The 57,671-nt window shown below is 47.6% G+C and carries 48 protein-coding genes; 24 read left to right on the top strand and 24 right to left on the bottom strand.

Annotated features, from left to right (window positions below):
* Positions 1 to 121: 121 nt before the first annotated feature.
* Both GXP69_RS07640 and GXP69_RS07635 read left to right on the top strand, forming a co-directional pair.
* Positions 122 to 718 carry a 2'-5' RNA ligase family protein gene (locus tag GXP69_RS07640; protein ID WP_235925618.1) on the top strand — a complete coding sequence of 199 codons (597 nt, stop codon included), beginning with the start codon at positions 122 to 124 and terminating at the stop codon, positions 716 to 718.
* Between the two features lie 455 nt (positions 719 to 1,173).
* Positions 1,174 to 3,378, top strand: coding sequence for a catalase (locus GXP69_RS07635; RefSeq protein ID WP_163914071.1), 2,205 nt, complete (start codon positions 1,174 to 1,176; stop codon positions 3,376 to 3,378).
* Positions 3,379 to 3,439: 61 nt separating this feature from the next.
* On the opposite strand, the gene GXP69_RS07630 is transcribed toward GXP69_RS07635, so the two are convergent.
* From GXP69_RS07630 to GXP69_RS07600, 7 genes are all read right to left on the bottom strand, one after another.
* Positions 3,440 to 4,714, bottom strand: a complete 1,275-nt coding sequence (locus GXP69_RS07630; protein WP_163914069.1) for a PorT family protein — start codon at positions 4,712 to 4,714, stop codon at positions 3,440 to 3,442.
* A 122-nt stretch (positions 4,715 to 4,836) separates the two neighbouring features.
* The gene (locus GXP69_RS07625) at positions 4,837 to 6,099 is read right to left on the bottom strand and encodes an outer membrane beta-barrel protein (RefSeq protein WP_163914067.1); all 1,263 of its coding nucleotides are present in this window, start codon (positions 6,097 to 6,099) and stop codon (positions 4,837 to 4,839) included.
* Positions 6,100 to 6,212: 113 nt separating this feature from the next.
* Positions 6,213 to 7,184, bottom strand: a complete 972-nt coding sequence (locus GXP69_RS07620; protein WP_163914065.1) for a deoxyhypusine synthase family protein — start codon at positions 7,182 to 7,184, stop codon at positions 6,213 to 6,215.
* Positions 7,185 to 7,336: 152 nt separating this feature from the next.
* Entirely contained in the window at positions 7,337 to 7,654 is a 318-nt protein-coding gene (locus tag GXP69_RS07615; RefSeq protein WP_163914063.1) for a DMT family transporter, read from the bottom strand.
* A gap of 67 nt (positions 7,655 to 7,721) precedes the next feature.
* Positions 7,722 to 8,288, bottom strand: coding sequence for a Crp/Fnr family transcriptional regulator (locus tag GXP69_RS07610; protein WP_163914062.1), 567 nt, complete (start codon positions 8,286 to 8,288; stop codon positions 7,722 to 7,724).
* An 11-nt stretch (positions 8,289 to 8,299) separates the two neighbouring features.
* On the bottom strand, positions 8,300 to 8,842 hold the full coding sequence (gene hslV / locus GXP69_RS07605; protein ID WP_163914060.1) for an ATP-dependent protease subunit HslV: 543 nt from the start codon (positions 8,840 to 8,842) through the stop codon (positions 8,300 to 8,302).
* A 172-nt stretch (positions 8,843 to 9,014) separates the two neighbouring features.
* Positions 9,015 to 10,832, bottom strand: coding sequence for a glycoside hydrolase family 15 protein (locus GXP69_RS07600; protein ID WP_163914058.1), 1,818 nt, complete (start codon positions 10,830 to 10,832; stop codon positions 9,015 to 9,017).
* A 227-nt stretch (positions 10,833 to 11,059) separates the two neighbouring features.
* Between GXP69_RS07600 and GXP69_RS07595 the strand changes: the two genes are divergently transcribed.
* Positions 11,060 to 11,608 carry a DUF922 domain-containing protein gene (locus tag GXP69_RS07595; RefSeq protein ID WP_163914056.1) on the top strand — a complete coding sequence of 183 codons (549 nt, stop codon included), beginning with the start codon at positions 11,060 to 11,062 and terminating at the stop codon, positions 11,606 to 11,608.
* A 76-nt stretch (positions 11,609 to 11,684) separates the two neighbouring features.
* On the opposite strand, the gene GXP69_RS07590 is transcribed toward GXP69_RS07595, so the two are convergent.
* From GXP69_RS07590 to GXP69_RS07580, 3 genes are all read right to left on the bottom strand, one after another.
* The gene (locus GXP69_RS07590; RefSeq protein WP_163914054.1) at positions 11,685 to 11,852 is read right to left on the bottom strand and encodes a hypothetical protein; all 168 of its coding nucleotides are present in this window, start codon (positions 11,850 to 11,852) and stop codon (positions 11,685 to 11,687) included.
* Between the two features lie 269 nt (positions 11,853 to 12,121).
* The gene (locus tag GXP69_RS07585; protein ID WP_163914052.1) at positions 12,122 to 13,843 is read right to left on the bottom strand and encodes a pyruvate dehydrogenase complex dihydrolipoamide acetyltransferase; all 1,722 of its coding nucleotides are present in this window, start codon (positions 13,841 to 13,843) and stop codon (positions 12,122 to 12,124) included.
* Positions 13,844 to 13,928: 85 nt separating this feature from the next.
* Positions 13,929 to 14,594 carry a histidine phosphatase family protein gene (locus GXP69_RS07580; protein ID WP_163914050.1) on the bottom strand — a complete coding sequence of 222 codons (666 nt, stop codon included), beginning with the start codon at positions 14,592 to 14,594 and terminating at the stop codon, positions 13,929 to 13,931.
* A gap of 224 nt (positions 14,595 to 14,818) precedes the next feature.
* Here GXP69_RS07580 and GXP69_RS07575 point away from each other — a divergent pair, with 224 nt between their 5' ends.
* From GXP69_RS07575 to menD, 3 genes are all read left to right on the top strand, one after another.
* Entirely contained in the window at positions 14,819 to 15,238 is a 420-nt protein-coding gene (locus tag GXP69_RS07575) for a PaaI family thioesterase (protein WP_163914048.1), read from the top strand.
* A gap of 4 nt (positions 15,239 to 15,242) precedes the next feature.
* Positions 15,243 to 16,451, top strand: coding sequence for a chorismate-binding protein (locus tag GXP69_RS07570; protein ID WP_163914046.1), 1,209 nt, complete (start codon positions 15,243 to 15,245; stop codon positions 16,449 to 16,451).
* A 176-nt stretch (positions 16,452 to 16,627) separates the two neighbouring features.
* Complete coding sequence (menD, locus tag GXP69_RS07565) at positions 16,628 to 18,319, top strand: 2-succinyl-5-enolpyruvyl-6-hydroxy-3-cyclohexene-1-carboxylic-acid synthase (RefSeq protein ID WP_163914044.1); 1,692 nt, start codon at positions 16,628 to 16,630, stop codon at positions 18,317 to 18,319.
* Positions 18,320 to 18,465: 146 nt separating this feature from the next.
* Here menD and GXP69_RS07560 read toward each other — a convergent pair whose 3' ends face one another.
* Positions 18,466 to 18,615, bottom strand: a complete 150-nt coding sequence (locus tag GXP69_RS07560) for a hypothetical protein (RefSeq protein WP_163914042.1) — start codon at positions 18,613 to 18,615, stop codon at positions 18,466 to 18,468.
* A gap of 393 nt (positions 18,616 to 19,008) precedes the next feature.
* On the opposite strand from GXP69_RS07560, the gene GXP69_RS07555 reads away from it, so the two are divergent.
* The 4 genes from GXP69_RS07555 (at position 19,009) to GXP69_RS07540 (ending at position 22,329) form a co-directional block, all read left to right on the top strand.
* Positions 19,009 to 19,464 (top strand): DoxX family protein, encoded by a 456-nt coding sequence (locus GXP69_RS07555; RefSeq protein WP_163914040.1) that lies wholly within the window; start codon positions 19,009 to 19,011, stop codon positions 19,462 to 19,464.
* A 253-nt stretch (positions 19,465 to 19,717) separates the two neighbouring features.
* Entirely contained in the window at positions 19,718 to 20,845 is a 1,128-nt protein-coding gene (locus GXP69_RS07550; RefSeq protein ID WP_235925616.1) for an AMP-binding protein, read from the top strand.
* An 8-nt stretch (positions 20,846 to 20,853) separates the two neighbouring features.
* The gene (locus GXP69_RS07545) at positions 20,854 to 21,768 is read left to right on the top strand and encodes an SMP-30/gluconolactonase/LRE family protein (protein WP_235925613.1); all 915 of its coding nucleotides are present in this window, start codon (positions 20,854 to 20,856) and stop codon (positions 21,766 to 21,768) included.
* Between the two features lie 171 nt (positions 21,769 to 21,939).
* Entirely contained in the window at positions 21,940 to 22,329 is a 390-nt protein-coding gene (locus tag GXP69_RS07540) for a T9SS type A sorting domain-containing protein (protein ID WP_163914038.1), read from the top strand.
* Between the two features lie 60 nt (positions 22,330 to 22,389).
* Here the strand turns inward: GXP69_RS07540 and hutG are convergent, their stop codons facing one another.
* From hutG to hutU, 4 genes are all read right to left on the bottom strand, one after another.
* Positions 22,390 to 23,364, bottom strand: coding sequence for a formimidoylglutamase (hutG, locus tag GXP69_RS07535; protein ID WP_163914036.1), 975 nt, complete (start codon positions 23,362 to 23,364; stop codon positions 22,390 to 22,392).
* Between the two features lie 211 nt (positions 23,365 to 23,575).
* Positions 23,576 to 24,820 carry an imidazolonepropionase gene (hutI, locus tag GXP69_RS07530; RefSeq protein WP_163914034.1) on the bottom strand — a complete coding sequence of 415 codons (1,245 nt, stop codon included), beginning with the start codon at positions 24,818 to 24,820 and terminating at the stop codon, positions 23,576 to 23,578.
* Between the two features lie 16 nt (positions 24,821 to 24,836).
* Positions 24,837 to 25,370 (bottom strand): hypothetical protein, encoded by a 534-nt coding sequence (locus tag GXP69_RS07525; RefSeq protein WP_163914032.1) that lies wholly within the window; start codon positions 25,368 to 25,370, stop codon positions 24,837 to 24,839.
* A gap of 91 nt (positions 25,371 to 25,461) precedes the next feature.
* Positions 25,462 to 27,174 (bottom strand): urocanate hydratase, encoded by a 1,713-nt coding sequence (gene hutU / locus GXP69_RS07520; RefSeq protein ID WP_163914030.1) that lies wholly within the window; start codon positions 27,172 to 27,174, stop codon positions 25,462 to 25,464.
* 120 nt (positions 27,175 to 27,294) lie between these two features.
* On the opposite strand from hutU, the gene GXP69_RS07515 reads away from it, so the two are divergent.
* Complete coding sequence (locus GXP69_RS07515) at positions 27,295 to 27,918, top strand: class I SAM-dependent methyltransferase (RefSeq protein ID WP_163914029.1); 624 nt, start codon at positions 27,295 to 27,297, stop codon at positions 27,916 to 27,918.
* A 92-nt stretch (positions 27,919 to 28,010) separates the two neighbouring features.
* On the opposite strand, the gene GXP69_RS07510 is transcribed toward GXP69_RS07515, so the two are convergent.
* The 5 genes from GXP69_RS07510 to GXP69_RS07490 all read right to left on the bottom strand — a co-directional run bounded on the left by GXP69_RS07510 (position 28,011) and on the right by GXP69_RS07490 (position 31,570).
* On the bottom strand, positions 28,011 to 28,514 hold the full coding sequence (locus GXP69_RS07510; protein ID WP_235925611.1) for an acyl-CoA thioesterase: 504 nt from the start codon (positions 28,512 to 28,514) through the stop codon (positions 28,011 to 28,013).
* A gap of 15 nt (positions 28,515 to 28,529) precedes the next feature.
* Complete coding sequence (locus GXP69_RS07505; protein WP_163914027.1) at positions 28,530 to 29,573, bottom strand: NAD(P)-dependent alcohol dehydrogenase; 1,044 nt, start codon at positions 29,571 to 29,573, stop codon at positions 28,530 to 28,532.
* Positions 29,574 to 29,639: 66 nt separating this feature from the next.
* On the bottom strand, positions 29,640 to 30,542 hold the full coding sequence (locus GXP69_RS07500; protein WP_163914025.1) for an SMP-30/gluconolactonase/LRE family protein: 903 nt from the start codon (positions 30,540 to 30,542) through the stop codon (positions 29,640 to 29,642).
* Between the two features lie 88 nt (positions 30,543 to 30,630).
* On the bottom strand, positions 30,631 to 31,107 hold the full coding sequence (locus tag GXP69_RS07495) for a c-type cytochrome (protein ID WP_163914023.1): 477 nt from the start codon (positions 31,105 to 31,107) through the stop codon (positions 30,631 to 30,633).
* 184 nt (positions 31,108 to 31,291) lie between these two features.
* Entirely contained in the window at positions 31,292 to 31,570 is a 279-nt protein-coding gene (locus tag GXP69_RS07490) for a hypothetical protein (RefSeq protein WP_235925609.1), read from the bottom strand.
* A 244-nt stretch (positions 31,571 to 31,814) separates the two neighbouring features.
* Between GXP69_RS07490 and GXP69_RS07485 the strand changes: the two genes are divergently transcribed.
* The 6 genes from GXP69_RS07485 (at position 31,815) to GXP69_RS07465 (ending at position 38,922) form a co-directional block, all read left to right on the top strand.
* Entirely contained in the window at positions 31,815 to 33,371 is a 1,557-nt protein-coding gene (locus tag GXP69_RS07485; RefSeq protein WP_163914021.1) for a M20/M25/M40 family metallo-hydrolase, read from the top strand.
* Between the two features lie 182 nt (positions 33,372 to 33,553).
* Positions 33,554 to 34,465 (top strand): universal stress protein, encoded by a 912-nt coding sequence (locus GXP69_RS07480; protein WP_163914019.1) that lies wholly within the window; start codon positions 33,554 to 33,556, stop codon positions 34,463 to 34,465.
* 196 nt (positions 34,466 to 34,661) lie between these two features.
* Positions 34,662 to 36,002: a branched-chain amino acid transport system II carrier protein gene (brnQ, locus tag GXP69_RS07475; protein WP_163914017.1), complete on the top strand. Its 1,341-nt coding sequence runs from the start codon at positions 34,662 to 34,664 to the stop codon at positions 36,000 to 36,002.
* Positions 36,003 to 36,179: 177 nt separating this feature from the next.
* Positions 36,180 to 37,160 carry a 23S rRNA pseudouridine(2604) synthase RluF gene (gene rluF, locus GXP69_RS07470; RefSeq protein ID WP_163914015.1) on the top strand — a complete coding sequence of 327 codons (981 nt, stop codon included), beginning with the start codon at positions 36,180 to 36,182 and terminating at the stop codon, positions 37,158 to 37,160.
* Positions 37,161 to 37,493: 333 nt separating this feature from the next.
* A complete protein-coding gene (locus tag GXP69_RS19170) occupies positions 37,494 to 37,622 on the top strand; it encodes a hypothetical protein (protein ID WP_262887418.1) in 129 nt (42 codons plus the stop codon).
* Between the two features lie 313 nt (positions 37,623 to 37,935).
* The gene (locus GXP69_RS07465; protein WP_163914013.1) at positions 37,936 to 38,922 is read left to right on the top strand and encodes a pseudouridine synthase; all 987 of its coding nucleotides are present in this window, start codon (positions 37,936 to 37,938) and stop codon (positions 38,920 to 38,922) included.
* A 148-nt stretch (positions 38,923 to 39,070) separates the two neighbouring features.
* Here GXP69_RS07465 and GXP69_RS07460 read toward each other — a convergent pair whose 3' ends face one another.
* The 4 genes from GXP69_RS07460 to GXP69_RS07445 all read right to left on the bottom strand — a co-directional run bounded on the left by GXP69_RS07460 (position 39,071) and on the right by GXP69_RS07445 (position 45,507).
* Positions 39,071 to 39,925 carry a pirin family protein gene (locus GXP69_RS07460; protein ID WP_235925606.1) on the bottom strand — a complete coding sequence of 285 codons (855 nt, stop codon included), beginning with the start codon at positions 39,923 to 39,925 and terminating at the stop codon, positions 39,071 to 39,073.
* 136 nt (positions 39,926 to 40,061) lie between these two features.
* The gene (locus GXP69_RS07455; protein WP_163914011.1) at positions 40,062 to 40,757 is read right to left on the bottom strand and encodes a type 1 glutamine amidotransferase domain-containing protein; all 696 of its coding nucleotides are present in this window, start codon (positions 40,755 to 40,757) and stop codon (positions 40,062 to 40,064) included.
* An 11-nt stretch (positions 40,758 to 40,768) separates the two neighbouring features.
* The gene (locus tag GXP69_RS07450) at positions 40,769 to 41,113 is read right to left on the bottom strand and encodes an SDR family NAD(P)-dependent oxidoreductase (protein ID WP_163914009.1); all 345 of its coding nucleotides are present in this window, start codon (positions 41,111 to 41,113) and stop codon (positions 40,769 to 40,771) included.
* A 71-nt stretch (positions 41,114 to 41,184) separates the two neighbouring features.
* Positions 41,185 to 45,507 (bottom strand): Ig-like domain-containing protein, encoded by a 4,323-nt coding sequence (locus GXP69_RS07445; protein ID WP_163914007.1) that lies wholly within the window; start codon positions 45,505 to 45,507, stop codon positions 41,185 to 41,187.
* A 303-nt stretch (positions 45,508 to 45,810) separates the two neighbouring features.
* On the opposite strand from GXP69_RS07445, the gene dinB reads away from it, so the two are divergent.
* From dinB to GXP69_RS07410, 7 genes are all read left to right on the top strand, one after another.
* A complete protein-coding gene (gene dinB, locus GXP69_RS07440) occupies positions 45,811 to 46,857 on the top strand; it encodes a DNA polymerase IV (protein WP_204281971.1) in 1,047 nt (348 codons plus the stop codon).
* 977 nt (positions 46,858 to 47,834) lie between these two features.
* The gene (locus GXP69_RS07435; RefSeq protein ID WP_163914005.1) at positions 47,835 to 50,333 is read left to right on the top strand and encodes a zinc-dependent metalloprotease; all 2,499 of its coding nucleotides are present in this window, start codon (positions 47,835 to 47,837) and stop codon (positions 50,331 to 50,333) included.
* A 171-nt stretch (positions 50,334 to 50,504) separates the two neighbouring features.
* A complete protein-coding gene (locus GXP69_RS07430) occupies positions 50,505 to 51,566 on the top strand; it encodes a PA0069 family radical SAM protein (protein ID WP_163914003.1) in 1,062 nt (353 codons plus the stop codon).
* Between the two features lie 1,077 nt (positions 51,567 to 52,643).
* Positions 52,644 to 54,257, top strand: a complete 1,614-nt coding sequence (locus GXP69_RS07425) for a CTP synthase (RefSeq protein WP_163914000.1) — start codon at positions 52,644 to 52,646, stop codon at positions 54,255 to 54,257.
* Between the two features lie 27 nt (positions 54,258 to 54,284).
* Entirely contained in the window at positions 54,285 to 56,123 is a 1,839-nt protein-coding gene (gene yidC / locus GXP69_RS07420; RefSeq protein ID WP_163913998.1) for a membrane protein insertase YidC, read from the top strand.
* A gap of 112 nt (positions 56,124 to 56,235) precedes the next feature.
* Entirely contained in the window at positions 56,236 to 56,823 is a 588-nt protein-coding gene (locus GXP69_RS07415; protein WP_163913996.1) for a hypothetical protein, read from the top strand.
* 103 nt (positions 56,824 to 56,926) lie between these two features.
* Positions 56,927 to 57,427 (top strand): DUF6438 domain-containing protein, encoded by a 501-nt coding sequence (locus tag GXP69_RS07410; RefSeq protein WP_163913994.1) that lies wholly within the window; start codon positions 56,927 to 56,929, stop codon positions 57,425 to 57,427.
* Positions 57,428 to 57,671: the final 244 nt, after the last annotated feature.

Raw genomic sequence — 57,671 nt, 5'->3', positions numbered from 1 at the left:
ATTTAACCTAAATGATGCAGCAGTAATCGCTTCTCTGCCCCTTTGTCATTCACCAGTTTTTCGGTTTTTATGCTAAACAAATACTAATCCCAGCCGTTTCATATTCGAAAGCTGTGCATAAATGCATACATTTGCTTTGTGGCAATACGTTATTAAGCAGGCAATTATGATCGCGATCACTTCGCTGTTAGACAAAACCCATTCCGACAAGGTAACCGAACTTACTGAGAACTTGGAAGAAAAATTTGGGCTAACTGCTGTAAAAGCAACACCTTATCCGCACCTTACGCTCCTGACAGCCGAGGTGCCGGACATGGAAGAGTTGAAGCAATACCTGGAACTTACCTGCTTCGAGGCACCGGACTTTACCATCCGTACCACAGGTCTGGGCATTTTCCCGGGGCCACAACCCGTAGTGTATATACCCGTACTGCGCACACCGCCACTAAACCAACTGCACGCCAAACTCCACGCCGACATCTCTGAAATGAGCAGCGAAATGGGCCTGTACTATAACCCGAATATGTGGCTGCCGCATATTACCCTGGCCCTTGGCGACACCACTCCCGAAATGCTGGGTCCGCTGTTGTCATATCTCTGTAACTATAACTTTAACTGGGAAATTACCCTGGATAACATTACCATTCTACAGAAGAGCGGTGATTATTTTCTGAAAGAAGAAGAATTCAGATTTGGCCGGCGCGAGCTCATCAGCTAAACTATAGGTTCGCTTTTTCCTGCGCTTAACTATCTATGGTTGCTATCTATAGTTGCCCGAAGCACTTATATTTTTATTTTTCAGAACAGCTGTAGAACAGTGCAATTTTTACTGCAGAAATCAAGTCCGGACTATACTAACTATAGCTGCTTTTTTCTCACGCCCTATCAGTCTAAAAAACTGGCCAGTCGCTCATAACAGCGCATTTCAGACCAGTTCTCTCCTATAGCACTACAAACTATAGTTATTACTACAGATCAAGTACTTCCAAATCCATTTCTGCCCGATTTTGATCTAATCAGCAGGCATTAAAACGGCATCATCCCGAACTATGCTTTTCAGGCTACCGTACCTAATCGGAGCGCTTAAGCCTATCGGTTTTGCATCTTCCCCGGGCAACTTATCAAATTTCGATCCCTGATAAACCGGCTTGTATCTGAAAGCTACATAGAACTATGAACAACGAAAACAAACCAAACAAACCCACTGGCAGCAGCTCAGTGAACGAAAACAGTAAAAACGAGCAACTCGAGCAGTTCCGTAACGACAACACGGATCAGTACATGACCACCGACCAGGGCGTTCGGATAAATCATACCGACGACTCCCTGAAATCCGGCTCACGAGGGCCAACCCTGATCGAAGACTTCCACTTCCGGGAGAAAATGACGCACCTCGACCACGAGTCGATCCCGGAACGCGTGGTACATGCCCGCGGCTCTGCGGCACACGGTTATTTCCAGCCCTACAACGATTCGCTGAAGCAATATACCAAAGCCAGATTCCTGACAGACCCGGAAGAACGTACCCCGGTATTTGTTCGTTTCTCTACAGTGGTAGGTTCAAGAGGCTCTGCCGATACGGTGCGCGACGTTCGTGGTTTTGCCACAAAATTTTATACCTCGGAAGGAAACTACGACCTGGTAGGCAACAACATTCCGGTCTTCTTTATCCAGGATGCCATCAAATTTCCGGATCTGGTACACGCCATTAAACCCCATCCTGACAGTGAAATGCCACAGGCAACCGCCGCCCACGATAACTTCTGGGATTTTGCCTCCCTGATGCCGGAGACCACACATATGCTGCTCTGGGTCTTATCAGACAGGGCCATACCACGCAGTTTCAGGATGATGGATGGCTTTGGCGTGCATACGTTCCGGTTCGTAAATGAGGCAGGCCAGGGCACTTTTGTAAAACTACACTGGCGCCCTTTGTTAGGGGCACACTCGCTTGTTTGGGACGAAGCACAAAAACTGGGCGGCAAAGACACCGACTGGCTGCGCAGGGACCTTTGGGAAGCTATCGAGAAGGGCGATTACCCTGAATTTGAACTGAGTGTGCAGCTGGTACCAGAAGAAGATGAATTCAAATATGATTTCGACCTGCTGGATGCTACCAAATTAATACCTGAAGAAATTGTGCCGCGCGTTCCGGTTGGTAAAATGGTACTGAACCGCAACCCAGATAACTTCTTTGCTGAAACAGAGCAAGTGGCGTTTCACCCGGGTAACCTGGTGCCGGGCATTGATGTAACCAACGATCCGCTGTTGCAGGGGCGCCTGTTCTCTTACTTAGATACACAGCTAAATCGTTTTAACAGCTCCAACTTTACAGAGGTGCCGATTAACCGCCCGGTTGCACCGGTTCATAACCACCATGGAGCCGGCTTTATGAAGATGACCATTGGCAAAGGCAAAGCCAACTACTGGCCAAACTCAACCGGCGATGGCAATCCTAAAATGGCACCTGAAGATGAGGGCGGCTATGTACATTACACCGAGAAGGTGGAAGGCCATAAAATACGCGCCCGCAGCGCCAGTTTCCGGGATCACTATAGCCAGGCGACCTTGTTCTGGAACTCGATGACTGAAGTGGAGAAAAAGCATATTGTGGAAGCCGCACATTTTGAACTGGGTAAAGTGGAGCGCGAGGATATCCGCAGACGCATGGTTGGCAACTTCGCCAAGGTATCAAAAGAATTAGCAGAGCGCGTAGCAGCCGGAATTGGTGTAGACGTGCCTACAGACTCGGATATTGAATCGACAGGGAATTTTGAAGATAATGCTGCCTCAGAAAAAATGCGTAAAGGCAATTCGGTGAAAGAATCACCAGCCTTGAGTATGGAGCGCAACAAGGTAGAGACCTTAGCATCAAGAAGAGTTGCGGTGTTGATTGAAGATGGATTTGACTGCAACGAACTGGCCCAACTGAAACAGGCCCTGACAGAGGCCGGAGCGCATGTAACTATCGTTTCGAAACTACTGGGCATGCGCACTGCCAGCAATGGTGAGCAGGTAAAAGTTGATAAAAGCCATATCACGACCGGCTCTATCTTGTTTGATGCCATCTACATACCTGACGGCGAGAAAAGCATAAGAACCCAGATGAATGAAGGGAAAGCGCTGCATTTTGTAAGCGAGGCCTTTAAGCATTGCAAGGCTATAGCCACTTCCGGCCACGGCATAGAGTTGCTCCGGAAGGCTGGAATAACCGGTGTATCTTACGCTGAACCTGCATCAGATAAAATAACAGATAGCAAAGGCGTCATAACAGCTGGCTCGGAGGCAGAAGCTGCCAGTTTTGCCGAAATGTTTATGGCTGCCATTAAGAAACATCGCCACTGGAACCGCGAAGAAAAAGACAGTATTCCGGCTTAATAACTATAGTTTATAAACAAAATGGCTGCAGTATATAACTGCAGCCGTTTTGCACATCTGCCTACTTATGAGCCTGGTTAAAGCTATAGCCTAACAGCAGGTTTATAGTTTTGCGGGATGTGCCTGTTGTCTTATATGGGCTCATACCTGTTCCATTCTCATAACGCACCTCTCCTACAAAGCCTTTCACATTTACGCCAACGCCCACCAGGAAAGCCTGCTCATATTTCCGTACAGATTCCAGCATTGGCACTGTGGTATGCTCCTCTATGGAGAATCTCCGGGTATGTAGTTTCACTTCATTGGAGCTACCAAGCATGTAGTTGTTGGCAATTCCTACATTCACAAATGGTAGTATCGTTTTAAAAGGAAAGTTGTAACGTATCATCGTGTTCAGCCCGATGTAGCGCATCTCAAATTTAATTTCCTCGTGGCGGTATTCGTTTGGCTGGTTGATAACCTCATAGGCACCCTCCACCTGATAGGTTTTAAAGGCAGCTTCGTTGTAAATTTCCCACCGGCCTTTTGCCCTTGGTAGCACGATGCCAAAACCAATTCCAGCGGTATAGTTTGAAGCCAGGCTCCCTGGTTTCAGGTTATAGTTGAAATCGGACTTTGTAATGTTAAGGGTAGTTGGCATCAGGCCTGCTCCAACGCTTAGCTTCAGTTTTACTTTATCAGTTTTGGCCACATACTGCATAGGGCCTTCTTCTGGGAAACAGGCATTGTACTTTGTGATCAGTTTTGTAAGATTTGTTGCTTTCAGTTCCGCAGTATAGGCCCCTTCCGCAACATCCGGGCAATCGTGCAGGTGCCGGGCAAGTGTTTCTTTGTACTCCTCAATGTTTGAAACGTATTGCGTCGCATTGGCATTTATCAGCTTTTTAATTAACCGCAATTCTTCCGGAGCGGTGTTTTGTTGCTGAATGTAAAAGTGTTGTTTGGCGCTTTCGTCTTCCATGTACAGCAGGTTCAGCTTTCCATTTACCAGCACGCGTAAAAAAACAGTATCGGTAACTATAATGGGTGCTGCTCCTACAATCATCTGGTTCACATCTACCGGCGATTTATCAATCTGCACAATTTCACTGACAAACCTATCTCCGTTTGCCAGGCCAAATCCCTTGATATCAGCAGCAGAAAATGTAGTGACTGTATTACTTTCGGGTGAGGATGCTACCCTTATGCGGTCTGGTGCTTTTACCCAGTTCTTATCATCAATGTAACTTTGAACCGTATCGCCGGCCGTGGTAATGTAATAGCCTTTTACAAAATTTTTCTGGGCATAAGAGGAAACTGCCAACAGGCAGAAAAGTGTGGTAAAGATTGTTTTCATATTAGTAATTGAGGGTAAATATATTTCACAAAGATAATATAGAAATAAATTATTATTGTGATAAAGGAAAGGGGCTGCTGGTTTATAACCAGCAGCCCCTTTATAGAAATCTAGTCCTGGATCTAATTGAAACTATAGCCCAGCAAAATATTAAACGTGCTACGTATTGTCCTTACAGTTGAAAAAGACGACATACCGTTTCCATACTCCAGTCTTAAACCGGCGTTAAACTTACCAGTTTCTACACCAGCACCAATTAAAAGTGCCTGTTCATATTTTCGGGTTGGTGTCATAAATGGTCCGTTCGTGGTCTTTTCGATCGTGAAACTGCGGCTAAAAGTCTCGACAGTGCTTTCGTCAATTAAATTGAAATTATTAGCGATTCCCACAGTTACATACGGACGTATTGTAGCTAAAGGTAACTGATAGCGCAGCATGGTATTCAGCCCGATGTAGCCCATTTTAACATCAAATGTTTCGTGCTTGTATTGTCCTATGCCACTTCTGCTCTCATGCTCTCCTGTCATCTGGAAATATTTCCAGGCAACTTCGTTATAAACAGACCATCTTCTGCTGGCACGTGGCAGCACTGCATTCAAGGACAAACCAATGGTATAGCTATTAGCTAGCCCGTTGTTATTTAAGCTATACTTCTCTTCGAGTTCTTGTACAATTAGGCTGCTAGGGGATAAACCCGCCACTGCCCCTAACTTATAAATTATCTTCTCAGATTTGGCTACATATTGTTTTTCATCAGCACTTGCGAAGCATGCGTTATAGTTTGTAAACAGCTTGGTTAACATACCGGTTTGCAACTGCGTGGTGCTGATACGTCTTGCTGCTTCGGGGCAATCCTGAAGATGACGGTTAAGCAGATCTTTATATGCTGGTGTACTCGAGATCACCTTTTTGCCATTCACCATCATTACCTTTTTGTGGATGACAAGCTCTTCGGGCTGGGCGTTCTCCTTTTGCAGGTAAAAATGTTTTTTTGAGTTCTCATCTTCCACAAACAACAGGTTGAGTTTGCCTTTTACCAGTACGCGCAGAAAAACTGTGTCTGTAACAACTATAGGAGCGTCCCCAATGTTCATCTGGTTCAGGTTTTCTTTGGATTTGTCGATCTGTACAACTTCGCTGACGAAAACATCGCCTGTGCTAAGGCCAAATCCCTTAATGTCTGATGCGGATAAAGTAGTAAAAGTACTACTTCCGGGAGAGTCTGCGATCCGGATCTGGTCTGGGTTCTTTATCCAGTTCCGGTCATCAATGTAACTTTGTACTGTATCGCCGGTGGCTGTAATGTAATACCCCCGGACAAAGTTTTTCTGGGCTGCGGCTGCAAAAGTGAGCAGGCAGCAAATTGCGGTAAAAAATACTTTCATTAAAATTGGTTGGAAATAAAACCCAAAGATACACTGAAGTATCTGAAAATAAAGGGGCTGCAGGTAATTAAACCTGCAGCCCCTTTATTTATAGTTCAACCTTACAGGCTGTGTTACATATCCAGTACAATGGCAAAAATAAGTGGCGCAACTATAGTTGCATCCGACTCAATCACGAACTTAGGAGTTTCTTTGCCCAGTTTACCCCAGGTAATTTTCTCATTCGGCACAGCACCGGAGTAAGAACCGTAGCTGGTAGTAGAATCGGAGATTTGTGCAAAATAGCCCCAAAGCGGAACGCCTGTGCGCTGCAGATCCTGGTGTAGCATTGGCACCACACAAATAGGGAAGTCACCGGCAATACCTCCACCAATCTGGAAGAAACCTATAGTTGAATCATCCTTTGCATTTTCAGTATACCAGTCGGCCAGGTACATCATGTACTGGATACCAGTTTTTACAGTGTGCACGTTTTTAATATCGCCGTTAATTACGTGGCTGGAGAAGATGTTCCCCAGTGTTGAATCTTCCCAACCCGGGCAAATGATTGGCAGGTTTTTCTTGGCAGCTTCCAGCATCCAGCTGTTTTTTGGGTCGATCTGGTAATACTGCTCCAGTTCACCTGATAACAGAATCTGGTAGAAGAACTCATGCGGGAAGTAAGATTTGCCTTCCTGGTCTGCTTTCTCCCAGAACTTCAGAACTGTATGCTCAATGCGGCGCATCGCTTCTTCTTCCGGAATACAAGTGTCGGTTACGCGGTTCATGTGGCGTTCCAACAAAGCCTCTTCGTCAGCTGCAGAGAGCTCGCGGTAGTGTGGCACGCGCTCATAAAAATCATGAGCCACCAGGTTAAAGATATCTTCTTCCAGGTTAGCACCCGTACATGAAATAGCCTGTACCTTGTCCTGACGGATCATCTCGGCCAGGATAATACCCAGCTCAGCAGTTGACATGGCACCCGCCAGTGTGATCATCATTTTACCACCGTTGTTCAGGTGTGTTTTGTATCCTTCGGCAGCGTCTATCACAGAGGCCGCATTAAAATGCTTGTAATGCTTCTTTAAAAAGTTGGTTACGTTCATCTTTCTGTTATTCAGTTCTTTATTTTGCTATTCGTGTTTATACTCTAATTGATCCCGGGGAGTTCAGTTAGTTGTATTGCAGGTAAAGATAAGTCTTATAAATGTAATTTGCCCATTCCGGAGCTACCATAAGCTCCTACCTGACTTTTTCCTTATTTCGACACCAGTTTAAGTCCGATAATGGAACCGATAAGCAGGAATATGAAGAAAAGTCTCCAGAAATCGGCTGGCTCTTTGTACAGGATCATGCCAACTATAACCGTACCTACTGCCCCTATTCCGGTCCAGACGGCATAAGCAGTACCCATCGGGATAGTGGCGATCGCCTTATTAAGCAGGAAAAAGCTGGCAGTGATGCACACAAAGAATCCCACTGACCATTTCAGCTGTGTAAAGTTATCAGACAGTTTCAGACAGGTTGTAAACCCGATCTCGAACAATCCGGCTACGATAAGGTATATCCAGGCCATTGCTTTAATTTTGTTTATGCAAAGGTCCGGACTATAGGGCAAAAGAAATTTAACAAATGTTAAAAAGTTACCTTACTTCGGCCCGGATGCGGCTCAGGGTAACCTGCGTTACGCCAAGGTAAGAGGCTATTTTGCTGAGCTGCACGCGCTGTACCAGTTGCGGATTGTGCTCCAGCAGGCTTTTATAACGCTCGGTTGCCGACTGAAACTGAAAAGCCATAAACCGCTCTTCCGTTTTGATCAGCTCGTACTCTGCCAGCTTACGCCCCCAGTTTGCCAATTCTATGTTGGTCAGGTAGAGTTCCTGCAGCCGGCTCAGGTCCATTACGTATACTTCTGACTTTTCCAGCAGCTCTATCGTTTCGTAACCGGGTTTGTTGGACACGTAACTATAGTACGAAAAGATAAGATCGCCTTCGGCACCAAACCAGAAAGTAACTTCCTGGTCGTTGCGGTAACAGAAAGCCCGTGCAATGCCCTGCTCAATAAAGAACACTTTTCTGCTTATCTCTCCTTCCCTGAACAGGATATGCCCTTTGGGTAGCTCCAGCCTTTCCATTAAAGCTGCGAGCTGCCCAAAAGTATTGTCAGAGATCGGGTACAGCTGCCTGATGGCCCGGGCGATGGTTTGCACGCGTTTATAGTTTACTTGGCCGGTTTCTCGATGATCAGGTTGTGGTTGGTATAGATGCAGATATCGGCGGCAATGTTCAGAGCTTCGCGCACCATTTCTTCTGCTGATAAATGCGGGGCATGCTTTTTAAGCGCCAGCGCAGCTGAATGGGCAAACATACTTCCCGAACCAATAGCCGCAATCTGATGATCCGGCTCCAGCACGTCGCCGGTACCCGAAATAATTAGCAGCTCGTCTTTGTTGGCCACTACCATCATGGCTTCGAGTTTGCGCAGGTACTGGTCTTTTCGCCAGTCTTTGGCCAGCTCAATGGCAGCGCGTTTCATGTTGTGCTGGTAGGCGTTCAGCTTTTCTTCAAAGCGCTCCAGCAAGGTAAATGCATCGGCAGTAGAGCCTGCAAATCCGGTCACTACTTTGCCATCCAGCAGTTTGCGGATCTTTTTCACGTTGCTTTTGGCAATATGCTTGTCCATGGTTGCCTGTCCGTCGGCGCCCAAGGCTACTTCGCCGTTATGGTAAATGCCTAAGACGGTAGTTGATCTTATCTTGGTCATGTGTTGCTAGTTTAATTTATGTGCCGCAACTATAGTTTATAGTTGGCTGCGGTTATCTGTAAAACTACGGCATCTTCAAACAAAAAGCCAAATCTATAGTTTGCGCCAAATTGTCGGTAAAGCCTATAGTTAGTTTGCGAGGTAAACGATTGAGAAGCATAAACTATAGTTGCTATAGTTTCTTTTTGTTCTCGTGGCCTTCCAGAATGTCATTTATGGTCAGGGCGGCGCTTATCAGGCCCAGGTGCGTAAAGGCCTGCGGAAAATTACCGAGGTGGTTGCCTTTCAGGCCCAGCATTTCGGCGTACAGGCCCAGGTGGTTGGCGTAGCCCAGCATTTTATCGAAATAAAGCCGCGCCTTGTCTATCTGCCCTGCTTTGGCCAGGCACTCCACATACCAGAATGTGCACATCGAGAAAGTACCTTCATTTCCTTTCAGGCCATCAAACCCTTCGCTGTTGCGGTAACGGAAAACCAGCGCATCCGAAACCAGCCTGTCTTCAATAAGCTTCAGTGTAGATAGCCAGCGCGGGTCTTTGGGGCTGATGAAGCGAATGAGTGGCATCAGCAGTGTGGCTGCATCCACGGTATCGGCACCCTTATATTGCACAAAGCTTTGCAGCTCCTCGCTCCAGAACTCGTGGTGTATCGAAAAAAATATCTTATCGCGCTCCACGCGCCAGCGGGCCGGGAGCGGATACGAATGGTTTTCGGCAATTTTCATAGCCCGGTCTATGGCAACCCAGCACATCATACGCGAGTACAGAAACTGCCTTTTGCCGCCGCGCACTTCCCAGATGCCTTCATCCTCGCGGTGCCAGTTGTCGCAAACCCACTCCACCTGTTGCCGCAGGTCGTTCCAGAACTCAAACGCAATGGGTGCGCCATACTTATCATAGAGGTAAACCGCATCCAGCAGTTCGCCATAAATATCCAGCTGCACCTGGTCGTAAGCCGCATTGCCGATGCGTACCGGCCTCGATCCTTTGTAGCCTTCCAGGTGGTTCAGTTCGATCTCGTCCAGTTCCAGTTCACCGCTCAGGGTATACATCAGCCTGAGCCTGCCTGCACTGTGCAAGGCATCGCACTGGCGGTCTACCCAATCCACAAAGTTTTTGGCTTCCTGCTTGTAGCCCAGCCGCAGCAAGGTGTACACGGTAAACGAGGCGTCCCGAATCCAGGTGTAGCGATAGTCCCAGTTGCGCTCGCCGCCTAATTCTTCAGGCAAACCAAAAGTGGGTGCTGCCACCAGCGAGCCATATTTGTTCGACACCATCAGTTTAAGCACCAGCGCCGAGCGGTTCACCATTTCCATCCAGCGGCCTTTATAATGGCACCGAGCAACCCAGTTCTTCCAGTAAGCTATAGTTTCGTACAGACTTTTGGTCACAAAGTTTTCCAGCACTTTGGCAGGTGGTTGCTCGTCTGAGGCACGTTCCAAGAGCAGATCCACTTTCTCGCCGGTCTTCAGGGTAAAGGTGGCCGTGGCATCCGTGTTGGTAATCTGCAGTGGTGTTGTGCTTTTTAACCTGACAGCCAAACCATTGGTATCTGTACAGGTAAATACGATTTCGTACTCGTTTACCTGGGTGACAGTGTGAGGCGAGCGGGCATAGTTAAAGCGCGGGCTGCACTGCATCCGGAATGTCATGTCGCCATGCACGCACGCGACCCGCCTAATGAGCCGGCTGCCCTTGGTCTGCTCTTCTACCGGCATAAAATCAGTCACTTCGCCTATACCTTCATCCGACAGGTATCGGGTAAGCAGCACATTGGTATCCGGGAGATACATTTGCCGGTGCTTCATGTCGTTGTGCGTAGGCTCAATTATAAAGCTTCCCCCTTTCTCATCATCCAGCAGCGACGCAAAAATGGAGGGAGAATCGAAATCAGGAAAGCACATAAAATCGATGGAGCCGTTGAGCCCAACTAAGGCCACTGTGTTCAGGTCGCCGATAACGCCATGATCTTCGATGGGTAGGTATGCCATAGTGCTGTGTAGCAGGTTATTAAAACTGGTACGGCTGCTATAGTTGCGGGTTTGTATTGTTTTGCAGGTGCAGAGCGGCGACAGATGTTGCTTTGGCGGAGACTAACAGTCTGGCTGAGCATAAACTATAAATCAACAGGTCAAATTAAATCTGATCCACCCAAACACCAACTTCACAGTTGGCCCGTTTTATGCTTTATGGAGGATGTACAACGATAAAACTATAGATGAAAAGAGCATTTCTGATTCTGTTTGCCGTGCTGTTAAGCCTGAGCGGTTTTGCCCAGGACTATAATACACTTGCTTACGAACCAGGCAAAAAATTAACGTGGAAGGACTTTCAGGGGAAGCCCAAGCATTCCGATGCGCACAAAGGCGCTGAGATTACAGTTAGTATTTTTCTGAAGATAAAGGACACCAGTTTCTGGTCGGGCAGAATTACTTACGATGCGTATGCCGTGGCTTTTAAAGACGAATCGTGGGTAAGGCCAGCTTATAAGGAAGCCTATACACTGGGCCATGAGCAGCTGCACTTTGATATTGCGCACCTGTATGCCGAGATGCTGGAGGTAAAACTCAACAGTCTGGATGCAAAAACCACCAAAGACAAAGCCGAAGTAGAACGTATCCTGAAAGAGCACCTTGCTGATATGCAGAAGTTTCAGGACAAATACGACCGAGAAACCAATGGTGGCAACAACTATAAACAGCAGAAGCGCTGGGAAAATAAGATCGCCAGAGCCCTCGGCATTATCAGCACACCGGTAGAAGTGTAACTATAGTTAAGCAAGCGATAAGTCTGAACCGGGATTAGTAATGATTTAAATGATTTGTGGTACACATGCCGCAAGTTTAGCGGTAGCGCAACTTGTGGCTGGTATGGCAGCCAGTTTGTAACTGGCTTTGCGTTGTAAAAGCAACAATGGCGATGACTGCAACTACTGATCTATAGTTTGGTGCTGAGTTATAGTTCCTGCAAACTATAGTTCTAATCTGGCGCGGATCTGCGATCCGTGACATAATTATAAAGTTGGATTTGCAATCCAACTGGGCCGGAGGCCCAACTATAGCCGACACGAGCGAGGACGCTCGCGCCATAATAATCATCACAATTAGTAATTATCTCAACTATAGGCTTCAATAAATCTATCGTTTTCTGCTCCGGCAGAAAGCCAGTTACAAACTGGCACCATCATTAACCACAAGTTACGTCTCCGCTAAACTTGCGCTATGTCAACAAAAAAGCCTTTCCGTTTCCGGAAAGGCTATCTCTATAGTTAAGCTTATCGTTACACCAGTATTCTTACCGGGTTCTCCAGCAGGTTCTTGAATGTCTGCAGGAACGCTGAGCCCACAGCACCATCCACTACGCGGTGGTCGCAGCTAAGCGTTACCTTCATCACGTTACCGATCTGGATGTTACCATTTTTCACGACCGGCGTTTGCTTGATAGCGCCAACGGCCATGATGCACGCATCTGGTGGGTTGATGATAGCGGTAAACTCTTCGATACCGAACATACCCAGGTTAGAGATGGTAAACGTGTTACCTTCCCAATCAGACGGCTGCAGTTTCTTGGATTTTGCTTTGCCACCAAGGTCTTTCACTTCAGCAGCTATAGTTGATAATGACTTGTAGTCAGCGTTGCGCACAACCGGAACCAGCAGGCCTTCTTCTACCGCTACAGCTACACCAATGTTGATTTGCTTGTTGTAACGGATCTTATCGCCTAACCACGACGAGTTAACCGCAGGGTGCTGACGCAATGCCGCAGCAGCCGCTTTGATCACTAAGTCGTTGAACGATACCTTAACCGGAGACACTTCGTTAATGCTTGTACGGGCTTCCATTGCCTTGTCCATGTCAATTTCCATGGTCAGGTAGAAGTGTGGTGCAGAGAACTTGCTTTCTGCCAGACGACGTGCAATTACCTTGCGCATCTGTGATACAGCCACTTCTTCGTATTCCTCGCCCGTAGCACCTGGTATAGTGACCGGCGCAGCGGCAGGCTTGGCAGCCGGAGCAGCAGCCTGTGGTGCAGGGGCAGCACCTGGTTTATAGTTCTCGATGTCGCGCAATACAATGCGGCCACCTTCGCCGGAACCTTTAACCTGTGTTAAGTTAATCCCTTTCTCTTTAGCCAGTTTCTTAGCCAGCGGAGATGCTTTAATTCTACCACCTTCGGCAGTTGCGCCTTCCGTTTCAGAGCCTTGGGCTGGCACAGCAGTAGCTTCTACCTTATCAGAAGTAACGGCATCTACACCAGCTTCAATAGCTTCGTCGGTTTGTGCGTTTTCCTGGCGTTCCTGCTTGTCTGCAGTGCCTTTGTTATCCGAAGCTCCACCTTCCAGCAGGGCCTTATAGTCTGCGCCATCTTCGCCAATAATGGCAATTATCGCATCAATAGCAACAGCATCGCCGGCATTTACGCCAGTGTACAGCAACGTGCCATCTTCGTAAGACTCCAGCTCCATAGTTGCCTTGTCGGTCTCTACTTCGGCCAGCACATCACCGGATTTTACTTTATCGCCTACTTTTTTCAGCCAGCTTACCAGCACGCCTTCTGTCATGGTATCGCTCATTTTCGGCATTCTGATAACAGATGCTTTAATGTTGCTCGTATCTACAGACGTTTTAGCGGCAGGGGCTTCCTGTTTGGCTGCAGCAGGTTTTGCTTCTTCTTTCTTCTCTTCTTTCGGAGCTTCGGTTTTGGCAGGAGCAGCGGGCTGAGCGCTTCCGCCTGCTTCGTTCAGCAAACCAGATATGTCTTCGCCTTCTTTACCGATAATCGCTATAACAGCATCAATCGGAACAGCTTCACCTTTTTTAGGACCAATGTAAAGCAGCGTACCGTCGTTGTACGATTCCAGCTCCATGGTCGCCTTATCGGTTTCCACTTCGGCCAGCACATCGCCGGAACTTACTTTATCACCAACCTTTACAAGCCAAGATGCGATTACCCCTTCGGTCATCGTGTCACTCATCTTTGGCATTCTTATCACTTCAGCCATAATTGTCGTATCGTTTAATCGCCCTGTCCCGGGCATCTCATAATCCGCCCAAAATTAGATTTAAAAATATTTTATTCAAACTATACTACCTAAATTGTTCGTGAGCACCCTGCGCGGCTATGTCGGGCAATTTGGTAACGTGCAGATGCTCTGTGTCGCAGTAACGTTTTACGGTGAACATACTGCCCGTGTAGTCAAGCTGGTACAGGCACAGGTTCCGGTGCTCGAACTGGTCCATGCAGCGGAGCGGGTACTTCAGCAGCTGGCAAAGTAAAATGCGCATAGCGCGGCCGTGCATGCAGATCAGGATCGTTTCTTCTTCGGGGCGGCTAAGTATCGTTTCAATTACCGATACCTGTCGGGCCGCTACCAGGTCGGGGCTTTCGCCACCTTCAATGCAAACCCCGGTTTCGCCATCGCACCAGGTCTGCAGCAGGCTATGGTAGTAGGCATCTTCTTCGGGCGTAATGCGTGTGCCTTCGCGGGTTCCCCAGTTTATCTCGTTCAGGCCGGCGTGTGTTTCGTGTGGAATGCCCAGTTCCAGAAACCCCTGCACCGACTGAATGCTGCGCTGCAACGTGGAGGTGTAAACTTTATTAAACGGAACATGTTTGTAATGTTGGAAAAACAGGTTTGCCTGCCTGCGGCCTTCCTCGTTCAGATGCGCATCTACACCGCTGCCCTGCACAATGCCTTGCACGTTGTAATCGGTTTGCCCGTGGCGGATCAGGTATACTTTCTTAATACTCAAAATTCTTCTACTTTTGCTTTTTAGGACCTTAGAGGCTATTTTGATTTTATTGTTGGAAGCGAAAAGAGTAAGTTTCGGGTTCTGGCAAGGCTCCTTGTGAGTGGCATAGCAGCGCTATGGCACGAGAAAGAGCCGAAGCCAGATTCTGATAATTTCTCTTTGCAGCCCAATGATATAAAATCAAAATGGCCTCTTATTAACCGCGAAAATAGCCATCGCAGCCCATGGATAAAAATATAAGTACGTTAGAGCGCGTAAAGGAGTGGAGTAAAAATACCTTGGTTGAGCACCTTGGTATCGAAATCACAGAAGTTGGTGAAGGATATCTGGTAGGTAAGATGCCCGTTGATTTCCGTACGCACCAGCCAATGGGCCTGCTGCACGGGGGCGCATCCGTGGTATTATCCGAAACGCTGGCAAGTATTGGCGCTGCCCTGCAGGTGGATTTAACAAAAAAAGCCTGCGTTGGTTTAGAGATTAACGCAAACCATATACGTGGAGTGAAAGAAGGCTGGGTTTACGGCAAAGCAACTGTTTTGCACAACGGCCGCAGCACGCAGGTATGGGAAACTAAAATTACAAACGAAGCTGGCGACCTGGTATGCATTAGCCGCATGACAGTTGCCGTTATCGATAAAAAATAACATCATGGCAGATCTTGCCTCAGACCACACAACTACGGGTGCTGATACTAGAGTTTATAGTTTAAAACAAGTTGTAAATGCTGCTCTGGCATCAGGACTGCCTGTCGCTGTCTGGCGCTTACCCTTAGGTGCCGCCACACATGCCTGTATTTCTTTTGACAAGGCTTTTCAGGTGGAGCATCCTGAACTTGAGAACAGCCCTTTTGGGTTTCTTTTCAGCCCGTTTGTTGTAGGTGAGCAGCCTTCCGTTTTCATAAAAGCCGACATAACCTATAGTTCCGGAACAGGTCTACTGCAGTTTTCAGACGCCGTAACGCAGACTCAGAAACAGGAATTTATAGTTGCTTTGGAGAGTGCCGAAACTACAAACTATAGCTGGCACCTAAACAGCTCCGAAGCCATACATCAGCAGACTGAGGCTGGTTTTAAAAATGCCGTAACAGAAGCTGTTAAAACCATAGAAGGTGGCCAAATGGAGAAAGTTGTGCTTTCGCGCACAGCTGCAAAACCGTTGCCGGCTGATTTTAACCTGGTGGATGCCTATAGTTTGATGCTGGAGGCTTACCCGCGCGCTTTTGCTACGCTGGTTTCAGTTCCCGGTACCGGAACGTGGATGGGCGCATCGCCGGAGATACTGGTAACGATAGATCCGGAGAAGATTTTCAGGACAGTAGCGCTGGCTGGCACGCAACCAGCCATAAACGGCGAACCGGTAGGCAACGCGATCTGGCGACAGAAAGAGATTGAAGAACAGGGCATGGTAGAGCGCTACGTGCTGAGCTGCTTTAAAAAGCTTCGCCTGCGCGAATACACCGAAGTAGGGCCAAGAACTATAGTTGCCGGCAACCTGATGCACCTGCGCACCGATTTCAGCGTGGACCTGAAAGAAGTGGATTTCCCGACGCTGGGAACCGATATGCTGCACCTGCTCCACCCTACTTCTGCTGTTTGCGGCCTGCCAAAAGAGCCTGCCCTAAACTTTATACTTGCCCACGAAGGCTACGGCCGAAGCTACTACAGCGGCTACTTAGGCCCGGTAAACTCCCCTGATGGAACGCATTTATACGTAAACCTGCGCTGCATGCAGTTGCAAAAGGACCAAGCCATTCTATACGCCGGTGCCGGCATCACAGCCGAATCTAACGCCGCCAAAGAATGGCAGGAAACCCAGCACAAAATGCAAACCATGCTTAAAATTCTTACTAAATTTTAAGCAAATTTGAAGATGTAAAAATTGTTAAATTGTTGGATGGCTTAATTGCTAAACATTTGTCATTACGAGCAAGAGCGAGAAATTTAGTTAGAATCTTTGATAGATTTCTCCTATCGTCGAGATGACAACCGAAACCAATCAACAATTTAGCAATCAACAATTTAACAATTAAACCTGTGATCCTTCAGCCAGTTGTTAATATAGCCGAAATCTGTGCCCGCAAGGGAGTGGAAAATGTGGTGTTATCGCCGGGCTCTCGCTGCGCGCCACTAACTATAGCTTTTGCCCGCCACCCGAAACTGAAAGTGCGAACTATAAGCGATGAGCGTGCCGCTGCTTTCATTGCACTGGGCATGGCACTTACAACCGGCAAACCAACCGTACTGGTCTGCACATCGGGCACAGCTGCTTTAAACTATGCGCCTGCCGTAGCCGAAGCATTTTTTCAGCAGGTTCCGCTATTAATTCTTACTGCCGATCGTCCGCCCGAGTGGATTGACCAGCTGGATGGGCAAACTATAAGGCAACAAAATGTATATGGCCAGCACATTAAGCAGAGCTATAGTTTCCCGGTAGATTTCTCGCATCAGGATAGTGTGTGGCACAGCGAACGCATAGTGTCTGAAGCGCTGAATGAAACGATGAGCTACCCTGCCGGTCCGGTGCACATCAACATTCCGTTGCGCGAACCCTTCTACCCTGCTCCCGGCGAAGAACTGGTGTTTAATGCGGCTATAAAGATCATTGAAGAAGAACACCCAAACTATAGTTTGAGCGCAGCACAGGCACAGCAACTGCAGCAGGAGATCCGCAATTATAAACGCGTGCTGGTTGTAGCCGGTCAGCAGAATCACACAGCAGAATTACAGCCTCTTTTACAACAATTTGCATTGCAAACGGGCTCCGTAATAGTTGGTGATCTGATCTCTAATATACACCAGTTACCGGAGATCATCCGCCATCAGGATGCCATGCTTGCATGCCCTGATCCGAAAAAATTAGCCGTTTTACAACCTGATCTGTTAATCACGTTCGGAAAATCAATTATCTCCAAAGCTCTGAAACTATATCTGCGTAAATACAAACCCAAAGCCCACTGGCATATCCAGCCAGCTGGCCAGGTAGCAGATACGTATCAGTCACTGACTAAAATTGTGCGCTGCACGCCGGAGGCTTTTTTCTCGACTATAAACGCTGATTCCGATCAAAACTATAGTTCCGCCTGGTCTGCCTTAGAAACAAAAGCTGCTGGTTTTCTGAAGAGTCATACTTCTGAAGCCACATTTAGTGAACTGACCGCTGTAGCACGTATTTTTGAAAACTTACCTGCTCAAAGCAACCTGCATTTAGCCAATAGCATGGCCGTTCGCTACGCCAATATTGTAGGTCTGGGTGCCGGAAAAAACATAGAAGTGTACGCCAACCGTGGCACCAGCGGCATAGATGGCAGCAACAGCACCACTGTCGGCTGCGCCCTTGCAAGTGATAAGATTACCACGCTACTCACCGGAGATATGGCCTTTTTCTACGACCGCAACGGACTATGGCATAATTACCTGCCCCAGAATCTGCGCATCGTCATTCTGAACAATCATGCCGGCGGTATTTTCAGGTTGATAGATGGCCCGAAACAACAACCAGAACTGGAAGAGTACTTCGAAACCCGACAGAACCTGGATGCTGCCAACACTGCCCGGGATTTTGGAATGAACTATAGTTCGTGTAGTTCTTTGGAAGAATTGGATACCATACTTCCCTCCTTTTTCGCCGCCGATGCCGGAGCTGGTATTCTGGAGATCTTCACAAATAGTAAAACCAATGCCATCGCCTTTGCAAACTATAAGCAGGAACTGCTGAAGGCGCTATAGTTTTTCTAAATCAGGATTAAGGGGGATTTTTAGGATTTAGGATTTTGGCTATAGTTGTATAGTTGGCAATTAACCCACCCCTACCCCTCCCGAGAGGGGAATTTCTGCTGTTGCTATAGTTGCAGCTCGCATTCTATAGTTACACATCACGAGCAGGCTGGCGCAGCCTGCCCTAAGGAACTACTCCCACGGAAAGGCGATGGAACTATAGCCAATTGAAAAACTATAGTTGCAGCTATCGAAATGATTTCAGTCTTTGGGTTGAGCGCCTTGTAGATTTCTGGTGGCGTAGCCATTGCGAGGCACGAGCAAAAGAAATGTACACCGCGCGATGCCCAAAGACAGGGCCTCGCGGCCGTGAGCGCACCAAAGTCAACTATAATACAATAGGTTAATTGAGCTCCCAGGATATGTGGTAACTATAGAATAAACTGCTTGTGTCAATTCAGTAATTATAGTTAGCTATAGAACGATGACCTCAACTATAATCTGAGATAGATTTCTCGCTTAGGCTCGAAATGACAAAGTAAAACTATAGGACAAGTAAGAAGCCTCGGCTAATGCTCGACATGACATTTGTAGTAACTATAAAACTATAGCTAAACTATAACCCTCCCCTAACCCATCCAAAATCTTGCAATAAACGTTTAAATAATTGTATATCAATTGTTTCATTAAACACTTTAGCCATGAACTTAACACACGACATGCATCGCGTTGAGCATTGGGCAGATACACACCATCCGACCTGGCTTGATTTCCTAAGAATCGGGCTGGGCATTTTCCTGATGGTGAAAGGGTTTATGTTTGTGCAAAATACCGACGCTTTATTCAGTATCATGCATAAAAGCCAGTTCCCGTGGGTGTCTATTGGGTTGGCGCATTATGTAGCTTTTGCGCATTTAGTGGGCGGCTTCCTGATCGCCATCGGGCTAATCACCAGAATTGCAATTCTCTTTCAGATTCCGATTCTGCTGGGAGCTGTTTTCTTTATAAATCCGAACCATGGATTTTACTCTGAAAATACGGAACTGTGGTCTTCAATTATTGTGCTGCTGCTCCTGATTGCTTTCCTGGTTTTTGGCTCGGGCCGGTTATCCGTAGACCGCCTGATACGCAAACCAAAACGCGATTGGCTGTACTAAGTTAGAGAGTTTAGGAGTTGAAAAGACGCATAGATTGCATCTTATAAGTTAGTCTAAACACCAATAATAGCAGCACTTTGGCTGAATGAGTAATGACCAATCTGGAAGAAAATAATTATTCATTCCTCATTATTAATTAGTCATTATAACCCGCTTTTTTCCCATTTTTGCAGATGCGCGTACCGTAGTAAGTAGTGGCCTGGTAAGGTGCTGTAACAGAAATTAAAATTTCCTGTTTACTACTTACTGTTAAATGATAACTGTAAAGATGGCTGAGAAATACCTGCTGCTGAACGGCAAAAAATTTTATTACGACGAAATTGCGGAATATTCCTTCCGGAACAGCATTCCGCTGGATGGCTACGAATCGAAGACACTGGAGTTTTGCCGCAGTTGGCTGACCGGTGTGCAGGAATTCCCGATTCAAACATCAGGCTCTACAGGTACGCCCAAAACTATAAACCTTACCCGGCAGCAGCTCGAAGCCAGCGCCCGCAAAACTATAAAAATACTAAACCTGCAGCCCGGCGACACAGCCCTGGTTTGCCTGAACACCGAATATATTGCCGGTATGATGATGCTGGCACGTGGTTTTATGGCTGAAATGCAGCTGATTGTGGTTGATCCGATCTCGAACCCGATGAAGCTGGTTCCGGAAAATACGCTTCTCGATTTTGCTTCTTTTGTGCCAATGCAGCTTCACAAAATTCTGCAGGATGCACCGGAATTTATACCTCAGCTCAACCACATGAAAGGCATTTTACTGGGCGGCGCTCCGGTTAACTTTACCCTGCAGCGCGAACTGCAACAGCTTAAAGTGCCGGTTTACCATACCTATGGCATGACCGAAACAGCATCTCATGTGGCCTTGCGCCTGCTTAATGGTGCCAACGCAGCCGAGTATTATGATGCCTTGGATAACATTTCGCTGGGTTTTGATACACGGGGTTGCCTGACCATACAAGGCGACGTGACCAATAACGAGCTTATAGTTACCAACGACCTGGTAGAGCTGCTCACGCCTTCCCGTTTCCGCTGGATTGGCCGCGTAGACAATACAATCAACTCCGGCGGTGTAAAAGTGCAGAGCGAGATGGTGGAAGTTGCCGTTGCCGAAGCTCTGTCGGACCTGGACCCGATGCCGCGCTTCTTTGTAACATCGCAACCCGATGAGGTGCTGGGAGAGCGGGTAGTGCTGATTCTGGAAACAGAACAGCTTCCTGAAGATCAGGAAAAAGAACTGAAAGCAAGGTTAAAACAGCTGCTTAAGAAGTTTGAGCGCCCAAAAAAATATTACTACTGCCCGGCCTTCTCCGAAACGCCTACCGGAAAAGTTTCGAAGCAGCGCACCATGCGTAAACTGGGCCTGGAAGTAACATAACCCAACAGTTGCCCCGCCAAAGCGTAGGTAAGAAGTATAAACCAACAGATAAGATCATGCGGCTTATACTTCGCTATACTTTTGTGGGGCTTTTACTTGCTACGCTGCATAGTTGCAGCTCCATTTTCATGTCCAAAGGCCCCGTAGAGCTCAAACAGGTCTGGGCCTCCGACAACACACTCCGCACACCGGAATCAGTGGTTTACGATCCGGACCGAGATGTGCTGTATGTCTCCAACATCAACCAGAGCAACGACCGCAGAGATGGCGACGGATTTATTTCGAAGCTGAAACCAGACGGCGAAATAGAAGAACTACACTGGGTTACCGGCCTCAACAACCCGAAAGGCATGGCACTGCACAACAACGTGCTGTATGTAGCCGATGTGGAAGAAGTGGTAGCTATCTCTGTACAAACCGGTGCCATATTAGGCAAATACGAAGCCCCGAAAGCACGCGAACTGAACGACGTAACCGTTGATGATGCCGGCACAGTTTACATCTCTGATATGGAGAGAAGAGCTATTTACCAGATGCGCAACGGGCGTATTACAGAGTGGTTCGATAAAACCAAGCGTCAACGCCCAAATGGCCTATTAGCAGATGATAACCAACTGGTTGTGGCTTTTATGAGCAGCGGCGAAGTGCGTTTACTTAACTCCGAAACCAAAGAATTTACAGACCTTACAGATAAGATCAAAAATGCTGATGGCATTACCAAAGCCGGCACAGACGGCTATTTTGTTTCGAACTGGGAAGGCGAAGTATATTATGTGAATTTGGAAGGCAAAAAGTGGAAAGTGCTCGACACCAAAGGTAAAAACATGAATGCTGCCGACATTTATTACTCCGGTAAAACACAGCTGCTTTATATTCCGACTTTTAAAGACAATAGAATCGTAGCTTATTCCGTTACTTTCTAGAGAGTCTATTTTCATGATGAAGGGCAGTTGACGTATGGCGGCTGCCCTTTATTTTTACCCGTCTTCCAACCTGCCTCAAAAAAAATTTATCTCAGACAGAACTCAAAGCAGATTCTGGCCTTAAAAATGCAGTAGCCCTTGCTGAACGGTACTTTTAACTGCGAGAAGTTTATGAAGACAAAACAAACCTATGCCTGGCTGATAGCTGCAACAGTGCTGATTGTAATGCAGGCAGCCCCTGCAAAAGCCCAGAATCATGAGAACGAAGAGCACGAACTACATACCGCCTGCACCAATTATTCCGAAACTTTATCCGGCATCTACCTGAATCCAGACAAAAAAGGCACTTTTAAGCTTGATTTTGAGCAGGCGCTGAAAGAAGATGCGGTACTGGAGATAACCAATACCGCCGGACAGAAAGTGTTTCAGAAACCTGTTAACAATACCAAAACCCAGCATGCCTGGAGCTATAACGTAGGCAAACTGAAGCCAGATACCTACCTGGTAGAGGTAAAAACATCAGATACCACTTACTGGACCAGATTCAAGGTTGGGAAGTAAAATAAAAAGAGCTGTGCAATTGTCCTGCGCAGCTCTTTTTTTACATTTATAGCAGGTAAACTACACCTGGCTCCATTGCTGCACTACGTGGTATAGTAAGGATGCTCCCAGTTTTGCAGTGCGGTTATCAATGTCGAGTTGCGGGTTGAGTTCAACTACATCAAGTGAAAGTAATTTGCCGCTTGCGATGATTTCCTGCAACAGAATGAGCACAATTTCAGGGTGGATGCCTAATGCTGCCGGGGCGCTTACACCGGGTGCATAAGCGGCTGCAAATACGTCCATGTCTATACTTACATACAACACATCTACCAATTCTGTAAACTGCTGTAGTTTTTCACGCAGCTGCTCATAGTTATACACCTGCATGGCGGGGGCAAATACATAGTTTGCGCCGTAGCTTTCGGCCGTATTAAACAGTTTCTGCGTATTTCCGGATTGCTGAATGCCCAAGCACAGGTAGTTAAAATCTTTTCCATCAGCTATCAACTCATCGGCAATCTGCAGGAAAGGCGTGCCCGAACTGGATTGCTTCTCATAACTACGTAAGTCGAAATGCGCATCGAAATTGATGATGCCCAGTTGCTGCCCTTCCGGTAAGGCCTGTTTTATACCTAAGAAATGCCCGTAAGCTGTTTCGTGCCCGCCGCCAAGAACTATAGTTTTGTAGGTGTTTGAAAGCAGGGTATTTACTTTTTTGCCGAGCTGCTTTTGGGCTTCTTCCAGGTTCTGGTTGGTGCAGTACACATCGCCGGCATCAAATAAGTCTACAGCATCTTCCAGGTGCCAGGCAAACGAGCCCATTGCCTGTCGTAGCGCAGCGGGACCTTCCACTGCTCCTTCCCTTCCCTGGTTACGGCGCACACCTTCGTCACAACAGAAGCCCAGCAAAGCGATTGACTGGCTTGTAATTGCCGGTTCGGTTTCTTCGGTCAGGTTCAGCAGTTTTATGCCCTGGTGCCAGCGTTTGCCTTCTTCGCCGTCGTGAGCGTCTACTCTGCCTCTCCAGGTGCCGGTTGCTGTGGGTTTATACATGGTTAAATTGTTGAATGGCTGAATTATTAAACTGTTGTTTATAGAATAACGTCACAAAACCTTTACTGCCGCGGATCTGAAATCCATAGTTTACTTATAACGTTGGATTTGTAATCTAGCTGGGCCAGAGGCCCAACTATAGTTTGACACGAGCGTGGACGCTCGCGCCATGATTACATATTTCACAAGTATAGCAAAGGTTTTCCTTCACCTACACTCTTCTCCCCTGCTTCCAGACTATAGTTGGCTTCAGCTTACCCTGGAAGTATAGTATCTCTTTATAGTTTGATGATTCAAAAGCGATCATGTCGGCCTGGGTACCTTTCGTCAGACAACCGCGGTCGGTCAGGTTAAGAGCTTTGGCGGCGCGGGTGGTTATAGCAGCAAGTGTCTCGGCTATAGTTAATTTCTCCGCCGCTCCTATTAACGCTGCCTGCATAATCAGGTCGCCCATGGGTGCCGAGCCAGGGTTCCAATCAGTAGCTATAGCCACACACAAGCCGCCATCCAGCATTTTACGGGCCGGCGCATAATGCATGCCCAAACCCAACGATGCACCAGGCAAAACGGTAGCAACCACACCAGCCTCTTTCAGTAAAACAATTTCTTCGTCGCCGCTGGCTTCCAGGTGGTCAGCACTCACGGCTCCTACTTCGGCCGCTACTCTGCTTCCATCGGTACTAAACTGATCGGCGTGGACGGTAATATCAAACCCTAATTCCTTTGCAGCTGTCAGGTATTCCAATGATTCCAGCTCGGTAAAGGCTGTGTCTTCAATAAAAATATCAACACGGTCAGCCAGTCCCTGTTCTTTTACCTGGGGCAACAGTTCATCCAAGATGTGCTGTAAGTAAACTTTGGAATCTGTGTGCTCCGGCGGGCGCATGTGGGCAGCCAGGCAAGTCGGAACCAGGTCCAGTTCGTGATGCTTATTTACCAACTTAATTGCTTCCAGCATCTTCAACTCTTCTTCTACCGTCAGACCATAGCCGCTTTTAACTTCACAGGTAGTTACGCCTTCATTCAGGTGTCTGTCGCAGCGTTTTTTCAGCAGGTCCACCAGTTCCACAACGGTTGCTTCGCGGGTTTTGCGTACGCTGTCCAGTATGCCGCCACCGCTGCGGGCAATCTCCAGGTAAGATTTTCCAGCTACACGCATGGCGTAATCGTTGGCGCGTGAGCCGGCAAAGCATATATGCGTATGCGAATCGATCAGGCCGGGTATCAGCACCATCGGCTCGCTTATTTTCTCGAGTCTGTAATGTTCTTCCTGCGCTACTTTCAGCAGCACATTATACTTCCCGATCAGTTTTATCTTTCCATCACTAACCACAACCCCGCCATCTTCCAGTACTTCCAGTTCATCATCGGTAATCGGCCCGGCTTCCGGCAAGTTCGCCATGGTCAGGATCTGGGTAAAGGGTCCGATTAAGGTGTAATTTTCGTGTTGGTTCATAGTTAATCGTTGTGATTTATCTGCTTTTCTTGCTTTCAATAAATTTAAATAACTGCTTAAAATTCTTTTTAGTGTTCGCGTCTAAACTTACAAAATTGTAGAACTGAATTTCCTTTGATATTGGATCCTTGTACATTTTAACGGAAACCATACCATAATCTGTAGTGAAAGGCTTTATAACATTACCATTTACTGCGGTATCTAGATTTACTAAGCGGTGTTCGTTTAGCAACTTACTTGAGTAGATAAATAATGAATCAAGCTCAGCAGAATCCAGTTGCACCGCAACACTGTCTTTCATTCCCTTTATTTCATTTGTTTTTACATAGATGAGTTTACCTATAATGGAATCTGGCACAATTCTTTTAGGCTCTAAATAGCCTTTTATGTTATAGAGTTTAATTGTTTCTCTATTACCCGACATTGGGACAATGTTAAGTATCTCTAAATTGTATTCTAGGTCTTTGATTAACTTATACTTTCGCTCCTCAGGCTTGTCACATGAATGTAATAGGAATACTGAGAGAAGAGGAAGCAGCAGTTTCTTCATTACTAAAAAGGGTATTACAGATCAGAATGATGCTTGGTAACTTTGCGTAAAAAAAGCCCTCTCCTGTTGTCAGAAGAGGGCTGGGGTGAGGTTAAATCTTCAACCCAAACTTTTCTGCGTTAGCCTGGGCAGTTTCATATCCTGCGTCGGCGTGGCGGAAAATGCCCATGGCCGGGTCGTTGTGCAATACGCGGCTCAGGCAGCGGTCGGCACGCTCGGTACCGTCTGCCAGAATTACCATACCGGCATGTTGTGAGTAACCAATACCAACACCACCGCCGTGGTGGAACGATACCCAGGTAGCGCCACCCGCAGTGTTCGACATCAGGTTCAACAATGGCCAGTCTGATACTGCATCAGAGCCATCCAGCATACCTTCCGTTTCGCGGTACGGCGATGCCACAGAACCGCAGTCCAGGTGGTCGCGGCCAATTACGATCGGCGCTTTTACTTTGCCGTCACGCACCAGTTGGTTGAACATCAGACCAGCTTTCTCACGCTCGCCCATACCCAGCCAGCAAATACGGCACGGCAGTCCCTGGAACGCTACTTTTTCTTCCGCCTCATCCAGCCAGTTGATCATGTGGGTATTTTCCGGGAACAACTCTTTCAGAGCAGCATCTGTTACTTTTATGTCTTCGGGATCGCCGGATAGGGCAGCCCAACGGAATGGTCCTTTGCCTTCGCAGAACAGCGGACGCATGTATTCCGGTACAAAGCCCGGTATGTTAAAGGCATTTTTCTCCCCTCCCTGCTGCGCAAACTCGCGCAGGTTATTCCCATAATCAAAGGTGCGGCTACCGCGCTTCTGCAACTCCAGCATAAAGCCAACGTGGCGGGCCATGCTCTTCAGGGAGCGTGCTTTGTATTCCTGCGGATCGCTTTCGCGTAGTGCTTTGGCTTCTTCCAGTGTCAGGCCGTTTGGCACATAGCCGTTTATCGGGTCGTGCGCCGAGGTCTGGTCGGTTAATATTTCAGGGGTAATGTTATCCTGAATCAGTTTTTCCAGCACATCGCCAATATCACCAACCAGACCAATTGAGATCGCCTCACCTTTTTCTTTGGCCTCCAGTGCCCAGCGTTTGGCTTCCTCGTAGTCGTATGTCATCTTGTCGATGTAGCGGGTCTCCAGGCGCTTTTTGATACGCTCCGGATCAATGTCGACGCCCAGGAAAGTAGCGCCGGCTATAGTTGCCGCCAGTGGCTGCGCGCCGCCCATTCCGCCTAAACCACCCGTTACCAGCAGTTTATTGCGCAGATCACCGTTAAAATGGATTCTTCCGCAGGCAGCAAAAGTTTCGTAAGTGCCCTGCAGAATTCCTTGTGTACCAATGTAAATCCAGCTACCGGCCGTCATCTGCCCATACATCATCAGGCCACGCTCACGCAGTTCGTTAAAGTGCTCCCAGGTAGCCCAATGCGGCACCAGGTTAGAGTTGGCGATTAAAACACGGGGCGCTTCGGCATGGGTTCTTACCTTTCCTACCGGCTTCCCCGACTGCACCAGCAAACTCTCGTCTTCTTCCAGGTTCAGCAGCACTTCAATTATTTTCTGCGCGTCCTGCACCGTGCGTGCAGCCTGGCCGATACCACCATATACAACCAGCCTCGAAGGATCTTCAGCCACTTCGTCGGTCAGGTTGTTCAGGAACATGCGCAGGGCTGCTTCCGATTGCCAGTTTTTGGCGTTCAGTTCCGGGCCGGTTGGCGGAATGTAAGTCGGATGATTGGCGTATTTCTGTATAAACTCGCTCACCGATAAGCCGGAGCGTTGAATCGTTTCTGTTACTGGTGCAGTATTCATAGTTTGTCTTAAAATATATGCTACTTCAATATTCTTAAAAATAAAGCAAAAAGGATAGCAAAATCGTCTTAATTTAGGGTAAATGCTTCCTCGCTGAGTCTAGCTGTAACTATAAACGTCATGTTCCATCTGCCCATTACTTCTTTAAAAGCACAATTCGGCGATATCGATATTTACCTGTTCGACCAGCTGCTGAAAGGCCGGATACAAAAAGGCATGAAACTATTGGATGCCGGCTGCGGCAACGGACGTAACGTGTATTACCTGATGCAGGCCGGTGTAAAAGTGTACGGAGCCGATGTTTCAGAAAAAGCGATACAGGAAATAAACCAACTGGCAAAAGAACTGGCCCCGACCCTGCCTGCCCGTAATTTTATAGTTGCTGATCTTGAAAACCTAACATTTGAGAACGCTGCGTTTGATGTGGTGATCTGCAGTGCCGTGCTCCATTTTGCCAGAAGCGAAGAACACTTCAGAACTATAGTTACTGAACTATGGCGTGTGCTTAAGCCGGGGGGCATGCTGTTCTGCAGGTTCAGTACAACAATAGGCCTGGAGGGCAAATTACAGCAAATAGAAGGGAGATTTCACAAAATGGCACACGGGCCGGTGTGGTTCCTGGCGGATGAAGGAATACTGGTAGAACTGGAAAAGCAACTTGGCGCAGAGCGCCTTGATCCGCTGAAAACAACTATAGTTGAACAGGATAGAAGCATGACGACCTGGGTATTGCGGAAACTATAGGTACTTAGCGTACTTTGCGCAAAACCCCTTACGTACTTAGCTTTAACCGCAAAGGGCACGAAGATTTAACGCAAAGTACGCTAAGCTAAGATTTATGCTATCTCCTCAAAATCAGCGCTGCGTTTGATTTGCATAAAGTGCTCTGCCAGTTCATCTGGTAAAGCAGTGAGTTTGCGTTTTAGTACGTCCATCCAGGCGCCGTCTACTACTATAACGGCCGCTTTTATACCATCTTTTTTAAAGATCTCGTGGCGGATTGACCAGCGGGAGCCGTCTTTTCTGGCTTTGCTCAGCTCTGTTGTTACGGTTATAGTTTCGTTTGCGCCAATCTCGCGCAGGTAAGTGGTTTCTTCCCTGAAAAGGATCGGCCCGATGTGCAACTTTTGGAACACTTTCATGTCTAAGCCCATTTCTTCTAAAATTTCTAAACGGGCCTGGGCAGCAAAATCGGCGTAGGCAGAGTGGCGCATGTGCATGTTGGCATCCAGGTGCGACCACATTACTTTGCCTGTGTAGGTATGGTTCATGGTTTGGTTTATAGTTGGAAAATGATCAAATAAAACGGCTTCCACTATAGTAGCAGAAGCCGCTTTCAATATAGTTTATAGTTCTTACAAAGTTGCCATATCAATCACGAACCTGTACTTCACATCACTGCGGAGCATACGTTCGTAGGCGGTGTTTATCTCTGCTATCGGGATCAGTTCGATGTCGGACATGATGTTGTGTTCGGCACAAAAGTCGAGCATTTCCTGCGTTTCCGGAATGCCCCCGATCATAGAACCCACCAGGCGCTTACGGCGCGCAATCAGGCTGAAACCAGCCACAGGAGACGGCTCTGGCGGTGCACCCAGCAGGATCATCGTTCCATCGCGCTTCAGCATCGACAGGTACAGGTTATAGTCGTGCGGTGCCGAAACGGTATCGATGATAAAGTCGAAGGAATTGCGCAGGCTCTTCAGCGTTTCCGGATCTTTGGTAAAGGCAAAGTTATGTGCTCCCAAGTCGCGGGCATCCTGTTCTTTGTTTGGGGATGTGCTAAGCACCGTTACGTCGGCACCTTTGGCAGCAGCAATTTTAACCGCCATGTGGCCCAGTCCGCCCAAACCAACTATACCAACGCGGTGGCCTTTACCGATCTGCCATTGCATGATAGGCGAATAGGTCGTGATGCCGGCGCAAAGCAGTGGCGCTGTACGAGCCAGGTCCAGGTTTTTCGGTACTTTCAGTGTATAGTTCTCATCCACCACAATATGCGATGAATAGCCACCGTAGGTAATAGTTTTGCCATCGCGTTCGTAGCTGCTGTAAGTGCCCACATTCTGCACTTCACAGTACTGCTCCAGGCCTTCTTTGCAACTATGGCACTCTCGGCAAGAATCCACGAAACAGCCTACGCCAGCCAGATCTCCTTCCTTAAATTTCTTTACTTTGCTTCCTACTTTGGTTACCACACCCACAATCTCGTGACCGGGCACCAGTGGGTACATGGCACCGCCCCACTCGTTGCGCACCTGGTGCAGGTCGGAGTGGCACACACCACAGTATTTTATTTCGATCTGCACATCGTGCTCCCCTACTTCACGGCGCTCAAAATCCCAAGGGCCCAGCGGGCTCGACGGGTCGAACGCAGCGTATGCTTTAGCTTTACTCATAGTTTATAGTTTGTTTTAATGGTTTCTGATGAACAGGATGAAAGTTGATTTGTTTAGGCTGCCACACTATAGTTTGATCTTACAGAAATTAGCCGGAACACCTTTCACACCTGGTTTTACGGCAAATATACCACCGCTCGCCGGATACTTTTTTAAGTCTTCTTCTGAAAGGCCTTCTGTTCCGGTTGTAATGTAGAGCGTATCCAGGTTTTTGCCGCCAAAGGCACAGGCTGTGGTTTGTGGAGCAGGCACCGTTATTTTCTGCAGCAGCTCTCCCGTTTTAGGATTATAGTTTACAACCGCCCCGCCTTTATGCAAGGCTATCCAGAGGTTATCATTTTCATCTATTGCCATCCCGTCAGGCGAGCCATCCGATTCATCTATCTCCACCACTACCCTATCATTGCTGATGTTGCCACTTTCCAGGTCAAAATCAAATGCCTTTACCTGCTGAGTTCGAGTGTCGATGAAATACATGGTTTTGTTATCCGAAGCCCACACAATGCCATTGGAAATGGTGAGGTTATCGAGCATCTGGTGTATGGTTTTATCAGTATCCATGCGGAAAAGTACGGCAGCACCTTTGCGTTTATCCAGCGCCATCGTTCCTACCCAGAACCTGCCAGCTGCGTCGCTTTTGCCATCATTAAACCGAATGTCATTTTCCTGGATTGGATGTGCTATAAAGGTAAGTTCCCCGGTTTCGGTGCCGATGTGATGGATGCCGTTTTGCAAGGCCACCAGCGCCCCGCCCTGCTCCAACAGAACTATAGTTCCGATCCGCTCCTTCACATCAAAGGTTTTGTTTTTGCCGGTTTCAGGATCAAAAATGTGGACATTCCGGCCTTCAACATCTACCCAATAGAGCACATTTTCTGACGGGTGCCAGATCGGACCTTCGCCAACTATAGCGTTGGCATCCAGTACTAGCTCTGCTTTTTTAGTCTGTATTCCTGCATTGAAGTTCATACCCAACAAAAACGGAAATACAAAAGAAAAGGCTGAAAACTGCCCAACCTGGTACAATCTTCAGCCTTAAAACTATAGTTTACTGCTTTTACTGCTTATTCAGCGACAAGATGTAACGGGCAATATTCTGCGCGTCTTCTTTTTTCAGATCCGGGTGCGGAGGCATCGGAATCTGACCCCATACGCCGGAACCACCCGCAATAATTTTATTGGTCAGGTAATCAACATTCTTGTCATTGAACTCATACTTGGCAGAAACTTCGGCATAAGACGGCCCCACAATTTTCTGTTCTACCTTATGGCAGGCCAGGCAGTCCGATTTTGCCATCAGGGCGGTTGCTACCTCTTCGTACTCATTCTTTGGTTTAGCTGGAGCAGCGGCAGAATCTGTCATTTCGTTGGTAGCAGTTGTTGCGCCGGTCTTAGTTTGCGGTGGTGCATTTTCCATAGCAGTAGCTACAGAGTCGCGGTAGCCCTGCTCATAGTAACGATCGTATTCAGACTTATCGTTACCACAAGCTGCAAGCAGCGCACAGCAGGTTACAGTATAAAATAATTTTTTCATGCGTTGTTTAGTTTATGTTCTGCGGATCTTCAATGGTTTGCATTGCACACAAAAATATACTTTAAAAGTAGCCCTGCAAGTTATATAAGTAAAACCATATGCTTTGCTCCGTACATGCTACAGGCCACTCTATCCGATACCGTTTTTGCACCTGTTTTGTTGTGTAAAAGGGTAACAGGCAAAACTATCTTTCCAGCCCAGACACATTTACCGCATCCAGGTAAGGCTCGAAAATGGCAACTTTATTTGCCGAGTTCTTAAACGTACTATACACCTGCACCTGCTCACCGCTCCATAGTTCTACAAAGGTGTTATGAAGTTCATAGAGCGTAACCTGCCATTTGTTGTGCTGGCGCCTGGCAAGTATGTTCCCATATTTTGCTATTGCTTCGGTTTGGCTACGGAAGGGCAGCCGCTCAAACATCGCGTATTCCAGCATGTACTTCTCCTCAGGGTTATTCATTGTTACTTATACGAACGGTATTACAGTTTCACTTAATTACAGCAACTATAGTTTTGCTGCAGTACAATTTATCGTTTCCCTGCGCCCTAATACTTCTATATTTTAGAGGTTAGACCAGCGATGTATCTGCAAAACAACAGTGTCATAAATATTCAGGTTTATAAATTAAACCTTTATTCTTAATTTAGCTCTAACATTAAACTATTCAAATACCTTAATTACTAATCACCCTTATCTAACCTCTATGAAGAGAAGAATACAATCCTTCGTGGTACTACTCCTCTTGTCGGGTAGCCTGGCACACGCACAGGGACCGAAAGACCCGGTAGTAGAAAAAATCGTGAAAGAAGCCACCGAAAACTCGCAGCTAGAAGTGCTGGCGCACGAGTTGATGGATGGCATTGGTCCACGTCTGGTAGGTACACCAGAAATGCAGAAAGCGCACGACTGGGCAGTTGCCAAATATAAGACCTGGGGCATCGAAGCCCGCAACGAGAAATGGGGCGAGTGGCGCGGCTGGCAACGCGGCGTTACCAACGTATCTATGATACACCCACGTGTGCAGTCTTTGGACGCTACCCAACTGGCCTGGAGCCCGGGCACAAAAGGCAAAGGCGTTACTGCTGAGCTGATCATTCTTGCAGATGTGCAGGATTCAATCGCATTCCAGCGCTGGTTGCCTGCAGTAAAAGGCAAACTGGTAATGATCTCGATGAACCAGCCAACTGGCCGCCCTGAGTACAACTGGGAAGAGTTTGCTACAAAAGAGTCTCTTGAGAAAATGAAGGAGACCCGCAAAGCTGCAACCGATTCCTGGAACGAGCGCATCAGAAAAACCGGTTACAACGCACGTACTTTACCTGCCGCACTAGAGAAAGCTGGCGCAGCTGGTATTGTTACTTCTAACTGGTCTGGTGGTTTTGGTGTGAACAAGATTTTTGGTGCTTACACTAAAAAAGTGCCTTCAATTGACATGGAACTGGAAGACTATGGCATGCTGTACCGCCTGGTAGAGTCTGGCCAGAAGCCACAGATCAACATTCAGGCAGAATCTAAAAACCTGAAGAACGCACCTGCTTTCAACACTATCGCTGAAATTAAAGGTACTGAGAAGCCAAATGAATACGTAATTCTTTCTGCTCACTTCGACTCGTGGGATGGTGGTACAGGTGCAACTGATAACGGTACAGGTACTATAGTTATGATGGAAGCCATGCGCATCCTGAAGAAAATGTATCCTAACCCGAAGCGTACAATTCTGGCTGGCCACTGGGGTAGCGAAGAGCAGGGTCTGAACGGCTCACGCGCTTTTGTTGCTGATAACCCACAGATCGTGAAAAACACACAGGCTGTATTTAACCAGGATAACGGTACCGGCCGTGTTGCCAACATTTCTGGCCAGGGCTTCCTGCACGCTTACGACTTTATGGGCCGCTGGTTAAGCGCTGCTCCAAGAGAGATCACCAGCTCAATCCAGACGCAATACCCTGGCTTCCCGGGTGGTGGTGGCTCTGACCATGCTTCTTTCGTAGCTGCCGGTATTCCAGCGTTTATGCTGAGCTCTTTGAGCTGGTCTTACGGTAACTATACATGGCACACCAACCGCGACACGTACGACAAAATCGTGTTTGACGATGTGCGCAGCAACGCTATTCTGGTAGCGATACTTGCTTACAGAGCCAGCGAAGAACCAGAACTGGCAAACCGTGAGCGTATTAACTTACCACTTAACCCAAGAACAGGCGAGCCAACTGCTTGGCCTGCGCTTAGAGAGCCAACCCGCAAAGGCGGACTGGACTAAGCACCACAACAATACAAATAAACAAAACGGGCTGCCTGCAAAGGTGGCCCGTTTTGTTTAAGCTGATTTATCTCATCTTTCATGCTGACCAAAGGCATCGTTTACCGCTAAAGCAAGCTGTATTTTTGTATCAAGGTTGAATACGCAGTTACAACCATCCAACTACACTTAGCATGACAGAGATGAAAAAGATATTAGTAGCAGTAGATTATTCTGAAAATGCCCAAAACGCCCTGAACTATGCTTTTGAGATAGCCCGCATAGCCGGTGCAGAACTATACCTTATACATGCCTTTTACCCGATTATGTCGCCGCCGGCTGCCCATAGCGCAGCAGATGTGACTCAGGCGCTGGAAGAAGGAAAAGGAAGATCGCTGCTGGAGTTTGCCGAACAAACCCGTCAAAACCTGACGATAGAAAGTGGTGAGGCTGGCCGGTTTAGCGGTGTAACTATAAAAGCTTTTGCCAAAATGGGTGGCTCTTATGAGAAGATTCTGGAAGCGATAGACCGCTATACTATAGACCTGGTTGTAATGGGTATGCAGGGCGGCGAAGCTGTGAGCCAGGCGTTGCTTGGCAGTACCACTATTTCGGTGATGCAAAAGAGCCGGGTACCGGTGCTGGCTGTGCCTAGTGGTTTAACTTTTAACCAGTTTGCAACGATAGTTTTTGCCATTAATCTGAGTAAGATACAAGCCAGGGCAGATCTGCGTTTTGTGAGCGATTTTGTTAAGACCTTTAAGGCAAACCTGCAGGTGCTACACCTCTACCGGAACGAAACACAACAACAGACCTTTGACGCCACTTACCCGCTCCAGCTTCTTACAGAGCAGTTTAAAGAGATACCTTACACTTTCAATTTTGATGTAAAGGAAAATGTGGCCCAGGGGATACAGGATTTTATACGCACCGAAAAAGCAGACCTGCTGGTGCTGATCCCGCAGAAACATACAATGCTGGAAAGACTGCTGGATAAAAGCGTAACCGGCAGGATCACAGCCCATCCGCAGGTACCGCTGCTGGCACTTCCGCCAGCCACCCTGCATCCTCAGGTTACGAACCCTGAAAGCATGGTAACACAGGGACAACTATAGTTATTTCTGCCGGTACAAATTTACAGGTGCCGGCAGGGATACTTACTTATTTCCTATTTTCATAATTCACATTTTCAGCGCATTACCACGAACAAAATTCATTGTACCTACACTAAAATGTCTTCTTTTTGTAGGATTTTGAAGTTTTGAGTGTTTAATTGCAGGTAGAATGTAAGTTAATACCAACCCTATAATTTTGAAAAATTCTAATTTCTCCCCCAAAGACACGCTTGTTATTGGTTTAATGCTATTTGCTGTTTTTTTTGGCGCTGGCAACCTGATTTTTCCTTTATCGCTTGGCCAGGCTTCCGGCACCAATCTGTTTGAGGCCATTACCGGATTTCTGCTTACCGGCGTAGGGCTGCCCTTGTTGGGCGTTGTTGCGATTGGTGTATCAAAAAACGAAGATATTCAGGCTATTTCATCCAGGGTGCATCCGGCTTTTGGGTTGATATTCCCGATCATCATTTACTTAACTATAGGCCCTCTGTTTGCAGTGCCACGTACCGGTACAGTTTCTTATGAAATAGGCATCACGCCTTTCCTGTCAGAAGGATTGCGTAACTCGCCATGGGGCATGATTTTATATTCGGTTATATTCTTCGCCATTACCTATTGGCTGGCTCTGAACCCGGGCAAAGTAGTGGACCGTATCGGAAAAATACTGACGCCTGTGCTGCTGTTTATTTTGCTGGGTTTACTGGCAGTTACAGTAACAAATCCGTTGGGCAATATACAAACGCCGCTGGCATCTTACGAGGCAGCTCCTTTCTTTAAAGGTTTCCAGGAAGGCTATTTAACCATGGATACCATCTGCGCGGTTGTGTTTGGTTTGATCATTATCGAATCGATCAGGGCAAAAGGTGTTGAAAATACAGGCACTATTGCCAAGATATGTACCTATGCCGGGTTGATTGCTGCTGCTGGTCTGGCTATAGTTTATGTGGGCCTATCTTATGCCGGTGCTACAAGCGTGGATGCGCTGGGTTACCTGGACAATGGCGGTAAGATTCTGACAGGTGTTACGCAAATGCAGTTTGGCATTTATGGCAATGTGGTGTTAGGTTTTGCTGTGCTGTTTGCCTGCTTGACTACAAGTATCGGGTTGGTAGTTGCCTGTTCTGCTTACTTTAACAGAATCCGCCCTTCTATCTCTTATAAATCGTATGTGTTGATCTTAACTATAGTTAGCGCACTGATCTCAAATGTCGGGCTTACCCAGATCATCTCATTCTCGGTACCGGTTTTGGTAGCCATCTACCCTATCGTGATCGTGCTGATCGGACTTACTTTGCTAGGCGCGGTGTTTGGAAAACGTAACAGCGTTTATACCTGGTCGGTGCTGTTTACAGCTATCGTTAGTTTAGTAGAAGGCATCAGCGCTGGCGGAATAGAAACATCTATCAGCAACTTCTTTGCAGACTATCTTCCGCTTTATAGCCTGGGCCTGGGCTGGCTTCTTCCGGCTATAGTTGGTGGCTTTATTGGGTACTTGGTCTCATTGCGTAGCACTACTGTTGCAGTAGCAAATGAGTAGGAAACTATAGCTCAAAATTTACAAGGCAGTAAAACGGCGGTACAGAAGCTGTTTTACTGCCTTCTTTATTTTTACGACCTCAATCTATCGTAACAGAGGCGGTTTAAACTACCTTTTCAGTAACTTTGATTTTTAAACAGCGCATACATACAACGCTGTACAATTAAAGCCTACCCTATGGAAGCCACCAGATTAAATAAATTTATAAGCGATTCCGGTATCTGCTCGCGCCGCGAGGCCGACAAACTGATTGAGCAAGGCCGTGTAACCGTAAATGGGAAGCAGCCAGAGGTTGGGGCTAAAGTTACCGCTAGGGATAAAGTGCGTGTTGATGGCAATTTAATTGAAGCAGACACCATAGAGCCAGTTTACCTGCTGCTCAACAAACCGCCCGGCATCGAAACCACTACCGACCGTTCGCAGCGCGACAACATCATCAGCTTTGTAAACTATCCAGAGCGTATTTTCCCGGTAGGTCGCCTCGATAAGGATTCTGAAGGACTTATTATCCTGACCAACAACGGCGACATCGTAAACAAGATTCTGCGGGCTGGTAACAACCACGAGAAAGAATACATAGTTACGGTTGATAAACCTATTAACCAGAGTTTTGTAGAGCGCATGAGCAATGGCGTTTCGATTCTCGGTGTGAACACCCGAAAGTGCTTTGTAGAGCAGCTGGGACCAAACAAGTTCCGGATTATCCTGACACAAGGTATGAACCGCCAGATACGCCGCATGACCGAAACGCTGGGCTACGAGGTACAAACCTTACAGCGCATTCGTATCATGCACCTGTCTATCAATAAGATCCCGCTGGGCCAGTGGCGCGAAATGACAGAAACCGAAATCGCTGAAATGATGCGGTTAGTAGAAAGCTCTGCTAAAACAGAAACGGGTGCTACTGCCAAAAAAGCAGCAGGCTCGCGGGAAGGCAGTGCGCCAGTTAAAAGCAACAAGCCCAAACCGCGCGGTGGTACATCGTTCAGCGGAAAACCGTCACGCCCGGGCAGTACTCCAAAAAGTGGTGGCAAACCGGCCAGCAGCAAGCGTGACATACCCAAGTCATCATCAAGCAACAGGGGTTCGCGTGGCGCTTCAAAAGGCAACACAGGCGGCAGGTCCGGCGGCAGAAGTGGCGGCAGTAAACGCAGGTAATACATTTCACTGGCGTGGGTTTGCAACCCGTAGCTTTTACCTCACCCCAGCCCTCTCCTTTTATCGAGGGGCCCTACCCCAAAACAAGAGAGGGAGCCTTTCTGCTATTGCTATAGTTTGAGCTATGGTTCTATAGTTGCGAGATAACCCACCCCTACCCCTCCCAAGAGGGGAATTTCTGCTATAGCTATAGTTGAGCTTTCGTTCTATAGTTACAGACTACGAGCAGGCAGGCGCAGCCTGGCCCTAGGAATTACCACCCCAGAAAGGCCATGCAACTATAGCTACTCCAACAAACTATAGGTTAGCTATCGAAAGATCTCAGTCTTTGGGTTGAGCGCCTCGAGAGGTTCCGGTGCCGTCAGGCATGGCGACGAAGGAGCCAAGGAAGCGAAAGCCGCGCGATGCCCGAAGACGGGGCCCCGCGGCCGTGAGCGCACCAAAGCAACTATAAAACGGTAGGTGAGTAAAGCTCCCAGGATGAAAAGCAACTATAGCACAAACTGCTTGTGGCAAATGCCAGCTATAGTTAGCTATAGGACACGTAAGATCCTTCGACTTCGCTCAGGATGACAAAGAAGAAGAACTATTATAGACTCAACAAGTTTGCTTGGAATAACAAACGATATTACTGATAAACCTCTCTTGCCAAAACATGCAAACTTGATAATTCATAGTTCAAAGAAAGGTAAACCCATCCTTTTCTTGTAATTTTGCAACCTGCTAAAACTGGCGTAGGCTTAAACTAGTACCAATACCATACGCCACCTACATTATGGAACCTAAAAGATTAAATAAATTCATCAGCGATAGTGGTTTTTGCTCCCGCCGCGAAGCCGACAGACTGATAGAAGAAGAGCGTGTAACGGTTAATGGTAAATTGCCTGCACCTGGTGTGCTGGTTACGGCTAAAGATAAAGTTCGTATTGATGACCAGATACTGCGTGTACGTGAAGAGTTGCCTGCTTTCCTGGTAGTGAACAAGCCAGTGGGTATGTCGGCCAAGTCGGACCCTGCCATACGCGACAATGTGGTGCGTGCGATTAACTACCCTGCCTCGCTGGAGCCTGCCGGTTACATGGAGCGCGATCACGAAGGGCTTGTAATCCTGAGCAACGACACAGAACTGGTGCGCAAAATTACCCGCCTCGACAACCGCTTTGAGAAAGAATACATTGTAACCGTAGACAAGATCATCTCGCCGGAGTTTATAGCCAAGCTGATTGGCGGCGGCGAAGACGAGAAAGGTGAAAAACTACAGAAGACCTTTATCTCGAAAGAAGCCTCTACCCGATTCAGGATTGTACTTACTCCTGGCACCAACCATAACCTGAAAATGCTGTGCGAGAACCTGGGCTATAAGGTAGTACACCTGCAGCGCATCCGCATCGAGAACATTACGCTGGCAAAACTGGCAAGCGGGCACTGGCGCACGCTAAACGGCACCGAGGTCCAACATCTGCGTAACATAGTCGATAGCAAAGTTGCAAGAACAGAAAGCAGCAGAGAACGCGGCTCCAACTATAGTTCTGACCGTGCCGGCAAGAAAGATGGTGCAAAACAAAGCACTGGTATTAAAGTAGCCAAAGTTGGCAGTACGCCACGCATCGGCAAGAGCAAACCAAAAGAAAGCGGACCTAAAAAAGGTGGTGCATCCAGCGCCAAAGGTACCCGCGGCAGCAGCCGGACAACCAAACCAACTGGCAACAGAAGCAGTGCTGCAACACGCAAAAGCACATCAGGTCCGAAACGAGGCAGATAATAAAAAAGGTGTGGTTTAAGCCACACCTTTTTAGTTTAAGAGTTTTGGAGTTAGAGGGTTTAAGAGTTAGGAAGTTATAAGGTCTGAATTTTATAACATGCTATATGAACTATAGTTGATCAAGAAAATGAATTCATAATTCATAATTCTATTCCCACACTCCCATTTTGCCTTGTTGGTAATCCCGGAACGCCTGGTGGATTTCCTCTTCGGTGTTCATCACAAATGGCCCGTGTGATACTACCGGCTCGTTAAATGGCTGTGCATGTCCGAGCAGGATATAGCTGTCTTCCAAGGCTTCAACCGTCAGTTCTTCTCCTTCGTTGGCAAACTCAACCAGGTTTAGCTTTTCTGCTCTTTCGCCGTTTACGTTTACAAAACCGCGCACCACATAAAAGAAAATATTGCGGTCAGCAGCTATAGTTGTCGTAAAACGGCCACCGGCTTTGAGTTCTATGCTTGCCATGTGTATATCGCTGACAGAGGGAATTGGCCCCTTGGTTTCGCGCCAGTTTCCTGAAATCACATTCACTTTTACTTTGCCATTATTCTCTTCCACAGATGGTATGGCATCTTGCTGCAAACCGATATAGTTTGGCTTTGCCATTTTATGTTTGGCGGGCAGGTTAAACCATAGTTGCAGAATCTCCAGCGGGCCTCCTTCTTTCTTAAATTTATCTGATGACACTTCGGCATGGATCAGGCCTGAGCCGGCGGTCATCCATTGTACACCACCAGCCTCAATCACATCTTTTCCTCCGCCTGTATCCTGGTGCATAATGTCGCCATCCAGTATAAAAGTTAAGGTTTCGAAACCACGGTGCGGGTGCGGCCCGAAAGGCAGTCCATAGTTGTTTGGCTTGTAAACCTGCGGTCCATGGTGATTCAGGAACAGGAACGGATCTATGTAGTCAACAGAATTTGTAGGCAGCGCCCGATAGGTAACCAGGTCACCCATCGGGGCATGCACTGCTTTATGCTTTTTCTTGATTTTTCTTGTCATGTAGCGATAGCTGATGCTCTTTGTAAGGACATAAAACTACACATTTTGTTTAGATGGGCGCTTACAATGCTATCATTCTGTAAAAACCAGCCTGTCGCCCAGTTGCATTATAAATCTATAGTTTGAGCATTTAATTTCAAGCATTGCTCTTTTGTTTCTGCAGCAGCTTTAACAGGGCCTCGGCAGCGGGCTCCGAAGAAGCAGGGTTCTGGCCTGTAATCAGTAATCCATCGGTAACAACGTGTGGTTGCCAGTCACCAACTTTGCTATAGTTTCCTCCCAGTTCTTTCAGTCTGTCTTCTACCAGAAAAGGCACTACATTGGTAAGCTGCACGGCCTCCTCTTCGGTATTAGTAAAGCCTGCTACTTTCTTGCCTTGTACCAGTGGCCTGCCATCTTCAGATCTGGCCTGGGCCAACACGGCAGGACCATGACAAACAGCTGCGACAGGCTTTTTAGCATTGTAAAACGCTTCAATCAGCCTGATGGAATCCTGGTCATTTGCCAGATCCCAAAGCGGTCCATGGCCACCGGGATAAAACACGGCATCGTAATCCTGGGCTTTAATCTCGCTCAGTTTTTTGGTTTTGGAGAGTTTATGCTGCAGGTCTTCGTCTTCGTAAAAACGTTTGGTTGCCTCGGTTTGTGCATCGGGCTCTGTACTTTTTGGGTCGATGGGTGGTTGTCCGCCTTTCGGGGATGCCAGGTCAATTTCAACGCCTTCGTCGGCAAGCGTATAGTATGGTGCGGCGAACTCTTCAATCCAGAATCCGGTCTTCTTGCCTGTATCGCCAAGTTTATCGTGTGAGGTTAAAACAAATAATACTTTCATAGCTTAAGGTTTTATAGTTTCGCCCCGAAGAAGTTGGCCTCCATCACCTCCCTGAAGTCGGCCATAGTTGCTTCTTCTACGGAGCCGAGCAGGCCAAAACCCGCATTGTTTACCAGCACATCTATCCGGCCCAGGTGTTTTATGGCCGCATCTATAGTTGCCTTTACGCCATCGGCATTGGTCACATCCATTAGGTAAGCAAACGTGCTGCCTGGCCTGATGGCGTTAAACTCTTCGAGCTGCCGGTGCTGCCGCACAGTGCCAATCACTTTGTCGCCGCGTTTGGCTGCCTGCTCGGCCAGCGCACGCCCAAAACCACCGGACACACCCGTTATAAACCATACTTTTTCGCTCATAGCATCTGCCTTTTAACTGCATCCAAAGTAAACCTATACGTAACCACGGCCTTTGCGTGTACAACTATAGTTTACCACAGCACTACCCTTCTGGAGTACATCCCATCTTTGGTTGTGAGCTGCAGTATGTATAAGCCCTTGGCCATTTCGCCGAGTTTCAGGGTTTCTGTAAAGGCTCCTGCTTTACCGGTATAGTCCTGTTTCAGAATCACGCGGCCACGGGCATCTACAAGGCGAATACTTACATCGGTGCGCTGCGGCAGGTCAACTTCTAGGTACAGGTTGTCTTTCGCCGGGTTCGGGAACATGACAAATTTGTGTGGTGGCTCTTCGTCTTCCACGCCGGTTACACATTCTTCCACAACTATAGTTTGTGTGGCTGATACTGAACAGTTGCCGCCCTCAGCGTAAGTATAGGTAATGGTGTGTGTGCCGGGGCCAGCTGTTGCCGGGTTAAAGATGCCATTCTCAACGCCCGGACCACTGTAGGTACCGCCCGTTGGCTGGCCATTGGTCAGGGTAAGTGCTTCGTCCTGGGTACAGACTTTACTGAACGTACCCAACGTTACCACTGGCACCGGATTAACTGTAACTCTGACGGCTTCGCTTGTGTTGCTGCAACCACCCGCTGAAACAACTCTTCTGAACCAGGCAGAGGCACTCAGGTTACCCGGGCTATAGTTCTTCGAAGTGGCACCCTGTATGTTTGTATAGTTGCCGCCGCTGGCACTTTGTTGCCACTGGTAAGTGTAGGTTCCGCTTCCGCCTGAAGGCACAGTGCCGCGCAGTTCAGCGGCTGCCGCTCCTGCACACATGGTCTGGTTGCCGGATGCAATGGTGTTGTTGCTGATGTTGCTGGTAACGTTAACAGCTAGCGGTGTGGCCGTAGCCGCGCAGTTTCCGTTGCTGATGATTACACTATAGTTTCCGTTGGTGGTGGCGTTGTAAGTCGCTGCCGTAGCTCCCGCTATAGTTGCGCCGTTACGCTGCCACTGGTAGCTATAGTTTGCGCCGGTAGTTGCCGACAAGGTTACAGAGCCGCCTTCGCAGAAGCTGGTAGCGCCACTGGCAGTTATAGTTGCGGAAGGTGCCTGGTTAACGGTAACAGTAACCTGATCTGTAGCTATACAGCCGTTAGCACTTATAACGGTTACCGTGTAAGTTGTAGTCTGGGTTGGGGATGCCGTTGGATTGGATACATTGGCAGCCGATAAGCCTGTAGCCGGCGACCAGGTGTACGTTGTTCCTCCAGTCGCCTGCAGCTGCACACTGCCTCCCGCACAAATGGATTTATCTTCTCCGGCCGATGCGGATACGCCTGCAGCCATAGTTACCCTCACGGCAGTAGATGTAGCCGAACAGCCTCCTGCATTGCGCACCACTATGGCATAATCGCCGGCGGAATTGACTGTATAGGTATTGCCCGTTGCATTGCTGATGGCGCTGCCATTGCGCAGCCACTGGTAACTATAGCCTGTGCCCGCATTGGCTGTGAGCGTAACCGAACCGCCGGTGCAAAGCGAGGTGCTGCCACCAGTCGTGATGCTGGCTGTCGGAATAGCCGAAACATTTACAGCTATAGTTGACGGATCGGAGCTACCGCACCCGTTTTGTGCTCTTACTGAAATGCTGCCACTTGTATTACCTGCCGTCACGGTTATAGTTCCTGTCCCTTGTCCGCTGGTTATAGTAAAGCCGTTTGGTACCGTCCAGGTATAGTTGGTAGCGCCGCTTACGGCTGGTATACTATAGGTTAGGTTAGTTGCACCTGCACAAACCGCAGCATCCCCCGAAATGCTGCCCGCCGAACTTGCCACGCCAGGCGTTACAGTTATGACTTTGGTTGCGCTTACAGTACAGCTGTTCTGGTTTACAGTGTAAGTTAAGGTATGTGATCCTACTCCCGCTGTTGTCGGGTTAAACAAACCGTTGGCGCTCACACCAGGCCCCGACCAGGTACCTCCTGCCGGGCTAAAGCCGGTTAAAGTTAAGGCCGTAGCATTTACACAAACACTCTGGTCCTGACCGGCAATTACAGTTGGTGGCGTAGTTACCGTTACTTTGGTTACTGCTGAACTAGTCGTACATCCGCTACTATTTGTAACGCGAACAGAAAAGTCTCCTGCTGCCGCTGTTGTAAAGGTTCTTGCAGTAGCGTTGTTGATCGGGTTGCCATCCTTCAGCCATTGATAACTATAGCCAGAGCCGGCATTGGCAGTTAATGTAACGGAACCACCATCGCAGAAAGTAGTAGCGCCGCTAGCTGTTATCGTTGCCGTTGGTGCAGCGTTAATGGTTACAGTTACCTGGTCGGTTGCGGTACAGCCGCTTCCATTGCTTACTGTTACCGTGTAGGTGGTGGTTTGTGCTGGCGATGCCATCGGGGTTGCCACATTAGTTGCTGATAAGCCAGTAGCCGGAGACCAGGAATACGTTGTTCCGCCTGATGCCTGCAACTGCACACTGCCTCCTGCACAGATCGTCTGATCTTCCCCGGCAGATGCCGTTACGCCAGTTGTTACATTTACTGCTACACTTGCTGAGGTAGCACTACAGTTGCCAGCATTAACCACTACACTATAGTTGCCGGCCGTTGTAGCAGTGTAGTTAACTGCTGTTGCGCCATTAATAGCACTGCCGTTGCGTAGCCACTGGTAACTATAGCCAGTACCAGTATCGGCAGTTAAAACCACCGAGCCACCGGTACAGAAAGTAGTAGCGCCACCAGCTGTAATTTTAGCTGTTGGAGTTGGGTTAACGGTTACCACCACCTGGTCTGTAGCAGTGCAGCCATCAGCATTGGTTACTGTAACCGTGTAAGTTGTAGTCTGCGCTGGAGATGCTACTGGATTAGCCACATTTGTAGCAGAGAGCCCTGTCGCCGGTGCCCAACTATAGGTCGTACCACCCGAAGCTTGCAGCTGTACATTTCCACCTGCGCAAATCTGTTTGTCTGTGCCGGCACTGGCTGTAAAGCCGGAACAGTCTGCGAATTTCATGGCCACCAGGTTTACCGGAGTATAAAAGTCTGGCATGTTACTGATGGCTCCTGTAACATAGAAGCTCTTGTCGTTTAGGTAGCTCACCCCTGCAATACCATCCCGCCTGGTATGGTGTTCCATCACCTGTCGCCAGGTTTCCACACCGTCTTTATTAAAAGTAGCCACGATCAATTTTGGATATTCTGTGAAAGACTCGGGCGCAGAGAAAGGCACGATTCTGAGATAAGAATAACTACCCGCAATGGCTATACTTCCATCTGATTTAACTGAGAATCCTTCTGCTGCCGGCGAGAAATACCTGACCATGTTATCAGCTTCGTATACATTAAAGGTGTGGTACCAAATATGATCTGCATTCGGCGTAATACGCGTCATAAAGTGGTCCCAGGTGGTGCGGTATTTCAGCAGGCGGCCTAATACAATAATGTCTTCGTTAGCAGCAAATACGGCATCCAAGAGCGTAGCTTCTTCGGTTTTTCCTAACCCTTTCTTATAGATCAGCGTCCCGTTTACAGTGGCTTTATAGAGGAAAAGCTGTCTTGCTTCATTATTCCCCCGTACCATATCTACAAAAGCATAAATTTCACCAGCCTTTGAGATAAGAAGTTTTCTGGGAGTTTCGTAATATGATGGGAACCGTGGCGTATTGTAGAATTGCTGCATTTCTTCAGCGCCCGTGGTAGAATTAAATTTAAACAGGATAATACTCTCATTGCCAGGAACCAGATTAGTTGCGGAAGTAAGCACATACACCCCTCCCTTATCGTCAACCTCAATTACCTGCCCGACATCTAACCCCGTTACTTTACTTGTCCAGAGCACTGCCCCTGCAGGTGATAATTTTTGAGCACCCAACACAGCCGTACCGCCATTATCCACTCTGCCGGTCACGTAGATATTACCTTCCGCATCCATCGTCATCGCAGAAACACTTTCCACGCCGCCTTGTGAGCTATCAAATGTTTTGGTCCAGATCAGATTTCCGGTTGGTCCATACTTTACGAGCACGTTTCCCCATAGCACATAGCTGTTATCTGCCTTATCCAGCCATAAGCCGGCATTCGTGGGCGTATTTCCTAGTACCTCATACTTATTTACCCACAGCTGCCTGCCGGTAGCATCGTACTTATAGAGGGTTAAGCCAGAACCGAGAATGATCAGGTTACCTGCCCCATCCACTTCCTGTTCTACAAATGAGTTGCCTGAACCAGAACTATGTTTAAACGGCGGTGTTTCCCAGACCTTGGTAAGCTGCGCACTTGCCGGAGCAGCAGCCAGAAAGAACATAAAAAAAGCCGGCAACACACAGTACAGGAAACTATAGTTGCAGGGTATTGGCTTAGCTTTAGTTGATTTTGGTAAGAAGTACTTACAGGGTAAAAGTTGTTTCATAGCAATGATTAAGAGGGTTAAAAGATAATGGTGCTATCGTATCTGCCGGGCAAAACAGAGACATACAACCGGAAATGGCTGTAACGGTAGAGGAAGATTATTGCCCTATATAGTACTTCATTTTATATATTTTGTTATAAACTGATTCCAATTCATCATAAGTAGGTATTTAAGCGCATGTTGTTGGCTTAAAGTAGCTTGCCGCCTGACATTTTATAGTTCAGTAATGCTTAAATTTGCAGTTCCACACCAGGTAAAGTCTATAATTTGAGCCAGCCCATCCGTAAGATCATCCACATCGATATGGACGCTTTTTTTGCGTCGGTGGAGCAGCGTGACAACCCGGAGCTGCGCGGTAAGCCTGTAGCGGTAGGTGGCTCCAGGGCGCGTGGTGTGGTAGCGGCAGCCAGCTACGAAGCCCGCAAATATGGTGTACATTCTGCTCTGTCGTCCAAGATTGCGGCACAGCGGTGCCCGCACCTTATTTTTGTAAAAGCCCGCTTTGATGTATACAGTGCTGTTTCCAGGCAAATCAGGGAGATATTCTATAGTTATACCGACCTGGTGGAGCCTCTTTCTCTAGACGAAGCATACCTAGATGTGACCGAAAACAAGATCGGGATGCCATCTGCCACTATCATCGCCAACCAGATCAGACAGCGTATTTTTGAAGAAACTGGCCTAACTGCTTCGGCAGGTGTTTCTTTCAGTAAGTTTCTGGCCAAGATTGCGTCGGACATGAACAAACCAAACGGGTACACGCTCATTACCCCTGACAAGGCCGAAGAAGTGGTGGCAGCACTTGAGATCGGCAAGTTTTATGGCATTGGCAAAGTAACTGCCACCAAAATGCAGAGCATGGGCATACTGACCGGGGCCGACCTGCGCGAGCGCTCCGAAGAAGAACTTGTACGCCACTTCGGAAAGGTGGGCCGCTATTATTACCGCATTGCCCGGGCCCAGGACGACCGTGAGGTGCAACCCCATCGCATCCGCAAATCTATAGGTTCTGAGCGCACCTTCGAAACTGACCTGGCCGAAGAAGAAGCTATGCTGGTGCAGCTGGAATACCTGGCAAAAGAAGTAGCCCATGACATGGAGCGCCTGAAAGCAACCGCCCGCACCATTACCCTGAAAATAAAATATTTCGATTTTACCCTGAACACCCGCAGCAAAACCTTTGTAAGTGAAATCAGCTCTGCCGATGCCATTTTCACAGTCGCCCGCGACCTGCTGCGCACCCCACAACTCCCACAATACCCGGTACGCCTGCTCGGCATTTCTGCCAGCTCCCTCCTCTACCAGCACGACCGCCTTCAGGAAGGCTACCAGTTTACACTGGAGTTTTGAGTTGATTTGTCTGAACCGCGGATTAAGTGGGATTTGATGGATTGAAGCTGTTCGCTAATGTTGAGTCTACAGTTTTATAGTTGCCTTGGTCCAACCACCTCTTTATCCCCTTGTCTGAGGCGGAGAATTTCTTTAGCTACTGCTATAGTTAGAGTTAGAGCTATAGTTTTATAGTTAGCATTTTAACCCACCCCTACCCCTCCCAAGAGGGGAATTCTGCTGTTGCGATCATTCTAGGTTATAGTTCTATAGTTGCTGGTCATCCCCCTACCCCCTTCAAAGGGGGACTTTCTGCCTTCGCCAAAGTTTTATAACTCTATAGTTAAAGACCACGAGCAGGCAGGCGCAGCCTGACCCTAAGGAACTACAACCACAAGGAACTACAACCACGAAAAGGCGATGCAACTATAGCCATTCATTAAACTATAGCATAAACTATCGAGCGATTTCAGTCTTTGGGTTGAGCGCCTTTGACTTATTGTGGTGCCGCAGGCAACACGAGCACAGCGAGGGTAGCAAAAAGGCAGCAGCGCGATACCCAAAGACGGGGCCTCGCGGCCGTGAGCGCACCAAAGCAACTATAACACTATAGGCTAATAGAGCTCCCAGGATAAGAGGTAACTATAGAAGAAACGGCTTGATTCCAGCAGCAGGCAAAGGCAACTATAGGACAAATAAGATCCTTCACAGCTGCGCTGGCTCTTTTCGACTCTCGTCTCAAGAATGCTCAGGATGACAATACTAACTAAGCACTATAGTAAACTATAACTATAGCATCAACCATACTTCACCTCATCAAACTTCATCAATTTAAACCCAAATCAAACTATAAAAATCCAGCGCTATTAAACCATTGCGCCAGACATTAGTCTTAACAAGAGCCACAGGTACTATTGCCCTTCTTTTAGAAATTCCTATCTTTAAGAAAACAGAGCTCCTGAGCTACTAACCTATTCTAACCAACCTAATTACAACACATGAGTAAAAATCTACGATTTGCTCCGGTGGTGGCTTTATTGTTAGCGGGTGCAACTATAGCGCCGCCAGCCTTCGCCCAAAAGAGCAAAAAGAAAAAGAACGCCAAACAGGAGGTAGTTGCCCCACAGGCACAGGCTCCTAAAAGGGACGACAACCAGCCTAAACCTTACAACCAGGTAATCACCGACAAAGCTGTTTCTGATGATGGTCTGTTTAAAGTACATCGTATTGATGAGAAGTACTTTTACGAGATACCAGACTCACTTTTAGGCCGCGACATGCTGATGGTAAGCCGTATTGCCAAAACTGCAACCAACATTGGTTACGGCGGTGAGGAACTTAACCGTCAGGTACTACGCTGGGAGAAAAAAGGCAATCGTATTTTACTGCGCGTAGTTTCTTACGAAAACGTAGCAGCCGATTCGCTGGAAATTTACCACTCGGTACAAAACTCCAACCTGGCTCCTGTTATTCAGGCTTTCGACATTAAGGCATTTAACAATGGGGCATCTGTAGTTGAAGTAACTGATTTCTTCTCGAAAGATGTGCCTGCTCTTGGCCTGACGCAGCGTAGCAGAGACCAGTACAAAGTAAGACGCCTTGATGACAAGCGTTCCCTTATAGAGAGCATCCGCAGCTACCCGACCAACGTCGAGGCCCGCTCGCTTATGACCTACGAAGCGACAAGCGCGCCATCAAAAGCAAACACAGGAACAATTTCCCTGGAGCTGAACCACTCTATGCTGTTGCTTCCTAAGGTTCCGATGCCGGCACGTGTTTTTGATCAACGTGTAGGTTACTTCACTATTTCGCAGACAGACTATGGTACAGACGAGCAACGTGCTGCCAAGCGCCGCTACATTGTACGCTGGAAACTGGAGCCTAAAGATAAGGAAGCTTATGCCCGCGGCGAACTGGTAGAGCCGGTAAAACCTATAGTTTATTACATTGACCCTGCCACCCCTATGAAGTGGCGCAAATACCTGAAGCAAGGTGTGGAAGACTGGCAGAAAGCATTTGAAGCCGCCGGTTTCAAAAATGCCATCATTGCCAAAGATCCGCCTAGCTTTGAGGAAGATCCGGAGTTCAGCACAGAAGATGCGCGTTATTCTGTTATCCGCTACTTCTCTTCAGAAACGCAGAACGCTTACGGTCCAAACGTACACGACCCACGTTCAGGCGAGATCCTGGAAAGCCACATTGGCTGGTACCATAACGTAATGAGCCTGCTGCGCAACTGGTACTTTATCCAGACAGCTGCTGTTAACCCGGATGCCCGCAGCGTACAGTTCTCTGATGAGGTAATGGGTGAGCTGATCCGTTTCGTATCGGCACACGAAGTTGGCCATACCCTTGGTTTACCGCACAACATGGGTTCGAGCGCTGCTTACCCGGTAGAAAAACTGCGTGACCCGGAGTTTACCAAGAAAATGGGTACAGCTCCGTCTATCATGGACTACGCTCGTTTTAACTACATAGCCCAGCCTGAAGATAAAGGAGTGTCTTTGATGCCGGCCATCGGTGTGTACGACAAGTATTCTGTTAAGTGGGGTTATACTTACTTCCCTGAGAAGAATGGCTACGACAACAAAGAAAAGCTGAACGCCTGGATTAAAGAGAAGGAAAATGATCCGATGTACCGCTTTGGTCGTCAGCAGTTTGGCACAATTGACCCGTCTTCGCAGACAGAAGACCTGGGCGACGATGCCATGCTGGCCAGCACTTATGGTATTGCCAACCTGAAGCGCGTGATGCCGAACCTGATTAAGTGGACGGCTGAAGACAACAAGAACTACGACGACCTGCAGGAAATGTACTTACAGGTGCTGGGCCAGTGGAACCGCTACATGGGCCACGTGACAGCTAACGTAGGTGGTGTTTACGAAAACTATAAGACCTACGACCAGGCAGGTAACGTGTACGAGCCAGTTGCCAAAGAAAAGCAGCAGCGTGCCATGAAGTTCTTAAACGACCAGGGTCTGGCTACTCCTACCTGGATGCTGAACGACGACATCCTGCGTAAGATCGAATCGGCGGGTGCTGTTGAGCGTGTGCGTACAGCACAGGTTGGCATCGTGAACAGCCTGCTTGACCCAGGTAGAATGGCCCGTCTGATTGAAGCACAGGCATCGCTTGGCAACAAGACTTATACGCTTACAGATATGATGTCTGACCTGCGCAAAGGTGTTTGGTCTGAGATCGCAACTGGTAAATCGATTGATACATACCGCAGAAACCTGCAGCGAGGCTACCTTGAGCGCATGGAATACCTGATGAAAGATGAGGAGCAAAGTGCAGCATCTGCAGCAGGCCGTTTCAGAATGGGTACGCAGGTAAATGTGGGGCAGTCTGATATTCGTCCGGTTGTACGTGGCGAGTTGAATACACTGCGTAACCAGATTAAAGCGTCGATTGCCAAAACCAACGACACGCTGACGAAATATCACCTGCAGGACGCATTAGTCCGCATTGATAACATCCTGAATCCAAAAGGATGATTCGTTAAATAGATAGAAAGATTAGTTTTAAAGCACCGGTTCTCATGAGCCGGTGCTTTTTGTTTGAACTATAGTTTTCTGCTTAATAAAGAAACTATAGTTTATCAGATTTCATAAAAAAACAGAATACAAACAGCTAATATATTTAGCATTTCTAATTATATTAGCAAAATGAAAGCTGATGATTTTCTGAAAGGGCGCGGCGCACAGTTTAACCCTGCCAACAAATACCTGAAACAGGAGTATGTAACAGAGCATGTAGAAGGCCTGGATGAGCAAATGCTGTCCGACCTGAAGACTGACTTTATACAGGCGCATCCTAAAACTATAGTTAATAAAATCCAGAGTCCGGATCTGGGCAATGGTTACTCGCTGAACCCGTATCAGGGTTGTGAACATGGCTGTGTGTATTGTTATGCCCGCAATTCGCACCAATACTGGGGCTACGGTGCCGGCCTGGACTTTGAACGCAAGATCATCGTAAAAGAGAATGCACCGGAACTGCTGGTGCAGCAACTCGAAAGCAGAAACTGGCAGGTCATGCCCATTATGCTTTCCGGCAACACGGACTGCTACCAACCCATTGAAGCAAAAAAGAAACTTACCAGACGCCTGCTCGAAATTCTGCTGAGATACAAACACCCGGTCAGCATCATCACCAAAAATGCCCTCATCCTCCGGGATCTGGATTTGCTTACAGAACTTAACGAACTGGCCCTGGTTCACGTGAACATCAGCATCACCACGCTGGACGAAAAACTGCGTCAGAAACTGGAACCACGAACTGCAACCGGAGCCAGGCGCCTGGAAGTAGTGAGGCAGTTAAACGCAGCCGGCTTACCCGTAAATGTAATGGTAGCCCCTATTATACCCGGCCTGAACGATTCTGAAATTCCTCAGATTATTAAGAAAGCTGCTGAAGCCGGTGCACAAAATGCGGCTTATACGATCGTTCGGTTAAACGGCGAAATCGGCCCGATTTTCGAAGACTGGATAACACAAGCCTTCCCTGACAGGGCACAAAAAGTACTTAACCAGATTGCGCAGTGCCATGGCGGCCAGCTAAACGACAGTCGGTTTGGCACACGCATGAGCGGAGAAGGTGTTTTTGCCGAAACTATAGCCAAGCTTTTCCGGGTGAGTAAGCAGAAATACATGGCCGGGAGAAGTATTAAACCATACAATTACAGCCACTTCTGCACCAGCAAAGGTAAGCAACTCGGGCTGTTTTAAGCTAGTGGGCCGGTGATTAATGGGGATTTTATGGATTTTGGGATTGGGTTGTATGAAATAATTTGTTGTCATGATTCTATAGTTGATGTTTGTCCAACCACCCCTGCCCCTCCTTAGCTAAGGAGGGGAGCTTTTCTGCTTTTATTAGTTAAGGTTATAGTTTTATAGTTGCCGTCTTTACACCCCTGTAGTCCCCTCGAGGGGACAATTGCTGCTGTAGCTATAGTTTGAGACATTGTACTTTAGTTACTGTTAGTCATCCCCCTACCCCCTTCAAAGGGGGACTTACTGCCTACTGCTATAGTCACGGTTATAGTTCTATGGTTTGTTTTAACCCACCCCTGCCTCTCCGGAGAGGGGAATTCTACTGTTGCAATAGTGTGAGCTATAGTTCTATAGGTACAGATCACGAACAGGCAGGCGCAGCCTGTCCCTAAGGAACTACCACCACGGAAAAACCTATGCAACTATAGCCACCTAACAAACTATAGATTAGCTATCGAAGGATCACAGTCTTTGGGTTGAGCGCCTCGAGAGGTTCCGGTGCCGTCAGGCAACACGAGCGCAGCGAGGGTAGCAAGAAGGCAGCAGCGCGATGCCCAAAGACGGGGCCCCGCGGCCGTGAGCGCACCAAAGCAACTATAGCACTGTAGGTGAGTAAAGCTCCTAGGATGAAAAGCAACTATAGTACGAGCTGCTTGTGTAGAGTAGTAGCTATGGTTAGCTATAGAACAAATAAGTTGTCTCGACTACGCTCGACATGACAAAGAGGCAACTATAGTTTGTACTAGACTTCTCCCGATGCTCGAAATGACAAATGATAAACTATAAGCTTATACTTTTGAGGTAACCTATACCCCAAAACTGCGACTCCGAAAACAGCCAGCTCTAAAATTAAGCACATACTTCAATCAGTATAGTACAATAACTAACTCTACTTACAACTACGCTTTATCTGCTTCTCTATACACAGGGGCTAATTAATTTTCGCGTTAGAGGATACTTAACTCTCCGGTTCGGTGCCGGATAATCAAATAAAAGATGTAACTTTGCAGCCCATACAGTTAAACCTAACTTATGGCTACTAAATATATTTTTGTTACCGGTGGTGTAACATCCTCCCTTGGTAAAGGCATCATTTCCGCTTCACTCGCTAAGTTGCTGCAGGCAAGAGGGTTCTCTGTAACCATCCAGAAATTTGATCCCTACATTAATATAGATCCGGGCACCCTGAACCCTTATGAGCATGGCGAATGCTATGTAACAGAAGACGGCGCCGAAACCGACCTGGACCTGGGCCACTACGAACGCTTCCTGAACGTGGCTACCTCTCAGGCTAACAATGTAACTACAGGCCGCATTTATTATAACGTGATTATGCAGGAGCGCGAAGGCGCATACCTGGGCAAAACAGTACAGGTAATTCCGCATATCACCGACGAAATTAAGCGCCGCATGCTGTTGCTGGGCCAGACCGGCGAATATGATATCGTAATTACCGAGATCGGTGGCTGTGTTGGCGATATTGAGTCGTTGCCGTTTATTGAGGCGGTTCGCCAACTGCGCTGGGAACTGGGCGTGAACGAAACCTGCGTGATACACCTGACGCTGGTACCTTACCTGAAAGCTGCCGGCGAGCTTAAGACAAAACCAACCCAGCACTCTGTTCGCGACCTTTCCGAAGCCGGTGTGCAGCCTGATATTCTGGTTTGCCGCTCCGAGCACCATGTTCCCATGGACCTGCGAAAGAAAATCGCCCTTTTCTGTAACGTAAAGCAGAACTCTGTAATTGAGTCTTTGGATGCGGAAACGATCTACGATGTGCCGTTGATGATGCGCAAAGAGAAACTGGATGAGCGTGTGATCAGCAAACTGAAGCTGCCGCACCGCGCCGATCCGGAACTGGATCGCTGGAAAGAATTCCTGGGTCGCCTGAAAAACCCTACATCTGAAGTAAATATTGGCCTGGTAGGCAAGTACGTAGAGCTGCACGATGCTTACAAATCTATAGTTGAGGCCTTTGTACATGCTGGCGCTGCCAACGAGTGCAAGGTAAACCTGAAGTGGTTCCAGTCGGAGAACCTGAGCGATGAGAACGTGGCGGCAACACTGGCAGGCCTGGATGGCATACTGGTAGCACCTGGCTTTGGCGAGCGTGGTTTTAAAGGCAAGATGGAAGCCATCCGTTATGCCCGCGAAAACAACATCCCATTCTTTGGCATTTGCCTGGGAATGCAATGCGCTGCCGTAGAGTTTGCCCGTAACGTGCTGGGGCTGGAAGGTGCCAACTCAACAGAAATGGATGCCGATACGCCACACCCGATCATCGACCTGATGGAAGGGCAGAAAGAAATTACGCAAAAAGGCGGTACAATGCGTTTAGGCGCTTACGCCTGTGAACTTAAAAAAGGCTCAAAAGCTTATTCTATTTACGGGAAGTCTAAAATTTCGGAACGTCACCGTCACCGCTACGAATTTAATAATACGTATATTGCCGCTTTTGAGGAAGCTGGTATGCTGGCAACCGGTATAAACCCCGAAACAGGGCTTGTAGAGATCATTGAGTTACAGAACCATCCGTGGTTTGTGGCTGCTCAGTATCACCCGGAACTTAAGAGCACGGTGCTTAACCCGCACCCGCTTTTCACTAAATTTGTGAAGGCAGCTATGAACTATACACGAAACAAATAACACCAATAACAATTTACACTTTATTAAATGGATAGAAATCAAGCTATTGGCTTCGGACTGATTGCCATCCTGCTGCTGGCTTACTCGTTCTTTTTTGCAGGAACGGGTGAGCAGACCCCTACCAGGCAGGCAACAGAGCAGGTAGCCAATGTACAACAGACACCTACACCTGCTGATGCAGCCAACGACTCGCTTGCTCAGGTACAGCGTGCCGCCACCCTTGGTTCGTTTGCCAATGCTGCAACCGGAACGGCCAGCAACAGCACCCTGGAGAACCAGAACATCCGTGTTACGATCAACTCTAAAGGCGGGCAGGTAGAAGAGGTATTACTGAAGAACTATAAAACCCACCAGGGCGAACCACTTATTCTTTTCGATAAGGAAAGCAATAAAACAGATATAGCCTTTACCACCAACGATGGTAAAACTATAAAACTGTCGGATCTGTATTTCACTGCTTCTGATATCATAAAAGGTACAGATAAAGATGTAAGCACACAGGTAATTACGTTCCGTGCCGAGGTTGGCAATGGCCAGTACATTGAACAGGAATATACACTGTACGACGAATCGTTTCAGGTAGGATATGCGCTTAACTTCCATGGTTTACAGAACCAGGTTAACAGCCAGAATCTGATCTTTACCTGGACCGACCATATTAAGCAGCTGGAGCGCGATTTAAAGCAGAACCGTGCCAAAACAACTATAAACTTTGCTACTGTTGAAGATGGTTATGACCACCTGTCTGTTTCGGAAAGCAAAGAGCAGATGGAGCTGAACGAACCGGTTAAATGGATCTCGAACAAGCAGAACTTCTTTACTGCTGGTATTATTGCCGAAGATAGTTTTGCCGGCGCCAAATTAGAGTCGTCTGTAGATCCTGCTGATACAACTATAGTTAAAACGCTGGTATCGCAGGCGCTTATTCCTGCAAAAGATGTACTAAACGGAAGAGCTGAATTTTCTTACTACTTCGGCCCGAACGACTATAAGATTCTGAAGCACATTGGCGATGATTTTGAAAAGAACGTAGACCTGGGCTGGGGCATTTTCTCGTGGGTAAACAAGTGGCTCATCATCCCGGCTTTCGACTTCCTGGAGAACTACATCGGCAACTATGGTATCATCATCATCCTGCTGGTGCTTTACATCAAAACCATCCTGTTGCCGCTTACTTACAAGTCGTACCTGAGCATGGCGAAAATGAAGGTGCTGAAGCCTGAGATTGATACCATTAAAGAACGCAACGACGGCGACATGCAGAAAACGCAGATGGAGACCATGAAGCTCTACAACGAAATGGGGGTGAACCCTTTGAGCGGCTGTATCCCGATGCTACTGCAGTTGCCTATCCTGTTTGCGATGTTCAACTTCTTCCCGAACTCGATTGAGCTGCGTCAGGAGCCATTCCTGTGGGCAAACGACCTTTCTACGTACGATGTATTTGCAAAACTGCCATTCACAATTCCGTTCTATGGCGACCACGTAAGTATGTTTACCTTGCTGATGACGGCTTCTACTATTCTTTATACCTGGTCTAACAACCAGATGAACGCGCAGATGCAGGGTGCCATGAAGTTCTATAGTTACCTGATGCCGGTTATCTTCATGTTTGTACTGAACTCGTTCCCGGCTGGTCTTAGCTTCTACTACTTTGTTTCCAACATGGTAACATTCGGTCAGCAGGCCATTATCCGCCGTTTTGTTGACGAAGGTAAAGTGCGAGCCAAACTGGAAGAGAACAAAGAGAAGCGCAAAGAGAAAAAGAAAACAGGCGGCCCATCATTTACAGAGCGTATGCAGGAAGCTATGCGTGTTGCCGCTGAAAAAGAACAGCAGAAAAAGAACAAAGGCGCTAAAAAATAAGCAGCATAAAATTCTGAAATTATACATAAAAGCCCGCCTGCACTTGCAGACGGGCTTTTTGTTTGACTATACTTGCAGCAGTATCGTATGTAGGACTACAAATAATAAAACTATGTACCAGAACCTGAAATACCCGCTCCTGCTGTTACTGGCAACAGCAACTATAGCCTGCAATTCCGGCTCCGACGAAGATAAAGGTATAGCCAGCACCCATCCTAAACTGGAGAAACAGCTCAGCAGAGATTCTGTCAACGCATTGATGCGCAACGGAGAACATGCCGAACTATACGATCATTACCGCATTACAACCGACGAATACATGAACAGCGGCAACTATAACGTGCCCACCATGTTCCGGGGCAAGCTGGCGCCTATAGATGAACGAAGCCACCGCAATGCCCGGGATTATGTTATTGCCTTACGCGAGGGCATGAAACAGGGCATTAACTTTGCCGGCAAGTATACTGTGGTTACGGTAGGCTGTGGTACAACCTGCCAGCGCCATTTTATAGTTGACCGCGAGTCCGGAAAGGTAGTTGATATGGTGCAGAGCAGCACAGGCGCCAAGTTCAGCGAGAACAGCCGTATTTTTATAGTTAACCCTCCCGACTCTACTTTAAACTATAACGAGTGCCGATACTGTACCCCGGAGGTTTACGAACTGGCAGATGGCAAGCTCAAAAAAGTGGAAGACAAGTAGCGCCAGGAAACAGGGTCCTCCAGAGCAGACCAGTAAATTAAGTGGCCTGCTTCGGATTATCTGGAAGGTGTAACTATAGTTGAGGAATCAGAAACTGGTTGTAATGCGCAGCAAGACATTTAACATAATAAAAGCACTCACAACTATAGTTATAGCTGTAGCGGGTGTCAGCTTGCTGGCCTGTAAAAGTACAGCAGCTGTTACAACACCTGCCCCTGTTACCGAAGAGCCCCTCCTGCTTTACCGAAAGTCGCCGTGCTATGGCCCCTGCCCTACCTACGAAGCCCTGATCTACAGCAATGGCACTGTGCAGTTTATTCCCATTAAGTATACACCTGTTACCGACACTATAACTTTTACACTATCCGCTATGGAACTGTCGAAATTAAAAAAGTCCTTAGCTGAACTGAACTATAAGAACCTCCAGAACTACTATAAAACCGAATGGACTGACATGCCTGCCACACACTTATACTTTTACGAAGCCGGCAAAGAGGTAAAACACATCAAACACCAGGAAGGTGGCCCCGAAAGCCTGATTCGGTTTATTGAGGAAGTTCACGAAATGCTGTGGAAGTATGTGGAGGCTGCTAAGGAGAAATAAGCACACACCTTATAGCTGACAGAAATTATTATATATTTTTCTCTATATTGTTACTAAAGCAAACTGATTTGCTACTACAGCTATAGTGCAGATAAGCGTATGTTGTGGTTTATATAATAGTTAATCCGTCATAGGGATTATTTTCAAATTTAAAAATGGCGAAGCTTTCAGGCTTTACTGGCAGGAAGGGATCACAGGCTCATGAAAAGGAAAGTACCTGTAAAAGAGCCAAAGGCATAAATGG

The sequence above is a fragment of the Pontibacter burrus genome (assembly GCF_010686685.1).
GTDB lineage: Bacteria > Bacteroidota > Bacteroidia > Cytophagales > Hymenobacteraceae > Pontibacter > Pontibacter burrus.
The sequence above is the reverse complement of the archived record's forward strand: the minus strand, read 5'-3'. Positions and strand labels throughout refer to the sequence as shown.

Coding starts and splice junctions, on each gene's coding strand:
- GXP69_RS07515 (WP_163914029.1), top strand. CDS start 27,295: ATGTTCCATCTGCCCATTACTTCTTTAAAAGCACAATTCGGCGATATC.
- GXP69_RS07625 (WP_163914067.1), bottom strand. CDS start 6,099: ATGAAAGTATTTTTTACCGCAATTTGCTGCCTGCTCACTTTTGCAGCC.
- GXP69_RS07595 (WP_163914056.1), top strand. CDS start 11,060: ATGAAAAGAGCATTTCTGATTCTGTTTGCCGTGCTGTTAAGCCTGAGC.
- GXP69_RS07555 (WP_163914040.1), top strand. CDS start 19,009: ATGAACTTAACACACGACATGCATCGCGTTGAGCATTGGGCAGATACA.
- GXP69_RS07485 (WP_163914021.1), top strand. CDS start 31,815: ATGAAGAGAAGAATACAATCCTTCGTGGTACTACTCCTCTTGTCGGGT.
- GXP69_RS07505 (WP_163914027.1), bottom strand. CDS start 29,573: ATGAGTAAAGCTAAAGCATACGCTGCGTTCGACCCGTCGAGCCCGCTG.
- GXP69_RS07640 (WP_235925618.1), top strand. CDS start 122: ATGCATACATTTGCTTTGTGGCAATACGTTATTAAGCAGGCAATTATG.
- GXP69_RS07590 (WP_163914054.1), bottom strand. CDS start 11,852: ATGTCACGGATCGCAGATCCGCGCCAGATTAGAACTATAGTTTGCAGG.
- hutG (WP_163914036.1), bottom strand. CDS start 23,364: ATGTATAAACCCACAGCAACCGGCACCTGGAGAGGCAGAGTAGACGCT.
- GXP69_RS07635 (WP_163914071.1), top strand. CDS start 1,174: ATGAACAACGAAAACAAACCAAACAAACCCACTGGCAGCAGCTCAGTG.
- GXP69_RS07500 (WP_163914025.1), bottom strand. CDS start 30,542: ATGAACTTCAATGCAGGAATACAGACTAAAAAAGCAGAGCTAGTACTG.
- GXP69_RS07600 (WP_163914058.1), bottom strand. CDS start 10,832: ATGGCATACCTACCCATCGAAGATCATGGCGTTATCGGCGACCTGAAC.
- GXP69_RS07550 (WP_235925616.1), top strand. CDS start 19,718: ATGATAACTGTAAAGATGGCTGAGAAATACCTGCTGCTGAACGGCAAA.
- GXP69_RS07450 (WP_163914009.1), bottom strand. CDS start 41,113: ATGAGCGAAAAAGTATGGTTTATAACGGGTGTGTCCGGTGGTTTTGGG.
- hutU (WP_163914030.1), bottom strand. CDS start 27,174: ATGAATACTGCACCAGTAACAGAAACGATTCAACGCTCCGGCTTATCG.
- GXP69_RS07460 (WP_235925606.1), bottom strand. CDS start 39,925: ATGACAAGAAAAATCAAGAAAAAGCATAAAGCAGTGCATGCCCCGATG.
- hutI (WP_163914034.1), bottom strand. CDS start 24,820: ATGAACCAACACGAAAATTACACCTTAATCGGACCCTTTACCCAGATC.
- GXP69_RS07560 (WP_163914042.1), bottom strand. CDS start 18,615: ATGGCTACGCCACCAGAAATCTACAAGGCGCTCAACCCAAAGACTGAA.
- GXP69_RS07435 (WP_163914005.1), top strand. CDS start 47,835: ATGAGTAAAAATCTACGATTTGCTCCGGTGGTGGCTTTATTGTTAGCG.
- GXP69_RS07620 (WP_163914065.1), bottom strand. CDS start 7,184: ATGAACGTAACCAACTTTTTAAAGAAGCATTACAAGCATTTTAATGCG.
- GXP69_RS07585 (WP_163914052.1), bottom strand. CDS start 13,843: ATGGCTGAAGTGATAAGAATGCCAAAGATGAGTGACACGATGACCGAA.
- GXP69_RS07445 (WP_163914007.1), bottom strand. CDS start 45,507: ATGAAACAACTTTTACCCTGTAAGTACTTCTTACCAAAATCAACTAAA.
- rluF (WP_163914015.1), top strand. CDS start 36,180: ATGGAAGCCACCAGATTAAATAAATTTATAAGCGATTCCGGTATCTGC.
- GXP69_RS07455 (WP_163914011.1), bottom strand. CDS start 40,757: ATGAAAGTATTATTTGTTTTAACCTCACACGATAAACTTGGCGATACA.
- GXP69_RS07575 (WP_163914048.1), top strand. CDS start 14,819: ATGGATAAAAATATAAGTACGTTAGAGCGCGTAAAGGAGTGGAGTAAA.
- GXP69_RS07495 (WP_163914023.1), bottom strand. CDS start 31,107: ATGAAAAAATTATTTTATACTGTAACCTGCTGTGCGCTGCTTGCAGCT.
- GXP69_RS07480 (WP_163914019.1), top strand. CDS start 33,554: ATGAAAAAGATATTAGTAGCAGTAGATTATTCTGAAAATGCCCAAAAC.
- GXP69_RS07525 (WP_163914032.1), bottom strand. CDS start 25,370: ATGAAGAAACTGCTGCTTCCTCTTCTCTCAGTATTCCTATTACATTCA.
- GXP69_RS07570 (WP_163914046.1), top strand. CDS start 15,243: ATGGCAGATCTTGCCTCAGACCACACAACTACGGGTGCTGATACTAGA.
- yidC (WP_163913998.1), top strand. CDS start 54,285: ATGGATAGAAATCAAGCTATTGGCTTCGGACTGATTGCCATCCTGCTG.
- GXP69_RS07410 (WP_163913994.1), top strand. CDS start 56,927: ATGCGCAGCAAGACATTTAACATAATAAAAGCACTCACAACTATAGTT.
- GXP69_RS07630 (WP_163914069.1), bottom strand. CDS start 4,714: ATGAAAACAATCTTTACCACACTTTTCTGCCTGTTGGCAGTTTCCTCT.
- GXP69_RS07540 (WP_163914038.1), top strand. CDS start 21,940: ATGAAGACAAAACAAACCTATGCCTGGCTGATAGCTGCAACAGTGCTG.
- dinB (WP_204281971.1), top strand. CDS start 45,811: ATGGACGCTTTTTTTGCGTCGGTGGAGCAGCGTGACAACCCGGAGCTG.
- GXP69_RS07615 (WP_163914063.1), bottom strand. CDS start 7,654: ATGGCCTGGATATACCTTATCGTAGCCGGATTGTTCGAGATCGGGTTT.
- GXP69_RS07490 (WP_235925609.1), bottom strand. CDS start 31,570: ATGAATAACCCTGAGGAGAAGTACATGCTGGAATACGCGATGTTTGAG.
- GXP69_RS07430 (WP_163914003.1), top strand. CDS start 50,505: ATGAAAGCTGATGATTTTCTGAAAGGGCGCGGCGCACAGTTTAACCCT.
- GXP69_RS07415 (WP_163913996.1), top strand. CDS start 56,236: ATGTACCAGAACCTGAAATACCCGCTCCTGCTGTTACTGGCAACAGCA.
- GXP69_RS07425 (WP_163914000.1), top strand. CDS start 52,644: ATGGCTACTAAATATATTTTTGTTACCGGTGGTGTAACATCCTCCCTT.
- hslV (WP_163914060.1), bottom strand. CDS start 8,842: ATGACCAAGATAAGATCAACTACCGTCTTAGGCATTTACCATAACGGC.
- GXP69_RS07465 (WP_163914013.1), top strand. CDS start 37,936: ATGGAACCTAAAAGATTAAATAAATTCATCAGCGATAGTGGTTTTTGC.